At 64.3% G+C, this 55905-nt stretch carries 57 protein-coding genes, 4 tRNA genes and 1 pseudogene (1 of these 62 cut by a window edge); 5 read left to right on the top strand and 57 right to left on the bottom strand.

Annotated elements, in window-relative coordinates:
• Positions 1–16: 16 nt before the first annotated feature.
• Positions 17–454, bottom strand: a complete 438-nt coding sequence (locus CA260_RS05855) for a DUF4870 domain-containing protein (RefSeq protein WP_111981427.1) — start codon at positions 452–454, stop codon at positions 17–19.
• Between the two features lie 126 nt (positions 455–580).
• Positions 581–1942 (bottom strand): metalloprotease PmbA, encoded by a 1362-nt coding sequence (gene pmbA, locus CA260_RS05850; RefSeq protein WP_425479724.1) that lies wholly within the window; start codon positions 1940–1942, stop codon positions 581–583.
• Between the two features lie 108 nt (positions 1943–2050).
• Here pmbA and CA260_RS05845 point away from each other — a divergent pair, with 108 nt between their 5' ends.
• Together CA260_RS05845 and yjgA are read left to right on the top strand one after the other, a co-directional pair.
• Positions 2051–2299, top strand: coding sequence for a DUF1653 domain-containing protein (locus CA260_RS05845; RefSeq protein ID WP_038620351.1), 249 nt, complete (start codon positions 2051–2053; stop codon positions 2297–2299).
• A gap of 29 nt (positions 2300–2328) precedes the next feature.
• The gene (yjgA, locus tag CA260_RS05840; protein WP_111981425.1) at positions 2329–2910 is read left to right on the top strand and encodes a ribosome biogenesis factor YjgA; all 582 of its coding nucleotides are present in this window, start codon (positions 2329–2331) and stop codon (positions 2908–2910) included.
• Positions 2911–3202: 292 nt separating this feature from the next.
• Here yjgA and CA260_RS05830 read toward each other — a convergent pair whose 3' ends face one another.
• From CA260_RS05830 to rng, 4 genes are all read right to left on the bottom strand, one after another.
• Entirely contained in the window at positions 3203–4612 is a 1410-nt protein-coding gene (locus CA260_RS05830) for a YeiH family protein (protein WP_111981423.1), read from the bottom strand.
• A 208-nt stretch (positions 4613–4820) separates the two neighbouring features.
• Positions 4821–6260, bottom strand: coding sequence for a metalloprotease TldD (gene tldD / locus CA260_RS05825; RefSeq protein WP_111981422.1), 1440 nt, complete (start codon positions 6258–6260; stop codon positions 4821–4823).
• A gap of 157 nt (positions 6261–6417) precedes the next feature.
• Positions 6418–10323 (bottom strand): YhdP family protein, encoded by a 3906-nt coding sequence (locus tag CA260_RS05820; RefSeq protein WP_111981421.1) that lies wholly within the window; start codon positions 10321–10323, stop codon positions 6418–6420.
• Positions 10324–10370: 47 nt separating this feature from the next.
• Positions 10371–11864: a ribonuclease G gene (gene rng / locus CA260_RS05815; RefSeq protein ID WP_111981420.1), complete on the bottom strand. Its 1494-nt coding sequence runs from the start codon at positions 11862–11864 to the stop codon at positions 10371–10373.
• A 191-nt stretch (positions 11865–12055) separates the two neighbouring features.
• Here rng and CA260_RS05810 point away from each other — a divergent pair, with 191 nt between their 5' ends.
• Positions 12056–12550: a mismatch-specific DNA-glycosylase gene (locus tag CA260_RS05810; RefSeq protein ID WP_111981419.1), complete on the top strand. Its 495-nt coding sequence runs from the start codon at positions 12056–12058 to the stop codon at positions 12548–12550.
• An 11-nt stretch (positions 12551–12561) separates the two neighbouring features.
• Here CA260_RS05810 and CA260_RS05805 read toward each other — a convergent pair whose 3' ends face one another.
• Entirely contained in the window at positions 12562–13455 is an 894-nt protein-coding gene (locus CA260_RS05805) for a LysR family transcriptional regulator (RefSeq protein ID WP_111981418.1), read from the bottom strand.
• Between the two features lie 90 nt (positions 13456–13545).
• Between CA260_RS05805 and CA260_RS05800 the strand changes: the two genes are divergently transcribed.
• Entirely contained in the window at positions 13546–14535 is a 990-nt protein-coding gene (locus CA260_RS05800; RefSeq protein ID WP_111981417.1) for an NAD(P)H-binding protein, read from the top strand.
• A gap of 2 nt (positions 14536–14537) precedes the next feature.
• On the opposite strand, the gene CA260_RS05795 is transcribed toward CA260_RS05800, so the two are convergent.
• Both CA260_RS05795 and CA260_RS05790 read right to left on the bottom strand, forming a co-directional pair.
• A complete protein-coding gene (locus CA260_RS05795) occupies positions 14538–15821 on the bottom strand; it encodes a cytochrome c (protein WP_111981416.1) in 1284 nt (427 codons plus the stop codon).
• Complete coding sequence (locus CA260_RS05790) at positions 15818–16513, bottom strand: c-type cytochrome (protein WP_238149699.1); 696 nt, start codon at positions 16511–16513, stop codon at positions 15818–15820. The genes CA260_RS05795 and CA260_RS05790 overlap by 4 nt, the downstream gene beginning before the upstream one ends.
• Positions 16514–16727: 214 nt before the next feature.
• Between CA260_RS05790 and CA260_RS05785 the strand changes: the two genes are divergently transcribed.
• Complete coding sequence (locus CA260_RS05785; protein ID WP_111981414.1) at positions 16728–18332, top strand: amidase; 1605 nt, start codon at positions 16728–16730, stop codon at positions 18330–18332.
• On the opposite strand, the gene CA260_RS05780 is transcribed toward CA260_RS05785, so the two are convergent.
• The 48 genes and pseudogenes from CA260_RS05780 to CA260_RS05545 all read right to left on the bottom strand — a co-directional run.
• The gene (locus tag CA260_RS05780; RefSeq protein ID WP_172461731.1) at positions 18329–19963 is read right to left on the bottom strand and encodes an MASE1 domain-containing protein; all 1635 of its coding nucleotides are present in this window, start codon (positions 19961–19963) and stop codon (positions 18329–18331) included. The two genes, CA260_RS05785 and CA260_RS05780, sit on opposite strands and share 4 nt — an antisense overlap.
• Before the next feature lie 232 nt (positions 19964–20195).
• A complete protein-coding gene (locus CA260_RS05775) occupies positions 20196–21572 on the bottom strand; it encodes a class II 3-deoxy-7-phosphoheptulonate synthase (protein ID WP_111983023.1) in 1377 nt (458 codons plus the stop codon).
• A gap of 13 nt (positions 21573–21585) precedes the next feature.
• Positions 21586–22083 (bottom strand): disulfide bond formation protein B, encoded by a 498-nt coding sequence (locus CA260_RS05770; protein WP_111981412.1) that lies wholly within the window; start codon positions 22081–22083, stop codon positions 21586–21588.
• A gap of 283 nt (positions 22084–22366) precedes the next feature.
• Positions 22367–22747 carry a 50S ribosomal protein L17 gene (gene rplQ / locus CA260_RS05765; RefSeq protein WP_111981411.1) on the bottom strand — a complete coding sequence of 127 codons (381 nt, stop codon included), beginning with the start codon at positions 22745–22747 and terminating at the stop codon, positions 22367–22369.
• A 305-nt stretch (positions 22748–23052) separates the two neighbouring features.
• Complete coding sequence (locus tag CA260_RS05760; protein ID WP_111981410.1) at positions 23053–24051, bottom strand: DNA-directed RNA polymerase subunit alpha; 999 nt, start codon at positions 24049–24051, stop codon at positions 23053–23055.
• A gap of 16 nt (positions 24052–24067) precedes the next feature.
• Positions 24068–24694, bottom strand: coding sequence for a 30S ribosomal protein S4 (rpsD, locus tag CA260_RS05755; protein ID WP_038620398.1), 627 nt, complete (start codon positions 24692–24694; stop codon positions 24068–24070).
• A gap of 11 nt (positions 24695–24705) precedes the next feature.
• Complete coding sequence (rpsK, locus tag CA260_RS05750) at positions 24706–25092, bottom strand: 30S ribosomal protein S11 (RefSeq protein WP_007513384.1); 387 nt, start codon at positions 25090–25092, stop codon at positions 24706–24708.
• Positions 25093–25104: 12 nt separating this feature from the next.
• The gene (rpsM, locus tag CA260_RS05745; protein ID WP_019464879.1) at positions 25105–25461 is read right to left on the bottom strand and encodes a 30S ribosomal protein S13; all 357 of its coding nucleotides are present in this window, start codon (positions 25459–25461) and stop codon (positions 25105–25107) included.
• Between the two features lie 137 nt (positions 25462–25598).
• Positions 25599–26924 carry a preprotein translocase subunit SecY gene (gene secY / locus CA260_RS05740; RefSeq protein ID WP_038620404.1) on the bottom strand — a complete coding sequence of 442 codons (1326 nt, stop codon included), beginning with the start codon at positions 26922–26924 and terminating at the stop codon, positions 25599–25601.
• 4 nt (positions 26925–26928) lie between these two features.
• Positions 26929–27366, bottom strand: coding sequence for a 50S ribosomal protein L15 (gene rplO, locus CA260_RS05735; RefSeq protein ID WP_202864066.1), 438 nt, complete (start codon positions 27364–27366; stop codon positions 26929–26931).
• Positions 27366–27563 carry a 50S ribosomal protein L30 gene (gene rpmD, locus CA260_RS05730; protein WP_046972898.1) on the bottom strand — a complete coding sequence of 66 codons (198 nt, stop codon included), beginning with the start codon at positions 27561–27563 and terminating at the stop codon, positions 27366–27368. The genes rplO and rpmD overlap by 1 nt, the downstream gene beginning before the upstream one ends.
• Positions 27556–28065, bottom strand: coding sequence for a 30S ribosomal protein S5 (rpsE, locus tag CA260_RS05725; RefSeq protein WP_111981408.1), 510 nt, complete (start codon positions 28063–28065; stop codon positions 27556–27558). Before rpsE ends, rpmD begins: the two co-directional genes overlap by 8 nt.
• 118 nt (positions 28066–28183) lie before the next feature.
• On the bottom strand, positions 28184–28537 hold the full coding sequence (rplR, locus tag CA260_RS05720) for a 50S ribosomal protein L18 (RefSeq protein WP_111981407.1): 354 nt from the start codon (positions 28535–28537) through the stop codon (positions 28184–28186).
• Between the two features lie 29 nt (positions 28538–28566).
• On the bottom strand, positions 28567–29094 hold the full coding sequence (rplF, locus tag CA260_RS05715) for a 50S ribosomal protein L6 (RefSeq protein WP_038620412.1): 528 nt from the start codon (positions 29092–29094) through the stop codon (positions 28567–28569).
• A gap of 10 nt (positions 29095–29104) precedes the next feature.
• Complete coding sequence (gene rpsH, locus CA260_RS05710; RefSeq protein WP_111981406.1) at positions 29105–29500, bottom strand: 30S ribosomal protein S8; 396 nt, start codon at positions 29498–29500, stop codon at positions 29105–29107.
• Positions 29501–29721: 221 nt separating this feature from the next.
• Positions 29722–30027 carry a 30S ribosomal protein S14 gene (rpsN, locus tag CA260_RS05705; protein WP_111981405.1) on the bottom strand — a complete coding sequence of 102 codons (306 nt, stop codon included), beginning with the start codon at positions 30025–30027 and terminating at the stop codon, positions 29722–29724.
• 18 nt (positions 30028–30045) lie between these two features.
• Positions 30046–30588: a 50S ribosomal protein L5 gene (gene rplE, locus CA260_RS05700; protein ID WP_038620419.1), complete on the bottom strand. Its 543-nt coding sequence runs from the start codon at positions 30586–30588 to the stop codon at positions 30046–30048.
• Between the two features lie 12 nt (positions 30589–30600).
• Positions 30601–30915, bottom strand: a complete 315-nt coding sequence (gene rplX, locus CA260_RS05695) for a 50S ribosomal protein L24 (protein WP_019464889.1) — start codon at positions 30913–30915, stop codon at positions 30601–30603.
• 14 nt (positions 30916–30929) lie between these two features.
• Entirely contained in the window at positions 30930–31298 is a 369-nt protein-coding gene (gene rplN / locus CA260_RS05690) for a 50S ribosomal protein L14 (protein ID WP_038620422.1), read from the bottom strand.
• Positions 31299–31312: 14 nt separating this feature from the next.
• Entirely contained in the window at positions 31313–31573 is a 261-nt protein-coding gene (rpsQ, locus tag CA260_RS05685) for a 30S ribosomal protein S17 (protein WP_038620426.1), read from the bottom strand.
• A gap of 12 nt (positions 31574–31585) precedes the next feature.
• Positions 31586–31771: a 50S ribosomal protein L29 gene (rpmC, locus tag CA260_RS05680; protein ID WP_019464891.1), complete on the bottom strand. Its 186-nt coding sequence runs from the start codon at positions 31769–31771 to the stop codon at positions 31586–31588.
• A 1-nt stretch (position 31772) separates the two neighbouring features.
• The gene (gene rplP, locus CA260_RS05675) at positions 31773–32186 is read right to left on the bottom strand and encodes a 50S ribosomal protein L16 (protein ID WP_038620428.1); all 414 of its coding nucleotides are present in this window, start codon (positions 32184–32186) and stop codon (positions 31773–31775) included.
• An 11-nt stretch (positions 32187–32197) separates the two neighbouring features.
• Positions 32198–32947 carry a 30S ribosomal protein S3 gene (rpsC, locus tag CA260_RS05670; protein ID WP_111981404.1) on the bottom strand — a complete coding sequence of 250 codons (750 nt, stop codon included), beginning with the start codon at positions 32945–32947 and terminating at the stop codon, positions 32198–32200.
• 13 nt (positions 32948–32960) lie between these two features.
• Positions 32961–33296 carry a 50S ribosomal protein L22 gene (gene rplV, locus CA260_RS05665; RefSeq protein ID WP_038620440.1) on the bottom strand — a complete coding sequence of 112 codons (336 nt, stop codon included), beginning with the start codon at positions 33294–33296 and terminating at the stop codon, positions 32961–32963.
• Positions 33296–33568: a 30S ribosomal protein S19 gene (gene rpsS, locus CA260_RS05660; RefSeq protein ID WP_017461870.1), complete on the bottom strand. Its 273-nt coding sequence runs from the start codon at positions 33566–33568 to the stop codon at positions 33296–33298. The genes rplV and rpsS overlap by 1 nt, the downstream gene beginning before the upstream one ends.
• Before the next feature lie 12 nt (positions 33569–33580).
• Positions 33581–34402, bottom strand: coding sequence for a 50S ribosomal protein L2 (gene rplB, locus CA260_RS05655; protein ID WP_111981403.1), 822 nt, complete (start codon positions 34400–34402; stop codon positions 33581–33583).
• 18 nt (positions 34403–34420) lie between these two features.
• Positions 34421–34714 (bottom strand): 50S ribosomal protein L23, encoded by a 294-nt coding sequence (rplW, locus tag CA260_RS05650; RefSeq protein WP_019464896.1) that lies wholly within the window; start codon positions 34712–34714, stop codon positions 34421–34423.
• Entirely contained in the window at positions 34711–35313 is a 603-nt protein-coding gene (gene rplD / locus CA260_RS05645) for a 50S ribosomal protein L4 (protein WP_111981402.1), read from the bottom strand. Before rplD ends, rplW begins: the two co-directional genes overlap by 4 nt.
• A gap of 11 nt (positions 35314–35324) precedes the next feature.
• A complete protein-coding gene (rplC, locus tag CA260_RS05640) occupies positions 35325–35966 on the bottom strand; it encodes a 50S ribosomal protein L3 (protein WP_111981401.1) in 642 nt (213 codons plus the stop codon).
• Positions 35967–35986: 20 nt separating this feature from the next.
• The gene (gene rpsJ, locus CA260_RS05635; protein WP_014402136.1) at positions 35987–36298 is read right to left on the bottom strand and encodes a 30S ribosomal protein S10; all 312 of its coding nucleotides are present in this window, start codon (positions 36296–36298) and stop codon (positions 35987–35989) included.
• Between the two features lie 460 nt (positions 36299–36758).
• Positions 36759–37949, bottom strand: coding sequence for an elongation factor Tu (tuf, locus tag CA260_RS05630; protein ID WP_111981400.1), 1191 nt, complete (start codon positions 37947–37949; stop codon positions 36759–36761).
• 48 nt (positions 37950–37997) lie between these two features.
• Positions 37998–40113, bottom strand: a pseudogene (fusA, locus tag CA260_RS05625) (elongation factor G).
• A gap of 33 nt (positions 40114–40146) precedes the next feature.
• The gene (gene rpsG, locus CA260_RS05620) at positions 40147–40614 is read right to left on the bottom strand and encodes a 30S ribosomal protein S7 (RefSeq protein WP_102305037.1); all 468 of its coding nucleotides are present in this window, start codon (positions 40612–40614) and stop codon (positions 40147–40149) included.
• Between the two features lie 16 nt (positions 40615–40630).
• Positions 40631–41005, bottom strand: coding sequence for a 30S ribosomal protein S12 (rpsL, locus tag CA260_RS05615; protein WP_019464011.1), 375 nt, complete (start codon positions 41003–41005; stop codon positions 40631–40633).
• Between the two features lie 178 nt (positions 41006–41183).
• Entirely contained in the window at positions 41184–45398 is a 4215-nt protein-coding gene (gene rpoC / locus CA260_RS05610) for a DNA-directed RNA polymerase subunit beta' (protein ID WP_111981399.1), read from the bottom strand.
• A gap of 89 nt (positions 45399–45487) precedes the next feature.
• A complete protein-coding gene (gene rpoB / locus CA260_RS05605) occupies positions 45488–49645 on the bottom strand; it encodes a DNA-directed RNA polymerase subunit beta (RefSeq protein WP_111981398.1) in 4158 nt (1385 codons plus the stop codon).
• Positions 49646–49973: 328 nt separating this feature from the next.
• Positions 49974–50345 (bottom strand): 50S ribosomal protein L7/L12, encoded by a 372-nt coding sequence (gene rplL / locus CA260_RS05600; RefSeq protein ID WP_038620464.1) that lies wholly within the window; start codon positions 50343–50345, stop codon positions 49974–49976.
• 46 nt (positions 50346–50391) lie between these two features.
• The gene (gene rplJ / locus CA260_RS05595) at positions 50392–50925 is read right to left on the bottom strand and encodes a 50S ribosomal protein L10 (protein WP_111981397.1); all 534 of its coding nucleotides are present in this window, start codon (positions 50923–50925) and stop codon (positions 50392–50394) included.
• A 346-nt stretch (positions 50926–51271) separates the two neighbouring features.
• Positions 51272–51979 (bottom strand): 50S ribosomal protein L1, encoded by a 708-nt coding sequence (gene rplA / locus CA260_RS05590; RefSeq protein ID WP_111981396.1) that lies wholly within the window; start codon positions 51977–51979, stop codon positions 51272–51274.
• Between the two features lie 3 nt (positions 51980–51982).
• Entirely contained in the window at positions 51983–52411 is a 429-nt protein-coding gene (rplK, locus tag CA260_RS05585) for a 50S ribosomal protein L11 (RefSeq protein WP_038620472.1), read from the bottom strand.
• A 183-nt stretch (positions 52412–52594) separates the two neighbouring features.
• Positions 52595–53155: a transcription termination/antitermination protein NusG gene (gene nusG, locus CA260_RS05580; RefSeq protein ID WP_111981395.1), complete on the bottom strand. Its 561-nt coding sequence runs from the start codon at positions 53153–53155 to the stop codon at positions 52595–52597.
• Between the two features lie 9 nt (positions 53156–53164).
• Positions 53165–53560, bottom strand: coding sequence for a preprotein translocase subunit SecE (secE, locus tag CA260_RS05575; RefSeq protein WP_111981394.1), 396 nt, complete (start codon positions 53558–53560; stop codon positions 53165–53167).
• Positions 53561–53641: 81 nt separating this feature from the next.
• Positions 53642–53717, bottom strand: a tRNA-Trp gene (locus tag CA260_RS05570).
• A gap of 136 nt (positions 53718–53853) precedes the next feature.
• Positions 53854–55044: an elongation factor Tu gene (gene tuf, locus CA260_RS05565; protein WP_111981393.1), complete on the bottom strand. Its 1191-nt coding sequence runs from the start codon at positions 55042–55044 to the stop codon at positions 53854–53856.
• 63 nt (positions 55045–55107) lie between these two features.
• Positions 55108–55183: transfer RNA gene (locus CA260_RS05560), tRNA-Thr, on the bottom strand.
• Positions 55184–55209: 26 nt separating this feature from the next.
• Positions 55210–55283, bottom strand: a tRNA-Gly gene (locus CA260_RS05555).
• Positions 55284–55313: 30 nt separating this feature from the next.
• Positions 55314–55399, bottom strand: a tRNA-Tyr gene (locus tag CA260_RS05550).
• A gap of 105 nt (positions 55400–55504) precedes the next feature.
• A protein-coding gene (locus CA260_RS05545) for an acyl-CoA thioesterase (protein WP_111981392.1) crosses the window boundary here: on the bottom strand, positions 55505–55905 show its 3' portion. It continues 88 nt past the right edge of the window; 401 of the gene's 489 nt are visible here — the last part of the coding sequence; the start codon falls outside the window, past its right edge; the stop codon is at positions 55505–55507.

Here is a 55905-nt window from a genome sequence, read left to right as displayed (position 1 = left end):
TTACTTGCTGATCGGCCTACTTGATCAGCCGCAGCGTGAACGGGTAGCGATACCGCACGCCTTCGTTGGCGCGGATCGCGGCCAGGATGGTGAACACCAGCCAGGCGATGCCGACCACCACGCCGATGGGAATGGCCAGCAGCACGCCCAGCCCGAAGGTGATGGCAGTGAGTACCAGCAAGGCCACGCCGATGATGGCGATGGTGATGTTGAAGTTCAGCGCCTCCTTGGCCTGGTCGTTGACGAAGGGCATGGTGTCCTTCTTGACCAGCCAGATGATCAGCGGGCCAAGAAAGCAGCCCCAGCCGAACCAGGCGCCGGTGACGATGCAGCCCAGCAGCGCGGAGAGGTGGGCGAAGAGCGCCCACTGACGCTCATCGGCGGAGGGCGTGTCGGACGGCCCTGCGGGGCTCTCCGACGGCGGCGGTACGACGGACTCGGGCGGAACGCTCATGCGTGCTTCTCCTGTCGTGAACCTGTGTTGTCAGGGCCGGTCCCCAGAGCCGGCGAACACGATCCTAGCAAGGTCACGCAGGTTTTTCCGATGCCGGAAGTCCTATTTTTCCGACGCTGAAAGGGGCTACTCGCCGGCTATCGTCATCTGCTCCAGCAGGATCGAGCCGGTAAGGATGTGCGAGCGCGGGTCCACGTCGGCACCGACGGCCACGATGTTCGCGTACATGTCGCGCAGGTTCGCGGCGATGGTGATCTCTTCCACCGGGTAGGCGATCTGCCCGTTCTCGACCCAGAAGCCGGCGGCGCCGCGCGAGTAGTCGCCCGTCACGGTGGACACGCCCTGCCCCATCACCTCGGTCACCAGCAGGCCGGTGCCCATGCGCTTGAGCATCGCGGCGAAATCGTCCTGCCCGCCTTCGACGATCAGGTTGTGGATGCCACCGGCGTTGCCGGTGGACTCCAGGCCCAGCTTGCGCGCCGAATAGCTGCCGAGCACGTAACGCGCCAGCACGCCGTTCTCCACCAGCGAACTGTCGCGCGTGGCGACGCCCTCGGCATCGAATGCACCGGAACCCTGGCCGCGCATCAGGAACGGGCGTTCCACGATGTTGAGCCACGATGGCATCACCTGCTTGCCCGCGTGGTCGAGCAGGAAACTGGCGCGACGGTACAGCGCACCGCCGCTTACGGCGCCGATGAAATGACCGATCAGGCCTCGCGCCACTTCCGGCGCGAACATCACCGGGCATTGGCGCGTGGAAAGGCTGCGGGCGCCCATGCGCGACAGCGTGCGCTGCGCCGCCTTGTTGCCCAGCGCCGCAGCGCTCATGAAATCGTCGGCCGAGCGCACGCTGTCGTACCAGTAGTCGCGCTGCATGCCTTCGTCGTCGCCGGCGATCAGCGACAGCGACAACGAATGGCGGGTGCCGCGCTCGCGCCCCAGGAAACCGTGCGAATTGGCGTAGACCGCAATGGCCTCGCCCATCTGCACGCTGGCACCGTCGGAATTGGTGATGCCGGCGTGACTGCGGCCGGCGTCTTCGATCTGCTTGCCCAGCGCAATGGCGCCGTCGGTGTCGATGCGCCAGGGGTGCCACAGGTCCAGATCCGGGAACTGGGTGGCCATGCGCTCGGCATCGGCCAGGCCGGCCGCCTCGTCTTCCTCGGTGTAACGGGCGATCGCGCAAGCCTGGTCCAGCGTGGCCTGGATCGAATCGGGGTTGAGGTCGGCGGTGCTGGCCGAACCCTTGCGCTTGCCGAAGTACACGGTAAGGCCGAAACCGCGGTCGCGGGTGTGCTCTACCGTTTCCACCTCGCCCAGGCGCACGTTCACGTTCAGCCCGGTGTCGATGCTGGCCGCCACCTCCGCCTGGCTGGCGCCCGCGGCGCGGGCGCGGCGGATCACGTCCTCGGCCAGTTGGGCCAGTCGGTCGAGTTCTTCGAGGCTGCGGTCCTGGGTGGGGCTGAGTTCGGTCACGCGTGAAATTCCTACAGGCAATCGGCTAACGGGTAGAATACGCGGTCCAACCCGCGCAGCCTCCCGAGATGGGGGTGGCGCGGCCGAATGCAAAGAGCGTCCCGCGGAGATACGCCCATGTCACCGGCAGCCGGCATCTACCGCCACTACAAAGGCCAGCGTTATCGCGTCCTGGGCACGGCCCGGCACAGCGAGACGATGGAAGAGGTAGTGGTCTACCAGGCGCTCTATGGCGATTTCGGGCTGTGGGTACGCCCGGCCGTCATGTTCTGCGAAACCGTGGAACTCGACGGCGAGCCGATCCCCCGCTTTGCGCTGGAACAGGCCGAGCCCAACCCGTTCGATCACGCCGACGCCGCACGCTGAGTGACGCGCCGGCCCGCTGGAAGTTTTCCGTGAAACGCACCTATACCCACGATCCCGACCATGATTACGGCCCCACCCGCACGCAGCAGCGCCGCGACGCGCTGGCCGTGCTGGCGCTGGCCCAGCAGCTGATGGAAATGCCCCCATCGAAGCTGGCCAAGCTGGAACTGCCCGAGGACGTGGAACGCGAAATCGCCAACACGCGCCGCATCACCGCGCATATCGCGCGCAAGCGGCAGCTGCAATTCCTCGCCAAGGTCATGCGTCGCCACGAGTCGAAAGTGTTCGACGGTGTGCGCGCCGCGCTGGGCGAGAACAAGGAGCGTCAGCGCCAGGAAACCGCCGCCATGCACCGCATGGAAGCCCTGCGCGAACGTCTGCTCGAAAACACCGACGAGGCGATGAGCCAGCTGATCGCCGAGTACCCGAACGTGGACCGCCAGCACCTGCGCTCGCTGGTACGCCAGGCCAAGGCAGAAAAGGAAGCGAACAAGCCGCCGCGTGCGTATCGCGAGATCTACCAGCTGCTGAAGGAACTGGCGGCGGGTGGCGAAAGTGATGAGTTTGCCGATGAAGGCGGTGAAGAGCTGCCCGGCGACATCGAAGACTGAAGAAAAGTGATCGCGCACTGGGTGCGCTCCTACAGATGCAAAGCTTGTGTAGGAGCGCACCCAGTGCGCGATTCACGTTTACCTCAAACCTCAACCGTTCGAAACGACGAACAACCATCCTCCGGCGACACCCACGCATCGTGCACCTCGCACAACGCACTCGCTCCGATGCTCGCGCCATACGCCGAACTGAACGACACCAGGCCCGGCAAACGCCGCTCGATCTCGCGTGGATCGTCGCGGCGAAAACGGCAATGCTCGCAGCACGCCACGCGGCGATCGGCAACCTGGCTCATCCGCCTAGGCCGTTCCAATAATCGGCAAACACATGCACCGACAACACGTAGCCGATCACCACGTTCACCGCGACGCCGATGGTGAAAGCCAGCAGCGGACGCCAGCCGATCGCCGTGAGTGAACGCAGGCGCGTGGTCAGTCCGATGCTGAGGAAGCAGAACGTGAAAGCCCACGTGCGCAACGCGCTGATCGGCGCCACCAGATCGGGCGTGACGATCTTGCGGTAATCGGCCAGCGAGTAATGGCTGGCAATCCAGGTGACCAGGGCCGAGGCGAGCACGAAGCCGATCACGAACTTGGGAAAGCGCGCCCAGATCTCGCGCGCATCGGCCTTGGCCCGCACGCCGCTCTCGCTGTTCCATCGCGTCGCCGCCACCCACGCCAGCGCGAAAGCCCAGATGCCGATCCAGATATCGCGCCCCACCACCTTCATCAGCGTGAACGCCTGCACCGCTGCATCCGGCGCACCGGCAATGGCGCCGCCGGCGTTGCGCGCCACGTCACCATAAGCCTGCGCCGCGGCGATGCCGGCGGCATCGGCGAATTCGGAGGTGCCGATCCACGCGCCCGCCACCGCGGTCGAGAGACCCAGCGCGCGCGACGCGAAGGGCAACACGAAGATCATCACGATGGCCCACACCACAACCAGCGTGATGGCCATCGATGCATGCTCTCGCTTCGCGCGCACCGCGCCGCCCGCGGCAATCGACGCCGATACGCCGCACACTGCACCGCCCACGCCCAGCACAGCGGCAAAGCGCTTGTCCAAGCCCAGCGCCTTGCCGGCGAAGAAGATGGTGAAGAACGTTGCAAGCGAAACGATGGTCGCCTGGCCCACCGCCACGGGACCGGCCCAGACTAGCAAGGTCAGCGGCAGCGTCGCGCCCAACAGCACGATGCCGACCTTGATGTAGAACTCCACGCGCAAACCCGACTGGAACCACTCAGGCAGCGTCACCGTGTTCGACACCAGCAGGCCCAGCAGAAGCGCGATCAACGGTGCTTCCAGGTTATAGCGCGCTGCCTGGTTCCACGCAGACGCAGTGAAGATCAGCAGCGACGCGACAAACAGAATCAGGAAGCTCGGCAGGAAGCGCGACAACGATTGCCCGAGCACGGCCAGCGCCGTGCCTAACAAGAGCGCGAATGTCGCAAACAACGCCAGATAGTTCGGCCAATGGCTCGCGATGCCCTGCCCGGCTTCCGCAAGCGTCTTCCACTTTGCCGGTGCCACCGCGAGCCACTTCAGGCTGCTGCCGTTGGCGAACAGCACCCAGGCCACGACGATCACCGTGAGACCGATCCATACCGACCACCAGTCTTCGTTGGCGAAAAGTCCGCCGCGCGGCACGGAGGATTCGATCGCCCGGCGCTTCCCGGGCAACGCTTGCGTCACATCGCTCATCACAACGCCCCTCGTCGGAAGTGGTGTGGACATTCAGACGTCCATACGGCCGCGCAAGAATGCAAGGCCTGAGCAGGCACTGTCCGACGCGAAGCACGGAAAGCGAAATGAGCTTTGGTTCTATCGATATGCAGGAACGACATACCCTGCATTCGCCCACAAAAAAGGGGCGAAAACGCCCCTTTTCATGACCGGGTGACAGGGCGCCTCAGGAAGCGGTGCCACCCACCGTCATCGCATCCACCTTCAGCGTCGGCTGGCCCACGCCCACGGGTACGCTCTGCCCGTCTTTGCCGCACACGCCCACGCCTTCGTCGAGCGCCAGGTCATTGCCGATCATGGAGACGCGGTTGAGCACTTCGGGACCGGCGCCGATCAGGGTGGCGCCCTTCACCGGGCGAGTGATCTTGCCGTCTTCGATCAGGTAGGCCTCACTGGCGGAGAACACGAACTTGCCGTTCGTGATGTCGACCTGGCCGCCGCCGAAGTTCACCGCGTAGAGGCCGTTCTTCACCGAGCGGATGATTTCCTGCGGGTCGTGCTCGCCGTCGAGCATGTAGGTGTTGGTCATGCGCGGCATCGGCAGCTGCGCGAACGATTCTCGGCGGCCGTTGCCGGTGACCGGCATGCTCATCAGGCGCGCGTTGAGCGTGTCCTGCATGTAGCCCTTGAGGATGCCGTCCTCGATCAGCGTGGTGCACTCGGTCGGCGTGCCTTCGTCGTCGACGCTGAGCGAACCGCGACGCCCGGCCAGCGTGCCGTCGTCGACCACGGTGACGCCGGGCGCGGCCACGCGCTGGCCGATACGGCCGGCGAACGCGGAGCTGCCCTTGCGGTTGAAGTCGCCTTCCAGGCCGTGGCCGATAGCTTCGTGCAGCAGCACGCCTGGCCAGCCGGGGCCAAGCACGACAGGCATGCTGCCGGCCGGCGCATCCACCGCGTCGAGGTTCACCAGCGCCTGGCGCACGGCTTCATCCGCGAAGGCCATGGCGCGACCGTTGTCGATCAGTTCGCGGTAACCGTAGCGACCGCCGCCGCCCGCGCTGCCCTGTTCGCGGCGGCCGTTCTGCTCGGCGATCACCTGCACGTTCAGGCGCACCAGCGGGCGCACGTCGGCGGCGAGCGTGCCGTCGGACGCGGCCACCAGCACGGTGTCCATGGTGGCGGCGAGGCTCACGATCACCTGCTTCACGCGCGGATCGCGCGAACGCGCATAGGCGTCCACTTCGCGCAGCAGGGCGATCTTGTCGGGGTTGGGCAGGCTTTCGACCGGGTCGATGGCCGGATACAACTGGCGCGCTCCGTTCAGCGCCAGCGGCTTGCCGGCGCCGTTGCCGCCCTGCGCGATCGCACGCGCGGCCTTGGAGGCTTCCAGCAGCTGCGGCAGCACGATCTCATCGGAGTACGCGAAGCCGGTCTTCTCCCCACTGATGGCGCGCACGCCCACGCCCTGCTCGATGGAATGGCTGCCGTCCTTGACGATGCCCTCTTCCAGCAGCCACGACTCGCTGCGCGAATGCTGGAAATACAGGTCGGCCGCGTCGATCGACGGGCCCATCAGCTGGTTGAACACGCGTTCGAGATCGGTGGCGGCCAAGCCGCCCGGCGCCAGCAGGCGGCGTTCGGCCTGCGCGATCAGGGAATCCATGAAGTCATTGCCATGCGTAAAAAGGGGACTTTACCAAGGTGGGGCCGGCGACAGGGGTTTAAACCCTGGGCCGAAGCCCCCGTAGGAGCGCACCCGGTGCGCGAAAAGCCTACGGAGCAATACGCCGAGACGCCGCGGTCGCGCACTGGGTGCGCTCCTACAGCTGTGGCTCCTTCGCGGTCGGCGGCTCACCGGTCAACGGCGGCGTGACGGGCGCCACCGTCACGTCCTTCTTCTCGATCAGCGTGATCACCGGCTTGTCCCAGCTTCCGGTGATCTTGTAGCGAGCGCTGGCGGCGTGGTTGATGCCCTTGCCGAGAATGCCTTGCGCAACGAAGCCTGCCGCCACGCCAATCGGCCCGCCCACCACGGCGCCAACGATCGGCAGGCTGTTGCCCGCATGCGGGATGGCCTGCACCTGCAGGTCGTAATCCTTGGCGCGCACGCCCGTGCGCCCCTTCACCGAGATTTCCGCCGCCGGGCTGCGGATCTGCAGGTTGTCGGTATTGGCGTTGCCATCGCCCAGCTTGAAGTCGCCGGTGATCGCATCGAAGGCCAGCCCCTTGCCGAACACGTCACCGAAATCGAACGACAGGCGGCGCGGCAGCTCCAGCACGGACACCAGGCCGAACAGGCGCGCCACGCCGGGCGCGACTTCAGGCATGCGGCCATCGGTGATGTTGATGCTGAGCTTGCCGTCCATGTTGCCCATCTCCATCGCGGAGGGCGCGCCCGGCCAGGTGGCGTCGAGTTGGGCGCGCACCTTGCCGCCCGCCAGCAAGGCGTCATAGCCGAATGCGCCCAGCATCTCGCCGAGATTCTCGGCCGAGAAGTCGATGCGCATGTGCGAATGGCTGTTCCCGGCCGTGCCGTCCCAGTCGCCGGTGCCGTTGATCTGCACGCCGCGCGACAACGTGCGCAACTGCTCGACGTGCATGCCGCGATCCGTCGGCCAGGTTTCCAGCCGCGCGTCACCCAGCCTGGAATCGCCAAAACGCAGGTCGCTCACCCACAGGTGGAACGGCGGCAGTGCCGACGGCGTGATACCCGTCGCCGCAGGATTGGGCACGGGCGTCGCGGCGCCACCCGCCGTCGCGGCCGATGCCTCGGCCGTGGCCGCACCGCCTGACGCTGCTTCGGCACCGGTCTTCTTCGGCGGCACGACGTCCTTGGGCCAATACAGGCGCTGCAGGCGCGCGGTCACGCCACGACGGCTGAGATCGGCCAGCGGGATCGAGAATCGACCCGCCAGACCGGTGCTGTCCACATCCACCGTCAGACCGTCCGCCTGCGACGTCGCCATCAGGCGCATGTCGGGGAACGTGTGGCCGAACACCATGGCCTGGTCGGCATTCACCTCGATGCTTTCCAGGCCAGGGCCGCCGCTGCTGCTGCCGGAGGCGGCGTACTGCACCCAGCCGGTGACATCGAGCTTCGCTGGGCGCCCGCGGATGCGGATGCCCTTGTCGGGCACGGCGTCAGGCGCCTTCGTGCCGAAGGCGAACGTCGCAGCGAGCTGCTGGTTGTCGGTCTGCGGCAGGCGCAGCCGCGCGCGCACCACCTGGCCCACGCTGAGCTGCACGTCACTGCCCTGCATCGGCAGATTCATCTCCACATGCAGAGGCAGCGTCGCGTCCGCGGATTTCTTCAACGGCACGGGAAAATCCAGCGCCATGCCGTTCAAGGCCGAGTCGACGCTCAGGCGCTGCGTGGTCGCCGCCGAGCCGTTCGCGTGTGCGATATCGAAGCCGATGGTGAAGTCGCTGCGTCCGTCGGCCACCTGGTTCAACCAATCCAGTTGCTTGTAGCCCTGGGTCAGCTCGCCCATGGCATAGCGGCCGGTGAGCTTGGCGGCCAGCACCTTGTCCGGCTGGCCGGTCGCACCGGCAATGGCGAGGTCGAGCTGCGAAGGCTGCCCGCGAAAACTGGTTTCCAGCGGGCCGGCATGGAAGCCGGCCTTGTCGAACGTGGCGGGACCGGTGAGCTTGTCCAGCTTGAGGTTCCACTCCGGTGCGTCGAAGTCCACGCCCTTGAGCTGCGCCCGGCCGTCCAGCACGAATTCGCTGGACTGCGCGACCGGCAGCGACAGGTGGAAATCGAAGGCACCGTTGCCGCCGAGCTTCAGCTTGGACAGCACGTCGGCCTGGTTGCGGCCGATCGGGCTGCGTCGCACGAAGTCGATCATGCTGGCGCCGGTGCCCGAGCCGCTCGCGTTGAGATCGAGCACCGTGTTGCCAAACTCCGGAATCAGCGCGACGGCATGGTCCACTTTGTTGCCCAGCGACTGCCCCGCGCTCGCTTCCACCATCATGCCGCTGTTGATGAAGTTCGCCACGGCGGTGACGCCTTCGGCACGCGGCCAGTCCTTGCCGTATTCGAGCACCAGGTCGCTCAGCTCGGCGCGTGCTTCGAAGCGGCCCTCGTTGTGATGGAACGGCCAGTCCGCCAGATCGCCGTGGACCACCACGTCGCCATGGTCGACCTTGCCATCCACCAGCGCCTGGTCGAGCCACTGCACCGCGGCGGGCGACATCGAGTCGATCGGCCAGAACTGCTTTGCCGCCACCACGTCGGCGTGATCCACCGACGCATACAAGTCGAGGAACGGACGGCCGCCGGCATCGGGCAACGCCACTTCACCGCGGGCCGAACCGCCGAAACCCGCGCCCTCGAAGATGAACGGATCGGTGCCGATATGCCAGGCGTCATCCTCATGCCAGAACGCCACGTCACCGCCGAAGCGCGACATCACGAACGGCTGGCGGAACGTGTGGGGGAAACGCAGCGTAGTGGCCTGCAGTGGCAACGACAGTGACAGGGCTTGCGCGTCGCCACGCAACGCGCCCTTCAGGCCATCCACGCCCGGCAGCTTGCCGACCGGGTCGATCGCCAGGCCATTGAATTCGGCGTCGAGCTGTTGCACACCCGCCGCACGACTCCAGCCCACGTCGGCACGCTCGACCTGCCCTCGCGGCTTGCCGCTGCCTACCCACTGCGCGAGCGCCGGCGACAGCTGCGGCTTGAGCGCGAGCCAGGGCACGAATGCCGCCAGCTGGAGATCCTTCGCCGCGATCGAGGCCTGCAACCCTTCCGTGCCGATGCCCTGCACGTGCGCGACCAGGGCACCGCCGTCGTCGCCGGCCCATCGCACCCGGCAGGTGTCCTCGCCCATCACCACTTCGGCAAGTCCCTGCAGCGTGGGCACGCTCGCCCGCACGCCGTCGGGATTGGCGATGGAGAGCTGCGAGAGATGGAAGCGGGTGAGGCTGCGCACGATCTTCGCGTCGCGCCAATCCAGCCAGGAATCGAACGAGCCACTGCCGCTTTCAGCCGTATAGCCGGCCATATCCACACCGGACGACATGGCATGCAGATCCATGCCGGTGCCGCCGATCCACAGCTTTCCGTCGGCGCCGTCATCGCTGAAGCTGCCGGCGCCACGCAACTGTCCCGGCGCACCTTCGCGGCGCAGCAGCGCGCCGACGCGGATGCGCCGTCCCTGTCGGCTCAGGCGCAGCTGGTCGGCCACGAGGGTGTAGTGCCGCTCGAGCCGGTGGTCGGTGATTTCCAGGCGCGTATCGCGCAGCCACAGGCCCACCGACAGCTGTCCGAACGATGGATTCTGGCGTTCTTCGCCACCGGCCAGGCCGATGCCGTTGATATGCCATGCACCGTCGGCCTCGCGGCTGATGTCCAACTGCAGCCCGCGCGCCCGCAGGTTGACCAGGTGTCGCGCGGGCAACACCCAGCCGCCGAAGTCGAGCTTCAACTCCGCCTCGGGGATGCGCAACGGCGGCTCGCCATTGTCGGTGCCGATGCTCAGGCCATGCATGACGAACAGCGGACCGGCCGGCTGCGAATGGCCTTCCAGCGCGTCGAACTTCACCGGCCGCTTCAGCACCGCGCCCAGTTGTTGCGCCACCCACTCGGGATGGCTGGCCAGCGTCGGCAACAGCAACTGCGCCAGACCCATCAGCACAGCCAGCGAGATCACGCCCACGCCGACGATCCAGGCCAATGCCCGGAGACCCAGTTGCACCCGCTTGTGCCAGGGCGCGTTCATTCGACGCTCACAACGCAACCAGCCCAGCGACGCGCGTCACCAGGCTCTCAAAGCAGAACCACATCGAACTGTTCCTGCGAATAATGCTCTTCAGCCTGGAAGCGTATGCTCTTGGAGATGAACTCTTCCAATTCGGCCACCGCGGCGGACTCCTCCTCCAGGATGCGGCCGACGACCTTCGGACTGGCCATGACCAGTAGTTTTTCGGTGTTGAACTGGCGCACGGCACGGGTGATCTCGCGGAAGATCTCGTAGGTCACTGTCTCGGCCGTCTTCACCGTGCCGCGGCCGCTGCAGGCCGGACAGGGTTCGCACAGCTGGCGCTCCAGGCTTTCGGTGGTGCGCTTGCGCGTCATCTCCACCAGGCCGAGCGCCGACATCGGATAGACCGTGGTCTTGGCATGGTCGCGCGCGAGGCCTTTTTCCAGCGTGCGCAGCACCTGGCGACGATGCTCCTCGTCGGTCATGTCGATGAAGTCGATGATGATGATGCCGCCGAGGTTGCGCAGCCGAAGCTGGCGCGCCGCCGCCTGTGCGGCCTCCAGGTTCGTGCGGTAGACGGTTTCCTCCAAGTTGCGCGAGCCGACGTAGCCGCCGGTGTTCACGTCGATGGTGGTCATGGCCTCGGTCTGGTCCACGATGAGGTAGCCACCCGATTTCAGCGGCACCTCCTTCTTGAGCGCGCGCTGGATTTCGTCCTCCACGCCGTACAGGTCGAAGATGGGACGCTCGCCGCTGTAGTGCTCCACGCGGTCGTCCAGATGCGGCATGAACTTGTGCACGAACTTCACGACCTTCTCGAACGTTTCGCGCGAATCCACGCGGACCTTCTCGATGTCGTCGTTGAGCATGTCGCGCAGGCTGCGCAGCGGCAGCGAGAGTTCCTCGTACACGCGGTCGCCCACCTTCGCCTTGGCGATGTTCTCCTGCACGACGCGCCACACCTTGCCCAGGTAGGTGACGTCGAAGGCCAGCGATTCGGCGGTCTGCCCCTCGGCATTGGTGCGCACGATGTAGCCGAGCGGGTTCTCGCCGATCAGCGTGGTGAGCACTTCCTTGAGGCGCAGGCGTTCGGCCTCGTCCTCGATACGCGCGGAAATACCCAGCGTGCGGGCATGCGGCAGCAGCACCAGATAGCGCGACGGAATCGACAGGTGCGTGGACAACCGGGCGCCCTTGGTGCCGATGGGATCCTTCACCACCTGCACCACGATCTCCTGGCCTTCGTGGACCAGCTCGCTGATCGAGGGGATATGGCCGTGCCCGTTGCCGCTGGCGACCGGCTCAGCGCCTTCGACGGCGGCCGGCAACGGCGGGCGCAGGATGTCGGAGGCATGCAGGAATGCCGCGCGCTCCAGCCCGATGTCCACGAACACGGCCTGCATGCCGGGCATCACCCGCTGCACACGTCCCTTGTACACGTTGCCGACATAGCCGCGCCGGGACGCCCGTTCCACGTGCACCTCCTGCAACATGCCGTTTTCCACCACGCCGACGCGGGTCTCGCGTGGGGTCACGTTGATCAGGATTTCTTCGCTCACGGGCACTCCCCTGCATAGACAATCTTTATAACGGTAGTCCGCGCACACTGTCGATGCGTGTCGAGACACGCTGACGGCCAGTTCGGCCGAGCCGCCAACTGGCGCGCAGATTCGCAGGGAAACACGACATTTGATGTACTGGACAGTCTTCCTTTGAGGGACAGCGCCAGCGCACGCTATGCTGCACGACGATGCGTGAACCGATTCTTCCCGACCTGCTGCAGCCGGGCTTGCAACTGGTGTTCTGCGGCACCGCCGCGGGCCGTCGCTCGGCGCAGGCCGGCGCGTACTACGCGCATCCGGGCAACATGTTCTGGCGCACCCTGCATGCCGTGCAGCTGACACCCCGCCTGTTCGCGCCTGCCGAATACCCGCGGCTGCCCGCGCTGGGCATCGGGTTGACCGATCTGGCGAAGCACCACATGGGCAATGACGATGAGCTTCCGCGCGACGCCTTCGACGTGGAGGCCCTGCGGCGTCGCATCGCGCAGCATGCGCCGGGCGTGCTCGCTTTCACCAGCAAGGCGGCCGCACGCGCCGCGCTTGGGCGGCCTGCAGGTTATGGGCTGCAGGCGGAGCGCATCGGCGAAACCCGGCTGTTCGTGCTGCCCTCGCCTTCCGGCCAGGCGCGGGGGCACTGGGATCAGGCGCCCTGGCAGGCGCTGGCGGATCTCGTGCGGGCCTGACCTGCGGCCGCTCAGCCTCTCACGTAGGCTTCCAATGCCTCGGCGAGATGATCGAACAGCCGGCGAACACGCAGGCTCTGGCGCAGGTCCTCGTGCATCACCACCCAGGTTTCGAGCGCCAAGGACAGCGGGTCCGGCAGCAGGCGCACCAGCTGCGGATCGCGCCGTGCCAGGTTGACCTGCGCGAAGCCAATGCCAAATCCGGCACGCAACGCCGCCAGCGCGGCCAGGTCGCTGTCCGTGCGCAGCGAAAAGTGCTCGCGGGTGTACGGCATGCCCTCGGGACGCAACCGGCGGATATACGGCCGTTCGGTATCAAAGCCGATCAAGGCATGGCCGCCGAGCTCGGCGATGGTCGACGGCTGGCCATGCGCATCCAGGTACCGGCGATGGGCGAACAGGCCCAGTTCGATGCGGCCCACGTGCCGGGCGACCAGGGCCTCCTGGGTGGGCTGCACCATGCGCACGGCGATGTCCGCATCGCGGCGCAGCAGGTCGCTACTCTGGTTGGAGAGCACCAGCTCGACGACGACGCCGGGATGCCGTTCGCGGAACAGGGTGAGGATGGGCGGCAGCACTTCCGCGCCGATCACCTCGCTGGCGGTCAGGCGCACCGTACCGCTGATTTCCTCCCGGCCGGCCGATGCCGTGCGCTGCAGGGTTGCAGCTGCCGACGCCATGGCCTGAGCGTGCGGCACCAGTTCGCGTGCCAGCTCGGTCGGCGTCAGCCCCTGAGGCGAGCGCGCAAACAGGGCCGTCCCAAGGGCCGTTTCCAACTCGCGCATATGACGCCCCAGGCTGGGCTGGGTCATGCCAAGGGCGCGCGCAGCGGCGGACAGGCTGCCTTCGTGCATCACCGCGAGGAAGGATCGGTAGAGCTCCCATCCGGGATCGTTCGAGGTCATGCATATTTTTATAGCAGACCTTCGATATTCGGCAATTTTCTTTTACCCGGGCCAGCCGCAAGCTTTCCTCACCTTCCCTGAGGACCAACCATGACCATTCAGCGGACAGCCCTCGTCATCGGCGCAAACGGCGGCATCGGCCGGGAAACCTGCGTGGCCCTGCGCCGACATGGCTGGCAGGTACGCGCCCTGGTGCGCACGCCATCGGAAGCCGGCAAGGACGGCATCGACTGGCGCGTCGGCGACGCCATGAACGCCGAGGACGTGCTGCACGCGGCGGCGGGCGCCGACGTCATCGTCCATGCGGTAAACCCGCCCGGCTATCGCGGCTGGGGGCGCCTGGTGCTGCCGATGCTGGACAACACCCTCGCGGCAGCCAAGGCCAGCCGCAGCCGCGTCGTGTTGCCAGGCACGATCTACAACTACGGTGCCGACGCCTTTCCTGTGCTCAGTGAGGCGTCGCCGCAGCACCCATGCACGCGCAAGGGCGACATCCGCACGGAAATGGAGCGGCGGTTGCGTAGCGCCGCGAGCCTGGGCGTGCGATCGCTGGTGCTTCGCTGTGGCGACTTCTTCGGTCCCCGCGCCGGCAACAACTGGTTTGCGCAAGGGCTGGTCAAGGCGGGCAAGCCGGTGCGCCGCATCCAGTACCCCGGTCGCTACGACCTCGGCCACGCGTGGGCCTATCTGCCGGATGTCGGCGACGTGCTGGCGCGGTTGCTCGATCGCGAGCACGAACTGGCCGACGTCGACAGCTTTCACTTCGGCGGCCACTGGCTGGATGGACACGCGATGCTGGACGCGATCCGGCGTGTCGCCGGTGAACCGACGATTCGCGCCGGTGCGTTTCCCTGGTGGCTGGCTCGACTGGCGTCACCGTTCAACGAAACGCTGCGCGAGCTGTGCAAGATGCGCTATCTCTGGCGCGACCCGATCCGGCTGGACGACCGCAAGTTGCGGGCATTCCTCGGCGACGATCTCTACACGCCGCTCGATGACGCCGTGCGCGCCGCGCTGATCGGCGTCGACTGCCTGCCCCGTGCGGTGGCCGACGACACGCGACTGATGCAGCGCGCGTGAGGTCAGTCGATCGGCGTGTGGCGGTTCTTGATGACGTCACGCTCCATCACCAGCGACGCATGGTTCGACCAGGACTGGCGGATGTAGGTGACGACCGCGGCCACATCGCTGTCACTGAGCTGCTGGGCAAACGGCGGCATCGAATACGGACGCGGGTTGCCCTTTGTCACCGGCGGGAATCCGCCGAGCAGCACCACGCGGATGGCATTGATGCCGCTGGGCTCGTTCACCGACGAATTGCCGTTGAGTGGCGGATAGATGCCAGCCACGCCATTGCCGTCCTTGCCATGGCAATCGGCGCAGCGTTCCGCATAGACCTTCGCGCCTTGCGCGAGGATCGGCCTGGTATCGAGCGGTGATGTCGGCTCCGCCACGGCCACGCGCGGCGGCAGCGATTGCAGGTACACGGCGATGGCGCGCAGGTCCTCATCGCGCATGTGCTGCGTACTCTGCTGCACCACTTCGGCCATCGGGCCAAACGCCGTACCGCGCGCCGACTGACCCGTCCTGAGCAGGTCGACGATGTCCTGTTCGCTCCAGCCTTGCAGGCCACCGTTGGCCTGGGTGCTCAGGTCGGGCGCGTACCAGTTCTGCGAGGGAATCTGCCCGCCCGCGAGCGAAGGCTTGTTCTGCGAACCGCCGAACGAATCGCGCGGCGCATGGCATTCGTTGCAATGGCCAAGGCCTTGCACGAGGTAGGCGCCGCGATTCCAGTCATCCGACTTGGAGGCGTCGGGCTGGTATTCGCCTTCCTGGAAATACAGCGCGCGCCATGCCTTGAGGCTGTTGCGCACGCTGTAGGGGAAGCCCAGGCCCAAAGGCTTGGCCGCCTGGTTCGTGGCCGGCAGCGATTGCAGGTAGGCGAAGATCGCCAGCGCATCGTCGCGCGTGACCTTGGTGAACGACGTGTAGGAAAACACCGGATACAGCAACTCGCCGTGGCGACCCATGCCGCTGTGCAGCGCCTGCCAGAAATCTTCGAAGCTCCAGCCGCCCAGGCCGGTTTCGCGATCCGGGGTGATGTTCGGCGCGGGGATATTGCCAAACGGCGTGGGCAATACGCGCCCGCCCGCGTAGCGCACGCCGCCACGCTCCGTATGGCACGACGCGCAGTCGCCCACGGTGGCGAGGTACTCGCCCTTGGCGATGAGCGCCGGATCCTTCAGCGTGGCTTCCGTCACCTGGCTCGCCGACGGCGACACCGGCTGCCTGGCCTGCGTGTGGAACAGCGACCAGCCGCCCACCGCCAGCAGCAAGACGATCACGATCGCTATCACGCGCTTCATGCGCCGTCTCCCTTGTCGCCGAGCACGCCGCAATGCAGTGGTGGTGTCACCGAGCCCGCGGGCTGCGCATGCATGTCCGCCGGCAGTTCACGGCTGGCCAGCCACGCCGATACCGCGCTGATGTCCGATTCGCTCAGGCGGTTGGCGATCTCGGACATGCAGTCCGGCGCCACCGTGGCACGCGTCTTGGTGCGCCACGAACCCAGCTGCGAACTGATGTAGTCGTACGGCAAACCGACCAGGCCCGGGATATCCGGCTGCACACCGGTGAGCTGGCTGCCGTGGCACGCCGAGCACGCGGGAATCTCGCGCGATGGATCGCCATGCGTCACCAGTTCCTCGCCGCGCTTGAGCGTCGCCGCCGACAACGGCGGCAGCGGCGAGCGACTGTAGGGCACGTCCTGCGCGGCGAAGTATTCGGCGATTTCGTGCATGTATGCCGGGCTGAGCTGACGCGCCGTGTATTCCATCGGGCCGTACTTGCGCAGGCCGTCCTGGAAGTCCTTCAACTGGCGCGCGAGATAACCGGCCGGCTTGCCCGCCAGGCGCGGGAAGAAACCGCTCTCGGGGGTACCTTCGCCATGCACGCCATGGCAGGCCGTGCACGCGGCGATGCGCTGCTGCAGGGTGTCGGGAATCACCGGATGCGGAGCGTCCTGGGCCAAGGCACCAAAAGGCAGCAGGACGAGCATGCCCACCCATGCGCCAAGGACACGCCTGGCCAGCCACAGCTTCGCTGAGAGCGCTTTCATGATCTTCCCTAGTAAGCCTGGTGCGCTGCCGCCAGGACGGCGCGGCGATGTCGTTCGCTCATTATAGGCAGCGGCCCTCACCGGACCACGGCAAACTCCGATAGCCTGCCGTTTTGCGACATCATGTCGCACAACTTTGTCCGAGGCTGCCTCCATGCTCCGCCGCCCGCTGGTCCTCGCCGTACTTGCCCTGCTGACCTCATCACCGTTGATGGCAGCGGAAGCACCGGATGACGCATTCGCTTCCGTCGCCACGCTACAGCAGCACATGGACGCGGGCACGCTGACCAGCCGCGCGCTGGCCCAGCAGTTTCTCGATCGCATCCGCCGCATCGACCAGTCCGGCCCGACACTGAAAGCCGTGCTGGAAACCAATCCCGATGCGCTGCAAATCGCCCAGAAGCTGGACAGCCAGCGCAAGCGCACGAAGCGACGCGGCCCGCTCTACGGCATCCCGGTGCTGCTGAAGGACAACATCGACACCGGCGATCGCATGCTGACCACGGCCGGCTCGCTGGCGATGATGGACGCACCGGCGCCCCGCGACGCCGGACTGGTCGAGCGCCTGCGCAGCCATGGCGCGGTGATCCTTGGCAAAACCAATCTGAGCGAATGGGCCAACATCCGGTCCAACCACGCCAGCAGCGGGTGGAGCGGGCGCGGTGGGCAGACCCGCAACCCGTACGCGCTTGATCGCAACCCCTGCGGCTCCAGCGCGGGATCGGGCGCGGCGGTCGCGGCGGGACTGGTCACGGTGGCCATCGGCACCGAAACGGATGGCTCCATCATCTGCCCCGCGGCAGCCAACGGCATCGTGGGCATCAAGCCGACGCTGGGCCTGGTCAGTCGCAGCGGCATCGTGCCGATCAGTCACAGCCAGGACACCGCCGGCCCCATGGCGCGCAACGTGGCCGATGCCGCGGCCCTGCTCAGCGTCATCGCGGGCACCGATCCGCGCGACCCGGCCACGGTCGAGGCCGACCGCCATGCCACCGACTACACGCGCTTCCTCAACGCCGACGGCTTGCGCGGCAAGCGCATCGGTGTCGTCCGGGAAATGGCCGGTGCGGAGCCCAACGCCGACCGCGTCCTCGATGAGTCCATCGCGCTGATGAAGGCGCAGGGCGCCATCATCGTCGACCCGGTGGACTTGCCGCATCTGAAAGAGCTGGGCGACACGGAACTGACCGTGCTGCTCTACGACTTCAAGCACGACATCAATACCTACCTCGCCACCCGCACCGGCCTGAAGGTGAAAACCCTCGCCGACCTGATCGCCTTCAACCAGCGAGAGGCGGAGCGCGAGATGCCATGGTTCGGCCAGGAGTTGTTCGAACAGGCGCAGGCCAAGGGCGCGCTCAGCGACGAGGCTTACATGTCCGCGCTGGCAAAGTCCAAGCAGATCTCCGGCCCGGACGGCATCGACGCGGCCTTGAAGGCTCATCATCTGGACGCCTTGCTTGCCCCTTCCTGGGGGCCGACCTTCGTTACCGACCCCGTACTGGGCGACCACGTGGTCAGCGGCGACCCGACCGTCGGCGGCGCCTCGCAGCCGGCGGCGATGGCTGGCTATCCGTCCATCACCGTGCCTGCCGGCTTCGCGCATGACCTGCCGGTAGGCATCGTGATGTTTGGTACGCGCTGGAGCGAGCCGACCTTGATCAGCATAGCCTATGGCTTCGAACAGCACGCCAAGGCCTGGCAGCCACCGACCTTCCTGGACACCGTGGGCGGCATGCCGGTACCGCCGGCTCCCTAGATCGAGGCCGGCCTCGCGTAAAGCAGGTCAGTTTCGGCTGAAGCCTCGATGCGCAAGGCATCGTGCAGCAACAGCGCTACGCCAAGGTGGTGCTCGTCCTCGTGCTCGTGCACCAGGCCACCGTAAATCTGTGCACGCTCGCGCACCGTCGTCATGCCCTGCCCGTTGGTGCCCAACAGGGACACCAACTGCCGCCATTCGGGTGCGGGCCGGCCCCGTTGCGACGCCGCGGCGCGCACGGCAGTCATGCGCAACACCACCCAGCGCCGCCCATGCGTGCAGCCGCCGCGTATCTGCAATCGAAAGCGCCTGACCGGCTCGCGCGCGAGCAGGTACACCAGCACTTCGCAGGCCTGCCGGTAAAGCATCATGTGGACATCGGGCGCCAGCAGGTTCAATCCGGCACCGGAAAATTCACAGGCGTATTCGGCACCCGCCATCGCCGCCGCCTGGGCCAGTGGACCATCCTCAAACGTCGCGGCCAACCCGCGTTCTCGCCAGGAACGCGGGTGCAGGGCGTTGGCCAGCCGCTGCATCTCGCGCTGGGTCAGGTCCAGATGCCTCGCATAGGCGTGTTCCATGTTCGAAGGAAGCGCCGGCCCGAACCGGTCCATCATGCGCTTCTGGCCCATCAGCATCGATTCGCCCAATCGATCGAGCGAATCGGCCACGTAGCGAAGTCGCAGCTCCTCCTGGTAGAGCCCTTGCTGCGCGAGCTGGAATCCGCGCAACGATTCGCCCACGTCGCGTGCGTCCGCCCCAGCCGCCTTGACGACGCGCGGCAACCGGCCACCCAGCATGAGCAGGCTGGACACCGCGAAGGCGACCAGCGCCTGGGCCTGGATGACGGCGGGGTCACGGCTGACGGTGACGGTCACGGTGAACTCCACCGCGAAACTGGCAAGCAAGCCGGCGATCGCCGCGCCACGCCAGCCGTGGCGCAAGGTCATCCACGCCGCGGGCAAAAAGGCCGCCATGCGTGCGATTTCCACCACTTCGTCGTTCTTGCTGTAGGTGATGAGACCCATCAACAGCACCAACGCGGGGACCATGCCGATGGCGCTATCGCGAAGAAATGCACGATCGGTGGCAAAGCGCGACCAACCGGCCCCGGGCCGCCAGAGGGCAAGCACCGCGGGCACCAGGGTCAACGCACCCAGATAGCTGCCCAGGAAATAGGTCAGCACGATGTGGAAGGTGATTTCCGGCGCCGTCTCGCCCGGCGGCATATGCACCGTCGACAAGCCCCAGGTATTGGCCAATGCATTGACCGCGCCACCGATCAGGACGTAGGTCAGGATCGCCGTTACGTCGGGCTCCTCACCTCGGAACAAAGGCAGATGGCGCCGCGCGAGCTCCACTGGCGCTGCAGCCAGCAGCAAGGGAGGAAAGGTGATGACCGCCGTCCAGAGCCAGCCGAACTCCTCGTGATGCGCCCAGCCGTGATGGGCCAAGGCGATCATTTCGCCAACCATCATCGCCGGCCAGAAGCGATACGGCACCAGTAGCAGGCACAGCACGCGCAGGCCGGTGGGAAGGTTCCAGTTCGCGACCGAGATCTCGCGCATCAGCTCGTAGCAGGCGCCATAGATGCCCGCTACCCACACATGCTGGAGTCCCCTTTGCCCCATGAAGCGCCCCCACAAGCGCGCTAAACCGTTGCCTGACATCGCCACTGCCGAAAACCCGACCCCTGTTTGGAAAGCGCGGTCCCGTTCCGGGAATGCCGACGCCACCGCATTCTCGCAGGATTTTCATCACATATTCATCACGGACTCATCTTTCAGACGAATCCGCCGCCATATCCCCATTTCGGCCATGGAAAGCACGGCTGAAGCCGGGCCAGGGCCGCCTGCACCCCTCTCAGGCCGGGTGCGAACCGACGGACTTGCGCACGATCAGCATGGCCAGTTCCAGCGACTGTTCGTAGTTGAGGCGCGGATCCACCATCGACTTGTAGGCGCGATCCAGGTCGGCCTCGCTGAGGTCGCGCGCGCCGCCCATGCATTCCGTCACATCCTCACCCGTCAATTCCAGATGCACACCACCCAGACGCGTGCCTGCCGCTGCATGGATGTCGAACGCCTGGTCTAGCTCGCCGCGGATGTTGTCGAATCGACGTGTCTTGTAGCCGTTAGAGGTGGTCTCGGTATTGCCATGCATCGGATCGGCAACCCAGAGCACGCGACGTCCCTCCCGCTTCACCGCATCCAGCAACGGCGGCAGGGCGCGGCCGATCGGACCATTGCCCATGCGGTGGATCAGCGTTAGCCGTCCGGGTTCGTCTTCCGGATTGAGCGCATCGATCAGCGGCAGCAACTGGTCCGGCGTGACCGATGGCCCCACCTTCACCGCCACCGGATTGCGGATGCCGCGGAAATATTCCACGTGCGCGCCATCCAGCGCGGCCGTGCGCATGCCGATCCACGGGAAGTGCGTGGACAGGTTGAACCAGCCGCGATGACGCGGTACCTGGCGCGTGAGGGCCTCTTCGTAGTGCAGCAGCAGCGCTTCGTGCGAGGTGAAGAAATCCACGCGCGAGAACCCTGCGATCGGGCCTGCCAGGGTCTCCATGAAGCGCAACGAGTCGCCAATGGCCGTGACCATGCGTCGATATTCGGCTGCCAACGGCGAGTGCTCTACCCATGCGAGATCCCAGTACTCGGGATGATGAAGATCGGCGAAGCCGCCATCGATCAGCGCGCGAACGAAATTCATCGTCAGCGCGGAATGCGCATGCGCCTGGATCAGGCGCTGCGGATCCGCGCGGCGCGCCTGCGGCGTGAACTCGGGGCTGTTGACCAGGTCGCCGCGAAAACTCGGCAAGGTCAGGCCATCACGCGTCTCGGTATCAGCCGAACGGGGCTTGGCGTACTGACCGGCAAACCGTCCCACGCGAAGTACCGGTTTCTGCAGTCCGTGCACCAGCACCAGGCTCATCTGCAGCAGCACTTTGAGACGATTGGAAATGATCGGGCTGGTGCAGTCGGCAAAGCTCTCCGCACAGTCACCACCCTGCAGCAAAAAGCGCTTGCCGTCCTGGGCATCGGCCAACGCCTGCTTCAACGCCAACACCTCCCAGGAAGTGACCAGCGGCGGAAGCGCGGCCAACTGGCCCGTGGCACGGGCAAGCTCAGCCGGATCTTCATAGAAGGGCTGCTGCAGTGCTTCGCGTTGCTTCCAGCTCTCGGGCGTCCAGCCAGTGGGAACGAGTTGTGTCAGAGGTAAGGCATGGCTCATGGTGACGGCCCAATCAGGCGCGCTTGCGCGCGGCGGCATACAACGCAACGAAGACGAGCAGCAGGTACCACAGCAGCGTCCACGCGGGCATCGGAAGGCCAAACACCGGCTCGATCTTGGCGCACTCACCCGAACCGGTGAACACCATCTTCAGCACTTTGGCAAACGGAAACGTGTCCATCATGTAGCCGAGGTTCGGCCCGCATGCAGGGATCTGGTCGGCCGGCAGCGTCTGCAACCAAAGATGCCGCGCTGCCGTCGCGATGCCGCCCAGCGCGCCAAGCAGCACGCCGCCGGTATACACCCAACGCGCCCCGCCGCGCGGCGCATGTACGCCACCGAGCAGGAAAAACAGGCCCATCACCATGAATGCGATGCGCTGGAAGATGCAGAGCGGACAGGGAATCATGCCCAGCACGTGCTCGGCATACAGCGCATAGCCCAGCAGGGCCGCGCAAACAAAGAAACCAGCGAGATAAGTGGTGCGGTACGACCAGCGGAAGGGATTCATTGGCTCAGGGATGCTGCGTTGCGAAAGCGGACATTACCCGCTCGCCCGGCGACTGTCAGCCCTGCCGGATCACCCGTCGCGGTATCTGCACTCGTCAATCCGGCCAAGGCCGCGCCCGCCCTGACGTAGGAGCGCACGCGGAGGGGCCATGCGCGAGTTCTTGCCGTCCCCACAAACACAAAGGCTGCACCACCGTGCGCGCAAGCAAGGCATCTGACGCTCATAACGCAAAAACCCCGGCAGGTCGCCCTGCCAGGGTTTGCGAAACGCAAGATGGCACCGATTACTCGGCAGCCGCCTCAGTACGCGGACGATCGACCAGTTCAACGTACGCCATCGGGGCGTTGTCACCAGCGCGGAAGCCAGCCTTGAGGATACGCAGGTAGCCGCCGGGACGCTCGCGGTAGCGGGGGCCCAGCTCGATGAACAGCTTGCCCACGGCTTCCTTGTCGCGCAGACGTGCGAAAGCGAGACGACGATTGGCGACGCCATCGGTCTTGGCGAGCGTGATGAGCGGCTCGGCGACGCGACGAAGTTCCTTCGCCTTGGGAAGGGTGGTACGGATCAGCTCGTGCTTGATCAGCGACGCAGCCATGTTCTTGAACATGGCTTCGCGGTGGCTGCTCGTGCGGTTGAGCTTGCGACCGGATTTCTGGTGGCGCATGGCTATTACTCTCTATGTCTGTTGTTATGAAAAGTCGGCGGTTAGGTCCGACTTCCCGCGGTTACCCGCTGATGAAGCCCTTCGTGTTACGGGCTCTTGTTGAGCAAGACGGCAAGGTTGCCGTTGGGGCGCCTGCAAAATCCGAGGGATGAGCACTCGTCAGACCGCCAATACCAAGCGACTAAGTTAGTCACCCGAACATCACGCGACTTTTGTGAGCCGCTTTTGGAAGCTGGCGAGCGCACCGAAGTGCGCTCGCCAGTTTGCCGATACTACCGGCGACCGCGGACGGCCGCCTTGGAACATCAGCCCAGCTGCATACCGTGCGACAAGCCCGGCGGCGGCCAGTTCTCGAGCTTCATGCCCAGGGCCAGACCACGACCACCCAGCACGTCCTTGATTTCGGTCAGGGACTTCTTGCCGAGGTTCGGCGTCTTGAGCAGTTCGACTTCCGTCTTCTGCACCAGGTCGCCGATGTAGTAGATGCTCTCGGCCTTCAGGCAGTTGGCCGAACGCACGGTGAGCTCCAGGTCGTCGATCGGACGGAGCAGCAGCGGATCGAAACCGCCCTTCTCCGCCTTGTCCGTGGCGCTCTCGCGGCGCGAGAAGTCACCGAACACCGACAGCTGGTCGTTGAGGATCTCGGCGGCCTTGCGAACCGCGTCTTCCGCACCGATGGTGCCATTGGTCTCGATGTCCAGCACCAGCTTGTCGAGGTTGGTGCGCTGTTCCACACGGGCAGCGTCCACCTCGTAGGCCACGCGCAGCACCGGCGCGAACGACGCGTCGAGCTGCAGGCGACCGATCGGACGAGCTTCGTCGTCCGGGTGCTGGCGCGCGCTGGCCGGCTGGTAGCCGACACCGCGACGCACCTTCAGGCGCATGTTGAGCGCGATGTCCTTGGTCAGGTGGCAGATCACATGCTCGGGGTTGATGATTTCCACCGAGTGGTCGACGACGATGTCGCCGGCCGTGACCACGCCCTTGCCCTTCTTGGACAGGGTCAGGGTGACTTCGTCACCCGTATGCTGGCGAATCGCCACGTCCTTGAGGTTCAGCAGGACTTCGATCACGTCCTCCTGCAAACCCTCAAGGGTGGTGTATTCGTGCAGCACGCCATCAATTTCCACCTCGACGATGGCAGAGCCAGGGATCGAGGAAAGCAGCACGCGACGCAGCGCGTTGCCCAGGGTGTGGCCGAAACCACGCTCGAGCGGCTCGACCACCACCTTCGCGCGGTTGGGTCCAAGCTGCTCGACGCTGAGGCCGCGAGGCCGCAGCACGCTAGTTGACGAAACTGCCATGCAGGGCTCCGGTTGATTACTTCGAATAGAGCTCGACGATCAGGCTCTCGTTGATGTCGGTCGGCAGGTCGCCGCGGTCCGGCATCGCCTTGAAGGTGCCTTCGAACTTCTTGCTGTCGACTTCCACCCACTGCGGGCGCAGGTCCATGGTGTCGAACACGGTCGCCGCTTCCTGCACGCGCAGCTGGTTGCGGGCGCGCTCGGTCAGGGCCACCACGTCGCCGGAACGAACCTGGTACGACGGAATGTTCACCTTCTTGCCGTTGACCAGCACAGCCTTGTGGCTGACCAGCTGACGGGCCTGGGCGCGGGTGACCGCGAAGCCCATGCGGTAGACGACGTTGTCCAGACGGCTCTCGAGCAGGCGCAGCAGGTTCTCACCGGTGTTGCCCTTGAGGGTCGACGCCTTGGTGTAGTAGTTGCTGAACTGGCGCTCGAGGACGCCGTAGATGCGCTTGACCTTCTGCTTTTCACGCAGCTGCAGCGCATAGTCCGACAGACGGGCGCGCTTGTTGGCGCCATGCTGACCGGGCTTGTTTTCCAGCTTGCACTTCGAATCGATAGCGCGAGCGGGGCTCTTCAGACTGAGGTCTGCACCCTCGCGGCGGGCGAGCTTGCAGGTAGCTCCACGATAACGTGCCATGGGTATGCTCCTTAGACTCGACGCTTCTTGGGGGGACGGCAGCCGTTGTGCGGAATCGGCGTAACGTCAATGATGTTGAGAACCTTGTAGCCGAGGGCGTTCAGCGAACGAACCGCCGACTCGCGACCCGGGCCCGGGCCCTTGATGCGCACTTCCACCGTCTTCACGCCGTAGTCGCCAGCCGCGCGGCCAGCCTTCTCGGCGGCCACCTGGGCAGCGAACGGGGTCGACTTGCGCGAACCGCGGAAACCCGCGCCGCCGGCAGTCGCCCACGACAGGGCGTTGCCCTGGCGATCGGTGATGGTGACGATGGTGTTGTTGAAGGAGGCTTGCACGTGGGCCACGGCATCCGTGACAACGCGCTTGATCTTCTTCTTGGTCTTGACAGGCTTGGCCATGTTCGGAATCCGTTACTTCTTGATGGCGCGACGCGGGCCCTTGCGGGTGCGTGCGTTGGTACGCGTGCGCTGGCCGCGCACCGGCAGGCCACGGCGATGACGCAGGCCGCGGTAGCAACCCAGATCCATCAGACGCTTGATGGCAATACCGACCTCACGGCGAAGATCGCCTTCGACGACGTACTTGCCGATTTCGTGGCGAAGCTTTTCCACTTCACCTTCACTCAGGGACTTGATCTGCGTGGTGGGAACCACGCCTGCGTCCGCGCAGACCTTCTTGGCCCGGCTGCGGCCGATCCCGTAAATGCTCTGCAGGCCAACCCAGACATGTTTCTGGACCGGCAAATTGACACCCGCGATGCGCGCCATGATGTACTTTCTCCGATGCGTTTCGTGCGCGGTAAACGCGCAATTCTAACCGTAAATAACCCAACAGGAAAGCCCTGCGGCACCAGGGGTACCGCTGCCCTCCAATCCAGACCAACTTCCCACCACCCCAGCAGCCATCAGTTGCGGCGGAGGTTGGCCTTCTTGAGCAGGCTTTCGTACTGGTGACTGACCAAATGCGCCTGCACCTGGGCAGTGAAATCCATCACCACAACCACGACGATCAGCAGAGAGGTGCCGCCGAAGTAGAACGGGACGTGCCACGCTTTTTGCATAAACGAGGGAACCAGACAGACCAGCACCAGGTAGAGGGCGCCGACACCGGTCAGACGGGTCATCACGTTATCGATGTAATCGGCCGTCGAGCGGCCGGGGCGGATACCCGGAATCAAGGCGCCGGAGCGCTTGAGGTTGTCCGCCGTCTCCTGGGAGTTGAACACGATCGCCGTATAGAAGAAGGCGAAGGTGATCACCAGCACCGCGAAGACGATGTCGTACAGGGGTTCACCCGGGGTGAGCGCCTGGGTCAGCTCGGTCAACCAGCGCGACTGGTGGCCCTGGCCGAACCACGTTGCCGCGGTCGCCGGGAACATCAGCAGGCTCGACGCGAAGATCGGCGGGATCACGCCCGACATGTTGATCTTCAGCGGCAAGTGCGAGGTCTGGTTCATGTAGGCCCGCTGCCCGCCGGAACGTCGCGCGTAGTTCACCGTGATGCGCCGCTGGGCGCGCTCCATGAACACCACGAACGCCGTCACCGCGAGGATCAGGCCCACCACCATGATCATCTTGATCACGGAGAGCTCGCCGTTGCTGGCCATGGTCAGCGTGTGCGCCACGGCACCCGGCAGACCCGCGACGATACCGGCGAAGATCAGCAGCGAGATGCCGTTGCCGATGCCGCGCTCGGTGATCTGCTCACCCAACCACATCAGGAACATCGTGCCGGCGGTGAGGCCGACGATTGACGCCATGATGAAGCCGGCACCCGGGGTATAGACCACCGGTGCACCACCCGCTGCGACCTGCTTCTGCAGTGCCACTGCGATACCGAACGCCTGGAAGGCCGCCAAGCCCACCGTGCCGAAGCGCGTGTAGGTGGTCATCTTGCGACGACCGGACTCACCTTCCTTGCGCAGCGCCTGCAGGCTCGGGATCACCGAACCCATCATCTGCACCACAATGGATGCGGAGATGTACGGCACCACGCCAAGCGCGAACACCGAGAAGCGTGCCAGCGAGCCACCCGAGAACATGTTGAACATGTTCATCAGGCCGCCGCCCTGCTCGATCAGGTTCGTCATGGCTTCCGGGTTGACACCCGGGACCGGGATGAAGGAACCGAGACGGAAGACGATCAGCGCACCAATCACGAAGAAGATGCGCTGACGCAGTTCCGTCAGCTTGCCGAGCGATCCGAGCGATGTGCCCTGGGCTGACGCCACGTGATTACTCCACGCTGCCGCCGGCAGCTTCGATCGCCGCCTTGGCGCCGGCCGTGGCCAGCAGGCCCGACAGCTTCACCGCGCGGCCGATCTCGCCCTTGAGGACGACCTTGACCTTCTTGGCGTGGCTGTCGATCAGACCGGCCTGATGCAGGACGATCGCGTCGATCACGTCGGCCTTGAGAGCCGCCAACTCATACAGGAACACTTCCTGGCTTTCTTTCTTCTTCAGCGAGCGGAAGCCAACCTTCGGCAGGCGACGCTGCAGCGGCATCTGGCCGCCCTCGAAACCGTACTTGTGGGTGCCGCCCGCGCGAGCGTGCTGACCCTTGTGACCGCGACCGGCGGTCTTGCCGAGGCCCGAACCAATACCGCGACCCACGCGAAGGCGGGTCTTGCGGGCACCGGCGGCCGGCTTGATGTCGTTAAGACGCATGGTGATTACTCCTCAACCCGCACGAGGTAATAGACGGTGTTGATCAGGCCGCGCACCTGCGGGCTGTCCTTCAACTCACGGACGTCGTTGAGCTTGCTCAGGCCGAGCGCCTTGACGCTCAGGCGATGACGGCTCTGCACACCGCGCAGGCCCTTGACCAGGCGCACGCGCACGGTGGCGGCGGTTTCGTTGTTCTTAGCCATTGCCCAGCACCTCTTCCACGGTCTTGCCACGCTTGGCAGCGATCTGCTTCGGCGAGGCAACGGCCTGCAGGCCCTTGATGGTCGCGCGGACCAGGTTGATCGGGTTGCGCGAACCGACGGCCTTGGCCAGCACGTTCTTCACGCCCACCACTTCGAGCACGGCGCGCATGGCACCGCCGGCGATGACGCCGGTACCTTCAGAGGCCGGCTGCATGAACACGCGAGCTGCACCGTGGTTGGCCTTGATGGCGTACCACAGCGTGCCGTTGTTGAGATCGATGCTCACCATGTTGCGGCGGGCGCGGTCCATGGCCTTGGAGATGGCGACCGGCACTTCGCGCGCCTTGCCATAGCCGAAGCCCACGCGACCTTCGCCGTCGCCGACCACGGTCAGCGCGGTGAAACTCATCTGGCGGCCACCCTTCACGGTCTTGGCCACGCGGTTGACGGCAATCAGCTTCTCGAGCAGGCCGTCGGAATTTTCGCGATCGGTAGAAGACATGTTCTTTTCCGTATGCCTGGCGGACCAGGACTTTTGCTTGCGGCTGGGCCGCTTGGAGTTGTGGGTACTACATGTGGCTTCAAGTGCCGGGCGAACCCGGCACTCGATGCCAACCGGCTTAGAACTTCAGGCCGGCTTCGCGGGCCGCATCGGCCAGCGCCTTGATACGACCGTGGAAGCGGAAGCCCGAGCGATCGAACGCCACGGACTCGATACCGGCTGCCAGCGCACGCTCGGCCACGGCCTTACCGACAGCAGCAGCGGCGGTGAGGTTCTTGGTGCCCTTCAGGCCTTCGGCCACCGACTTCTGTACGGTGGAAGCAGCCGCAACCACGTTCTGGCCGTCGGCGGCGAACACCTGCGCGTACAGGTGCTGGCCGGTGCGATGGACCGACAGGCGAGCCACACCGAGCTTGCGGATGTGGGAGCGAGTGGCCTTTGCGCGGCGCAGGCGGGATTCGTTCTTGTTCATCGTGTTCTCTCCAGGAAGCGGATAGACCCTTAGGCCTTCTTGGCTTCCTTCAGGGTGATCTTCTCGCCCGAATAGCGGACGCCCTTGCCCTTGTACGGTTCCGGCGGACGGATCGCACGGATCTTGGCGGCCACTTCGCCCACGCGCTGCTTGTCCGTACCCTTGATCAGGATTTCGGTCTGCGACGGGGTTTCGATGGAGATGCCTTCCGGCGCGTCGAACACGACCGGATGCGAGAAGCCCAGAGCGATGTTCAGCGACTTGCCGGCCATCGAGGCACGGTAGCCCACGCCGACGAGCTCGAGCTTGCGCTCATAACCGTCGGACACGCCCTTGACCATGTTGGCCAGCAGCGCGCGGAGCGTGCCACCGAACTTGTCATCGGCGCCTTCGGCCACGGCGATGTTCGCCACGCCGTTGTCGATGGAAACGGATGCGCCCGGCAGGGCGTGGGTCGCCAGGGTGCCCTTCGGGCCCTTGACGGTGATGCCATTGGCGTTCGAGGTGATCTCAACGCCCTTCGGCAGGGTAATCGGCTGTTTGGCAACGCGGGACATCGTCGGCTCCTTATGCGACCTGGCCGATGACTTCGCCGCCCAGACCCTTGGCACGGGCCTGCGCGTCGGTCAGCAGACCGGCGGAAGTCGAGATGATCGAGATACCCAGGCCACCAAGGACCTTCGGCAGTTCGTCCTTGCCGCGGTAGACGCGGAGGCCCGAGCGGCTGACGCGGGTAATGGTCTCGATGGCCGGACGGCCTTCGAAATACTTGAGCTTGATCTCGAGCACCGGCTTGCCCTCCACGGCGGAGGACTTGGCGTCGAGGATATAGCCCTCGTTCTTGAGAAGGTTGGCGATGGCCACCTTCAGCTTCGACGACGGCATGTTTACGGTCTGCTTGCCCGTGAGCTGGGCATTGCGGATGCGCGTAAACAGATCGGCGATGGGATCAGTCATGCTCATGAAAACATCCTTCAGAGTGCACCGATATCCGAAAAACCGGAAATCAATTGAGTTGTATGCCGGCACAGTGACCGGTCTGCGAAGTGCAGACCATCGACTATAGCAGCATTTTTCCGACTTTGCGAATGTCGGCGCGTATTCGCGCCAACGGCGGCAGGCCGCAGGGCCCGCCGCCGCATCGAGCAAGAGCGGGTTTTCCCCGCCCTGCCCTGTTTGGGGTCTTACCAGCTGGCCTTGCGCAGGCCAGGAACGTCGCCACGCATGGTGGCTTCGCGCAGCTTGTTACGGCCGAGGCCGAACTTCTGGTACACGGCGCGCGGACGGCCGGTCAGCGCGCAGCGGGTACGCTGGCGAGCCGGGCTGGCGTCACGCGGCTGCTTCTGCAGCTTGGCCTGGGCCTCCATCTTCTCCTCGTAGGAGGCGGTGGGGCTCAGCACAATCGCCTTCAGTTCGGCGCGCTTGGCGGCGTACTTCTTGACGAGCTTGGTCCGCTTGAGGTCGCGGTTAACCATCGAGGTCTTGGCCATATGTCTCTCGCGACTCTCTTAGTTGCGGAACGGGAAGCTGAAGGCTTCCAGCAGCGCCTTGGCTTCTTCGTCGGTCTTGGCGGTGGTGGTGATGGAGATGTCCATACCACGCATCGCGTCGACGGCGTCGAAGTCGATTTCCGGGAAGATGATCTGTTCCTTGATGCCGAAGTTGTAGTTACCACGGCCATCGAAGGCACGACCCGAGACACCACGGAAGTCGCGCGTACGCGGCAGCGAGATGTTGATCAGGCGATCGAGGAATTCCCACATCTGGGCGCGGCGCAGGGTGACCTTGCAGCCGATCGGCCAACCGTCGCGGATCTTGAACGAGGCGACCGACACGCGGGCCTTGGTCTGGATCGGCTTCTGGCCCGAGATCTTGGCCATGTCGGCCACGGCGTTCTCGAGCACCTTCTTGTTGCCGGCGGCTTCGCCCACGCCCATATTCAGCGTGATCTTGGTGATGCGGGGAACCTGCATCACGTTCTGGTAACCAAAACGCTCGGTGAGCTTCTTGATGACCTGGTCTTTGTAAAACGTTTCGAGACGCGTCGTCATAACATTTATTCCTTACGCGTCCACAACTTCGCCGTTGGACTTGAACACGCGCACCTTGCGCCCATCGGAGAGCGTCTTGGCGCCAACGCGTTCACCCTTGCCCGTGGCAGAGTTGAACAGCTGGACGTTGGAGATGTGGATCGAAGCCTCACGCTCGACGATGCCGCCGGCCTGGTTGGCCTGCGGATTCGGCTTGGTGTGACGCTTGACCAGGTTCACGTTGGAGACGAACACGCGGTCGCCATCAACACGCAGCACGTCGCCGCGCTGACCCTTGTTCTTGCCGGTGATCACGAGGACCTGATCACCCTTGCGGATACGGTTCATGGTCTAGTCTCCGCTCAGAGCACTTCGGGCGCGAGCGAGACGATCTTCATGAACTTCTCGCTGCGCAGCTCGCGAGTGACCGGTCCGAAGATACGGGTGCCGATCGGCTCGAGCTTGTTGTTGAGGAGGACCGCTGCATTGCCGTCGAAACGGATCAGCGAGCCATCGGGACGGCGCACACCCTTGGCGGTACGAACCACCACGGCGTTGTACACCTCGCCCTTCTTCACCTTGCCGCGGGGGATGGCATCCTTCACGGTGACCTTGATCACGTCACCGATCGCGGCGTAACGGCGCTTGGAGCCGCCGAGCACCTTGATGCACATCAGTTCGCGGGCGCCGCTATTGTCAGCCGCGGAAAGCGTGCTTTGCATCTGGATCATGTCTGCACCCTCCCTTAGACGTTAGCGCGCGTGATGATTTCGACCACGCGGTGATGCTTGGTCTTGGACAGAGGACGGCATTCCGCGATGCGGACCAGGTCGCCTTCGTTGGCACCCAGGTCGTCCTGCGCGTGCAGCTTGGTCGAACGGCGGATGATCTTGCCGATCAGCGGATGCTGTTCCTGGCGCTCGATCAGGACCGTCACGGTCTTGTCCATCTTGTTGCTGATGACGCGGCCCTCGAGGGTGCGCGTCTGCTTCTGGTTGTCGCTCATATCGGCCGTCCCTTACTTCTTGCCGCCGAGCACGAACTTCGTGCGGGCGATGTCGCGCCGAACGCGGCGCAGCTGGTGCGGCTGGTTGAGCTGGCCGGTGCCCTTCTGCATGCGCAGGTTGAACTGCTCCTTGCGCAGGTCCAGCAGGTGCTTATTCAGCTCTTCGGCCGTCTTGTTGGTCAGATCTTTGATGGCCATATCACATCACCGCCCGGGTCACGAATTGGGTCTGGACCGAGAGCTTGGCAGCGGCAAGGCGGAAAGCCTCGCGTGCGGTTGCCTCGTCGATACCCTCGATTTCATAAAGCATGCGGCCCGGCTGGATCGGAGCGACCCAGTATTCGACGCCACCCTTACCGGCACCCATTCGAACTTCGATGGGCTTCTTGGTGATGGGCTTGTCCGGGTACACGCGGATCCACAGCTTGCCGCCGCGCTTGACGAAGCGGGTGATGCAGCGACGACCGGCCTCGATCTGACGCGCGGTGAGCGCGCCGAACGTGGTGGCCTTCAGGCCGAACTCGCCAAAGCTGACGAGGTTCGAGCTGAACGCCAGACCGTCGTTGCGGCCCTTGAACTGCTTACGGAATTTGGTTCGCTTGGGTTGCAGCATGGCAACTCTCCTTACTTCGCCGTCCGCTCGCGGCGGCCTTCACCGCCCTCGCGACGCGATTCACGACGACCCTCGCCACCCTCACGGCGCGGCTGGGACTGCTCTTCCTTCGGCTCCTGGTTGATCTGGGACAGATCGAAGATCTCGCCCTTGTAGATCCACACCTTGATGCCGATGATGCCGTAGGTGGTCTTCGCCTCGGCGAAGCCGTAGTCGATGTCCGCACGTAGCGTGTGCAGCGGAACGCGACCCTCACGAGCCCATTCGGAACGAGCAATCTCGGCGCCGTTCAGACGACCAGAGACATTGATCTTGATGCCCAGGGCGCCCAGGCGCATCGCGTTGCCGACCGAGCGCTTCATGGCGCGGCGGAACATGATGCGACGCTCCAGCTGCTGCGCGATCGACTCGGCGACCAGCTGCGCGTCCAGCTCGGGCTTGCGCACTTCGCTGACGTTGATGTGCGCCGGAACGCCCATCATGTCGCTGACTTCCTTGCGCAGCTTCTCGATGTCCTCGCCCTTCTTGCCGATCACCACGCCCGGACGGGCGGTGTGGATCGTCACGCGCGCGGTCTTGGCCGGACGCTCGATGAGGATCTTCGAAATGCCGGCCTGGGCCAGCTTCTTGCGCAGCATCTCACGGACCTTCAGGTCGGCCGCGAGGTACTGGGCGTATTCGCCCTTATTGGCGTACCACTTCGAGTTCCAGTCCTTGGCAATGCCGAGGCGGATACCGGTGGGATGAACTTTATGACCCATCGTCTATGTCCTCTTAGTTGCCAACGACCACAGTGATGTGGCTCGTGCGCTTCAGGATGCGGGAACCGCGGCCCTTGGCGCGGGCGTACATGCGCTTCATCGCCGGACCTTCGTCGACAAAGATGCGCGAGACCTTCAGCTCGTCGACGTCAGCACCGAGGTTGTTCTCGGCGTTGGCGACGGCTGACAGCAGCACCTTGCGAACAATGTGCGCGGCCTTCTTGTTGGTGAAATTGAGCACGTCGCTGGCACGGCCCACGGGCATACCGCGGACCAGGTCAGCTACCAGGCGTGCCTTCTGCGCCGAAATGCGGGCGCTGCGCAGGATCGCTTTGGCTTCAGTGCTCATCACTTGCCCTTCTTGTCGCCGCCATGGCCCTTGAAGGTACGGGTCACCGCGAACTCGCCGAGCTTGTGCCCGACCATGTTCTCGTTGACCAGCACGGGGACATGCTGACGGCCGTTGTGGATGGCGATGGTCAGGCCAACCATCTCCGGGAGGATCATCGAACGACGCGACCAGGTCTTGATCGGACGCTTGTTATTGGCGGAAACGGCGGCTTCCACCTTCTTTACGAGGTGCAGGTCGACGAACGGACCTTTCTTTAGAGAGCGCGGCATAGTCGTTTCCTATTACTTGCGGCGACGCACGATGAACTGCTGCGTGCGCTTGTTGTTGCGGGTCTTGTAACCCTTGGTCGGCGTGCCCCACGGGCTGACGGGATGACGGCCACCAGAGGTACGGCCTTCACCACCGCCGTGCGGATGGTCGACCGGGTTCATCACGACACCGCGGACGGTCGGACGAATGCCGAGCCAACGCTTCGCGCCGGCCTTGCCGAGCTTCTTCAGGCTGTGTTCGCTGTTGCCGACTTCACCGATGGTGGCGCGGCAGTCGACCGGCACCTTGCGCATTTCGCCGGAGCGGAGACGCAGGGTGGCGTAGCCGGACTCGCGGGCCACCAGCTGGACCGAGGCACCGGCGGAGCGTGCGATCTGCGCACCCTTGCCCGGCTTCATCTCAATGCAGTGGATGGTCGAACCGACCGGGATCGAGCGCAGCGGCAGGCTGTTGCCGGCCTTGATCGGCGCGTCGCTGCCCGACACCAGACGGTCACCCACCACCACGCCCTTCGGCGCGATGATGTAGCGGCGCTCGCCATCGGCGTAGCACAGCAGCGCGATGTGCGCGGTGCGGTTGGGATCGTACTCGATGCGCTCGACGCGGGCGGCGATGCCTTCCTTGTCGCGCTTGAAGTCGATGATGCGGTAACGCTGCTTGTGACCACCACCCTGGTGGCGAACGGTGATGCGACCGTAATGGTTGCGGCCGCCGTTCTTGGTCTTCGCTTCGGTCAACGCCGCGTACGGCGCGCCCTTGTGGAGACCCTCGGTGCGGACGCTGACTGCGTCGCGGCGTCCGGGGGAGGTCGGCTTATGAGTGATCAGTGCCATCTCAATTCAACTCCTGGCTCAGGCCTTGGACGACACGTCGATGGTCTGGCCATCGGCGAGGCGAACGTAGGCCTTGCGCTTGCCCTGGCGGCTGCCAGCGCGGAAACGGAAGGACTTGACCTTGCCCTTGGCATTGACGAGGTTCACCTGCTCGACCTTGACGTCGAACATCTGTTCCACCGCAGCGCGGACATCGGCCTTGGTTGCTTCGGGAGCAACCACGAAAACGTACTGGTTCTTCTCGGCGAGGCGAGCAGCCTTTTCCGAGATGTGCGGCGCGCGCAGCGTATTCAGGATGCGTTCGTTGCTCATGCGAGCCACTCCTCGATCTTCTTCACCGCATCGACCGTCATGACGATGTGGTCGGAACCGACCAGGCTGACCGGGTTCAGGGCCAGCACGTCAACGACGTGGATGTACGGGATGTTGCGCGCGGCCAGGAAGGTCGCCTCGTTGGCGTCTTCCGAAACCAGCAGCACGCGGCCGGAAACCTGCAGCTCGGCCAGCTTGGCAACCATCGCCTTGGTCTTGGGCGACTCGATGCCGAAGCTCTCGACGACCTTCAGGCGATCCTGGCGGATCAGCTCGGAAAGGATCGAACGGAGCGCGACACGGTAAGCCTTGCGGTTGACCTTCTGCTCGTAGTTGCGCGGCTTGGCTGCAAACGTGACACCACCGCCCACGAAGATCGGAGCGCGGTAGTCGCCGTGACGAGCGCCGCCGCCCTTCTGCTTCTTGAACTTCTTGGTGGTACCCGACAGCTCACCACGCGACAGCTGGGCCTTGGTACCGGCGCGACCGCCGGCCTGGTAGGCCACAACCACCTGATGGATCAGGGCCTGCTTGAACTCACCGCCGAACACTTCGTCCGACACGTTGAGCGGCTTGGCGCCAATGACATTGATTTCCATGGCGTCTCTCCTCAGCCCTTGGTCGTCGGACGGATGACGACGTCGCCGCCGGTCGCACCCGGCACCGCGCCCTTCACCGCGATCAAATGACGCTCGGCGTCGACCTTGACCACTTCCAGGCCTTGCTGGGTACGGTTCACCGCGCCCATGTGGCCTGCCATCTTCTTGCCCGGGAACACGCGGCCCGGGGTCTGACGCTGACCGATAGAACCCGGCGCGCGATGCGACAGCGAGTTACCGTGGGTTGCGTCACCCATCGTGAAGTTGTGGCGCTTGATGGTGCCCTGGAAGCCCTTGCCCTTCGACACGCCAGCGACGTCAACGATCTGACCCACCTGGAACACGTCGTCAGCCTTGATCTCGGCGCCCACGCTGTACTTGCCGAGGTCGTCGGCAGACACGCGGAACTCCCACAGACCACGACCCGGCTCAACCTTCGCCTTGGCGTAGTGACCCTTCAGCGGCTGGGTCAGCAGGCTGGCGCGCTTGACGCCCGCCGCGACCTGCACAGCGCTGTAACCATCGTTATCTTCCGTCTTCAGCTGCGTGACGCGATTCGGGGTGGCCTCAATCAGGGTCACCGGAATCGAACGTCCGTCTTCAGTGAAGAGTCGGCTCATGCCGCACTTGCGGCCAACCAGTCCGATACTCATCTTCGTATCCTGTCTATCGCTCAACCGAGCTTGATCTGAACGTCAACGCCAGCGGCGAGATCAAGCTTCATGAGCGCGTCCACGGTCTTGTCGTTGGGGTCGACGATGTCGAGCACGCGCTTGTGCGTACGGGTCTCGTACTGATCGCGGGCATCTTTGTCGACGTGCGGCGACACCAGAATGGTGTAGCGCTCGATCTTGGTCGGGAGCGGAATCGGGCCGAGAACCGTAGCGCCGGTGCGCTTGGCCGTCTCGACGATTTCGCTGGCCGAACGGTCGATCAGACGATGATCGAACGCCTTGAGCCGGATGCGAATCTTTTGGTTCGCCATAAACCGTGTCCTGTTATCGAAAGAACAAATACTGTGAACCGGATGGGCTTCTCACCCATCCGCACAACCCATTTACTGCAGCACTGCAAGCCGTAGTGACGGGCTAAAAACCACGCCGCATATCGACCTTAAAAGACTAGGCAGGCCCTGAACGGGCCCACCTAGACGAAAAAGTATAAAACGCGCGAAATGGCCAGGTCAACAAAGCGTCATGCTTTGTCGCCCAAGCCCTTTCTTGCGTATTGGCCATCCAGGCCAGCGAACTCGAAGCACTTCCTGTGCCTCATTTCGCTGTAAGGTCGCCGAGCACAAGGCACGTCGACAGGCAAGACGGTAACTATAGCTGCAAATTCAGTCGAGGAAAAGCCCTTAATCGTGCTTCCAGCTGAATTTGCTAAAAAAAAACCGGCCCGAAGGCCGGTTTTTTCAGGTTGTCACCTCAAGGGTGACTCCCCTCTTCTTACTTGATGACCTTGGCCACCACGCCGGCGCCGACGGTACGGCCGCCTTCGCGGATCGCGAAGCGCAGGCCCTGGTCCATGGCGATCGGGTGGATCAGGGTGACAACCATCTTGATGTTGTCGCCCGGCATGACCATCTCGACGCCTTCCGGCAGCTCGATGGCGCCGGTCACGTCGGTCGTGCGGAAGTAGAACTGCGGGCGGTAGCCCTTGAAGAACGGGGTGTGACGGCCACCTTCGTCCTTCGACAGCACGTAGACCTCAGCCTCGAAGTCGGTGTGCGGGGTGATCGTGCCCGGCTTGGCCAACACCTGGCCGCGCTCGACGTCGTCGCGCTTGAGGCCGCGGAGCAGCAGACCGGCGTTGTCGCCTGCCTGACCCTGGTCCAGCAGCTTGCGGAACATTTCCACGCCCGTGACGGTGGTCTTCTGGGTCGGGCGGATGCCGACCACTTCCACTTCGTCACCGACCTTGATGATGCCGCGCTCGATACGACCGGTCACCACGGTGCCGCGGCCCGAGATCGAGAACACGTCTTCCACCGGCATCAGGAACGGCTGGTCAATGGCGCGCTCCGGCTCCGGAATGTACGTGTCCAGCGCGTCCACCAGCTTGATGATCGCCGGCACGCCGATTTCCGACTGGTCGCCTTCCAGCGCCAGCTTCGCCGAACCCTTGATGATCGGCGTGTCGTCGCCCGGGAAGTCGTACTTCGACAGCAGTTCGCGCACTTCCATCTCGACCAGCTCGAGCAGCTCGGCGTCGTCCACCATGTCGCACTTGTTCAGGAACACGATGATGTACGGAACGCCAACCTGACGCGCCAGCAGGATGTGCTCACGCGTTTGCGGCATCGGGCCGTCTGCGGCCGAGCACACCAGGATCGCGCCGTCCATCTGCGCCGCACCCGTGATCATGTTCTTCACGTAGTCGGCGTGGCCCGGGCAGTCGACGTGCGCGTAGTGGCGGTTCGCCGTTTCGTACTCGACGTGCGCGGTGTTGATCGTGATACCGCGCGCCTTCTCTTCCGGCGCCGCGTCGATCGCGTCGTACGCCTTGAATTCGCCGCCGAAACGCTCTGCACCCACCTTGGTCAGCGCAGCCGTCAGCGTCGTCTTGCCGTGGTCCACGTGACCAATCGTGCCGACGTTGACGTGCGGCTTGGTGCGTTCGAATTTACCCTTTGCCATGACTTAAACCTCTAAAAGAACGGTATGTAGTGGAGGAAGAAGGCCTTATCAGGCCTTCTTCATGACCTGCTCAGCGATGTTGTTCGGCGCTTCGGCGTAGTGGTCGAACTCCATCGTGAAGGTGGCGCGACCCTGGGTCAGCGAACGAATGGTCGTCGCGTAACCGAACATCTCGCCCAGCGGGACCATCGCGTTGATGGTCTTGCCCGACGGCGTGTCGTCCTGGCCCTGGAGCAGACCGCGACGGCGGCTCAGGTCGCCCATGACGTCGCCAACGTAGTCTTCCGGCGTCACCACCTCGACCTTCATGATCGGCTCAAGCAGCACCGGCGACGCCTTCGCGAAGCCCTGCTTGAACGCCATCGAAGCGGCCAGCTTGAACGCCATTTCCGAGGAGTCGACGTCGTGGTACGAGCCGAACACCAGCTTCACCTTCACGCCCACGACCGGGAAGCCGGCCAGCGGACCGCTGGTGATGGTTTCGCGCAGGCCCTTTTCGACGGAGGGGATGAATTCCTTCGGAATCACGCCACCGGTGATGTCGTTGATGAACAGGAAGTCATCCTTGACGGCATCACTCTTGCGCTCTTCTTCGGTCATCGGCGACAGCTCGATCACGACGTGACCGTACTGACCCTTACCCCCCGACTGCTTGGCGTGCTTGTAGTCCGACTTGACGTCCGAGGTACGGATCGTTTCGCGGTAGGCCACCTGCGGCTTGCCGACGTTGGCTTCCACGTTGAACTCGCGCTTCATGCGGTCGACGAGAATTTCGAGGTGCAGCTCGCCCATGCCCGAGATGATGGTCTGGCCGGATTCTTCGTCCGTACGCACGCGGAAGGACGGATCTTCGGCAGCCAGGCGGTCGAGCGCGATGCCCATCTTTTCCTGGTCGGCCTTGGTCTTCGGCTCGACCGCCTGCGAGATCACCGGCTCCGGGAACGTCATGCGCTCCAGAGTGATGATGTGATCCGGCGAGCACAGCGTGTCGCCGGTCGTCGCTTCCTTCAGGCCGACCGCCGCGGCGATGTCGCCCGCGCGGACTTCCTTGATTTCCTGACGCTCGTTCGCGTGCATCTGCAGGATGCGGCCGAGGCGCTCCTTCTTGGCCTTGATCGGGTTGAGCACCGGGTCGCCCGCATTCAACGAGCCCGAGTAGACGCGGAAGAAGATCAGCTGGCCGACGAACGGGTCGGTCATGATCTTGAACGCGAGCGCGGAGAACGGCTCCGAGTCGTCGGCCGAACGGGTCGCTTCCTTCTCGTCGTCGTCCACGCCCGAAACCGGCGGACGTCGACCGGCGACGGCAGCAAGTCGATCACGGCGTCGAGCATCGCCTGCACGCCCTTGTTCTTGAACGCGGTGCCGCACAGCATCGGCATGATCTCGCTGGACATGGTGCGCGAACGCAGGCCGCCGATGATCTCTTCCTCGGAGAGGTCGCCCTCTTCCAGGTACTTGTTCATCAGCTCTTCGGAGGCTTCGGCAGCCGACTCGACCATGTAGGAACGGGCCTCGTCAGCCTTGTCCTTCAGGTTCGCCGGGATGTCCTGGTACTCGAACTTCATGCCCTGGGATTCCATGTCCCAGATGATGGACTTCATCTTGAGCAGGTCGACCACGCCCTCGAAGTTGTCCTCGGCGCCAATCGGCACCTGCATCGGAACCGGGTTTGCACCCAGGCGAGCCTTCAGCTGGTCCACGACCTTGAAGAAGTTCGCGCCGGTGCGGTCCATCTTGTTGACGAACGCGAGGCGCGGCACCTTGTACTTGTTCGCCTGGCGCCACACGGTTTCCGACTGCGGCTGCACGCCGCCCACGGCGCAGAGCACGAACACGCGCCGTCGAGCACGCGCATCGAGCGCTCCACCTCGATCGTGAAGTCGACGTGCCCCGGCGTGTCGATGATGTTGATGCGGTGCTCGGGCAGGTTGCGGTCCATGCCCTTCCAGAACGCGGTGGTAGCAGCCGACGTGATCGTGATGCCGCGCTCCTGCTCCTGCTCCATCCAGTCCATCGTTGCAGCACCGTCGTGCACTTCACCGATCTTGTGGCTCACGCCGGTGTAGAACAGGATGCGCTCGGTCGTCGTGGTCTTGCCGGCATCGATGTGAGCGCTGATGCCGATGTTGCGGTAGCGCTCGATGGGAGTGTTGCGTGCCACGGTCTTAACCTCTGAAAGTTCTAGCTGTACTGCTTACCAGCGGTAATGCGAGAAGGCCTTGTTGGCCTCCGCCATGCGGTGCGTCTCTTCGCGCTTCTTGATCGCGCCACCGCGATTCTCGGAAGCCTCGAGCAGCTCGGCTGCCAGCTTGCGCGGCATCGAGGTCTCGCCACGCTTGCGCGCGGAATCGATGGCCCAGCGCATGGCCAGCGCCATGCGGCGGCCCGGACGCACTTCAACCGGCACCTGGTAGGTGGCGCCGCCGACACGACGGGACTTCACCTCGACCGCCGGAGCGATGTTGTTCAGCGCCTTCTCGACCAGCTGCACCGGCTCGGCGTTCTTTTCGCCCAGATGGGCCAGCGCACCGTAGACGATGCTCTCGGCGACCGACTTCTTGCCGCTCTTCATCACCATGTTGATGAAACGGGCGATCAGCTGGCTGCCGTGCTTGGGATCCGGCAGGATCAGACGGGCGGGATGTGAACCTTTACGCGACATAGTTAATTCCTAAAGATCAGGACTTCGGGCGCTTGGCGCCGTACTTGGAGCGCGACTGACGGCGCTTGGTGACGCCGGCGCAGTCGAGACTGCCGCGCACCGTGTGGTAACGCACACCCGGCAGATCCTTGACGCGACCGCCGCGGATCAGGACCACGGAGTGCTCCTGCAGGTTGTGACCTTCGCCACCGATGTAGCTGATCACTTCGTAGCCATTCGTCAGGCGCACCTTGGCGACCTTACGAAGGGCCGAGTTCGGCTTCTTCGGGGTGGTGGTGTAAACGCGCGTGCAAACGCCGCGACGCTGCGGGCTGTTCTGCAAAGCCGGCGAAGCACTCTTGTAGGTCTTCGGGCTGCGGGATTTGCGAACCAACTGGTTGACTGTCGTCATTGAAGCTGTTCCTGAGAAACATAAAGGCAGACCGAACCGGCTCGGTCTGCCAAGAAGCGGGAATTTAACATGGGCAGCCTGCCACAGACAAGCTAAGTCCCTGTCGTCCTTGGCCCGAACACGAGGCGCACTCCTTGCGCCTCATTTCGTATGTCAGCGAGTAGAGCCCGAGAGGGGCTTACTCCACACCAATGTCGCTACCGGTGGTGGCTTCCGAGAAGGAAGCCGACGAGGCGGAGCCGGAGAGAGTTTCAAGCTCCGAGGCGGTCAGACCACCCTGGCGATGACGCGATGCGTGATACGCCAGACCCGTGCCCGCCGGAATGAGACGGCCGACAATAACATTTTCCTTCAGGCCACGCAAGGTGTCGCGCGTTCCGCGGACCGCGGCTTCCGTCAGCACTCGGGTGGTTTCCTGGAAGGACGCCGCCGAGATGAAGGATTCCGTGGCCAGCGAGGCCTTGGTGATGCCGAGCAGCACCGACTGGAATTCCGTCGGACGCTCGCCGCGCTTGACGGCACGCTCGTTCTCCGCGTTGATGCGGACACGCTCGACCTGCTCACCGCGCAGATAGTGGCTGTCGCCCGGCTCGGTGATCTCGACCTTGCGCAGCATCTGGCGAATGATCGCTTCGATGTGCTTGTCGTTGATCTTCACGCCCTGCAGGCGGTAGACGTCCTGGATTTCCTTCACCAGGTACGAAGCCAGCGGCTCGACGCCCAGCAGGCGCAGGATGTCGTGCGGACTGGGCTCGCCGTCCACGATGGTTTCGCCCTTCTCCACGTGCTCGCCTTCGAACACGATGACCTGACGCCACTTGGGAATCAGCTCCTCGTGCTCGTTGCCGTCCACATCCTTGATGATGAGGCGCTGCTTGCCCTTGGTGTCCTTGCCGAAGCTGACCACGCCCGAACGCTCGGCGAGGATCGCCGGTTCCTTCGGCTTGCGGGCTTCGAACAAGTCGGCCACGCGCGGCAGACCACCGGTGATGTCGCGGGTCTTCGACGTTTCCTGCGGGATACGGGCAACCACGTCACCCACGCCCACCTGTACGCCGTTCTGGATCGACACGATGGCGCCGGCCGGGAGCATGTACTGCGCCGGCACGTCGGTGCCGGGCAGCTTCAGCTCGCGACCCTTGGCGTCTTCCAGACGCACGATCGGGCGCAGGTCCTTGGCGGCCGTACCACGGCGCTTCGGATCGGTCACCACCGCCGACTCCAGGCCGGTCAGTTCGTCGGTCTGGCTCTGCACGGTGACGCCATCGATGAAGTCGATGAAGCGCACGGTACCGGCCACTTCCGACACGATCGGATGGGTATGCGGATCCCAGTTGGCCACGGCCTGGCCGGCCTTGACCGGATCGCCGTCCTTGACCGCGATGGTGGCGCCGTAAGGCACCTTGTAGCGCTCACGCTCGCGGCCGTTGGCGTCGATGACGCTGACTTCGCCCGAACGCGACACCGCCACCAGGTGGCCCTGCGAGTGCTGCACGGTCTTGAGGTTGTTGAACTTCAGCGTGCCGGTGGTCTTCACCGTCACGTTGTCCACGGCAGCCGCACGAGACGCCGCACCACCGATGTGGAACGTACGCATGGTCAGCTGGGTACCCGGCTCACCGATCGACTGCGCAGCCACCACGCCCACGGCTTCACCCATGTTCACCAGGTGGCCACGGGCCAGGTCGCGGCCGTAGCACAGCGCGCACACGCCATGATCGGCGGCGCAGGTGATGGGCGAGCGCACCTTGATCGACTGCACGCCGGCCTTGTCGAGCTTTTCGACCAGGGCTTCGTCCAGCAGCGTGTCGCGGGTGACGATCGGCTCGTTGTCTTCGCCCGGACCGTAGACGTCTTCCAGCGCCACACGACCCAGCACGCGATCGCGCAACGGCTCGACCACGTCGCCGCCTTCCACGATCGGCTGCATGGTGACGCCTTCGTCCGTGCCGCAATCGGGCAAGGTGATGACCACGTCCTGCGCCACGTCGACGAGACGACGGGTCAGGTAACCGGAGTTCGCGGTCTTCAGCGCCGTATCCGCCAGGCCCTTACGGGCACCGTGGGTGGAGTTGAAGTACTGCAGGACGTTCAGGCCTTCGCGGAAGTTCGCCTTGATGGGCGTCTCGATGATCGAGCCGTCCGGGCGGGCCATCAGGCCGCGCATGCCGGCCAGCTGACGGATCTGGGCGACCGAACCACGAGCGCCCGAGTCGGCCATGATGTACAGCGAGTTCATGGACTTCTGGTTGACCGTCTTGCCTTCGGCATCGGTCACCTTCTCGGTACCGATACCGTCGATCATCGCCTTGGCGACGAGTTCGTTGGTGCGCGACCAGATGTCGACGACCTTGTTGTAGCGCTCGCCGGCGGTCACGAGACCCGACTGGTACTGCTCCTGGATCTCGACGACTTCCTTCTCGGCTTCTTCCAGGATCGGCTTCTTCTCGGCCGGGATGATCATGTCATCGATGCCGATGGAGATGCCCGCGCGCGTGGCGAAGCGGAAGCCGGTATACATCAGCTGGTCGCCGAAGATCACGGTTTCCTTCAGCCCCAGGCGGCGGTAGCACTGGTTGATCAGGCGCGAGATGTTCTTCTTGGTCAGCTCGACGTTGGCCAGCGCGAACGGCAGGCCTTCCGGCATGATTTCGAGCAGCAGCGCGCGACCCACGGTCGTGTCGACCAGCTGGGTGGTTTCGGTGCGGTTGCCGTCCTCGTCGATCTGCACCTGGTTGATGCGGACCTTGACCTTGGCGTGCAGCTGCACGGCGCGGTTGTCGTAGGCGCGGCGAACTTCGCCGATGCCCGAGAACACCATGCCATTGCCCTTCGCGTTCACCAGCTCGCGGGTCATGTAGTACAGGCCCAGCACCACGTCCTGGGTCGGCACGATGATCGGCTCGCCGTTGGCGGGCGACAGGATGTTGTTGGTCGCCATCATCAGGGCGCGCGCTTCGAGCTGCGCCTCGATCGAGAGCGGCACGTGCACGGCCATCTGGTCACCGTCGAAGTCGGCGTTGAACGCCGCACAGACGAGCGGGTGGAGCTGGATCGCCTTGCCTTCGATCAGCTTCGGCTCGAACGCCTGGATGCCGAGACGGTGCAGCGTCGGTGCGCGGTTCAGCATCACCGGATGCTCGCGGATCACCTCTTCGAGGATGTCCCACACCTGGCCTTCCTCGCGCTCGACGAGCTTCTTGGCGGCCTTGATGGTGGTGGCTTCGCCGCGAGCCTGCAGCTTGGCGAAGATGAACGGCTTGAACAGCTCGAGCGCCATCAGCTTCGGCAGACCGCACTGGTGCAGCTTCAGCGTCGGACCCACCACGATGACCGAACGGCCCGAGTAGTCGACGCGCTTGCCCAGCAGGTTCTGACGGAAGCGACCCCCCTTGCCCTTGATCATGTCGGCGAGCGACTTCAGCGGGCGCTTGTTCGTGCCGGTCATGGCACGGCCGCGGCGGCCGTTGTCGAGCAGCGCGTCGACCGATTCCTGCAGCATGCGCTTCTCGTTGCGCACGATGATGTCGGGCGCATTGAGTTCGAGCAGGCGACGCAGGCGGTTGTTGCGGTTGATGACGCGACGGTACAGGTCATTCAGGTCGGAGGTCGCGAAGCGGCCGCCGTCCAGCGGGACCAGCGGACGCAGTTCCGGCGGCAGCACCGGCAGCACGGTCAGCACCATCCATTCCGGACGGTTGCCCGACTCCAGGAACGCCTCGATCAGCTTCACGCGCTTGGTGAGGCGCTTGAGCTTGGTCTCGGAGTTGGTGGAGGCGATTTCTTCCTTCAGGCGCACGACTTCGCCCGGAAGATCCAGGGACTTGAGCAGCTCGTAGACGGCCTCGGCACCCATGCGGGCGTCGAACTCGTCACCGTGCTCTTCCACGGCTTCCAGGTACTGGTCTTCGCTGAGCAGCTGGCCGCGCTCGAGCGCGGTCAGACCCGGATCGATCACGACAAACGCTTCGAAGTACAGGATGCGCTCGATGTCGCGCAGCGTCATGTCGAGCATCATGCCCAGACGCGACGGCAGCGACTTCAGGAACCAGATGTGCGCGACCGGCGAGGCGAGCTCGATGTGGCCCATGCGCTCGCGACGCACCTTCGCCAGCGTCACTTCCACGCCGCACTTCTCGCAGATCACGCCACGGTGCTTCAGGCGCTTGTACTTGCCGCACAGGCACTCGTAGTCCTTGATCGGGCCGAAGATGGCAGCGCAGAACAGGCCGTCACGCTCGGGCTTGAAGGTGCGGTAGTTGATCGTTTCCGGCTTCTTCACCTCGCCGTACGACCACGAGCGGATCAGCTCCGGCGAAGCCAGAGCGATCTTGATCGCATCGAAGTCAGGCGCGGTGCGCTGCTGGTTGAACAGATTGAGCAAGTCTTTCATGGATGTCTCCGAAGATCGGGAATGTGGAATGGAGAATCGGAAATCGGGAGAGCGAGGAATGGCGTTCCACTCCTCGCTTCCGCCTCAACTCACTTCACTTCGTCCAGATCGATATCGATACCGAGCGAGCGGATTTCCTTCACCAGCACGTTGAAGGATTCCGGCATGCCCGCCTCCATCTCGTGGTTGCCGTCGACAATGTTCTCGTACATCTGGTTACGGCCCTTCACGTCGTCCGACTTCACCGTCAGCATTTCCTGCAGCACGTACGACGCGCCGTACGCTTCGAGCGCCCACACTTCCATTTCACCGAAGCGCTGGCCACCGAACTGCGCCTTACCACCCAGCGGCTGCTGCGTGACGAGCGAGTACGGACCCGTCGAACGCGCGTGCATCTTGTCGTCGACCAGGTGGTGCAGCTTCAGGTAGTGCATGTAGCCGACGGTGACCGGGCGATCGAACGCCTCGCCGGTGCGGCCGTCGTACAGCGTCGTCTGGCCCGATTCCGGCAGATCGGCGAGCTTGAGCATCGCCTTGATCTCGGTTTCCTCGGCACCGTCGAACACCGGGGTGGCCATCGGCACGCCTTCCTGCAGGTTGTTGGCCAGCGCGAGGATTTCCTCGTCGGTCAACGACTTCAGGTCGACATGCTGCACGGCGCCCGCGACGTGGTGGTTGTACACCTGGTCGAGGAACTCGCGGATCTGCGCGACCTTGGCCTGCGCCTCGAGCATCTTCTGGATCTTCTTGCCCAGGCCCTTCGCGGCCCAGCCAAGATGCACTTCCAGAATCTGGCCGATGTTCATACGCGACGGCACGCCCAGCGGGTTCAGCACGATGTCGACCGAGGTACCGTCTTCGGAGAACGGCATGTCCTCCACCGGCACCACGTTGGACACCACACCCTTGTTACCGTGGCGACCGGCCATCTTGTCGCCCGGCTGGATGCGGCGCTTCACGGCCAGGAACACCTTGACCATCTTGAGCACGCCGGGAGCAAGGTCGTCACCCTGGGTGATCTTGCCCTGCTTCTCCTTGAAGCGCTTGTCGAACTCTTCCTTGTGACGCTTGATCTGATCAGCGGCGCGCTCGAGGAACTCGGTGACGTCCTCTTCCTTGACGTTGATCTTGAACCAGTCGTCCTTCTTCAGGCCGTCCAGGTAGGCGTCGGTGATCTCGGCGCCGCGCTTCAGGCCGCCCGGGCCGCTCATCGCGGTCTTGCCGACGAGCTGGGTGCGCATACGGTTGTAGATCGCGCCTTCCAGAATGCGGAACTGGTCATCAAGGTCCTTGCGGATGCGCTTGATTTCCATCTCCTCGATCTGACGGGCACGCTTGTCCTTCTCGATGCCGTCGCGGGTGAAGACCTGCACGTCGATGACGGTGCCGTCCATGCCCGACGGCACGCGCAGCGACGTGTCCTTCACGTCCGAAGCCTTCTCGCCGAAGATCGCGCGCAGCAGCTTCTCTTCCGGCGTCAGCTGGGTCTCGCCCTTCGGCGTGACCTTGCCGACCAGGACGTCGCCGGCTTCGACTTCCGCACCGATGTACACGATGCCGGACTCGTCGAGGCGGGCCAGCGCCTGCTCACCCACGTTCGGGATGTCGGCGGTGATTTCCTCGGCGCCCAGCTTGGTGTCACGCGCGATGCACGACAGCTCCTCGATGTGGATCGAGGTGTAGCGGTCTTCCTGCACGACGCGCTCGGAGAGCAGGATCGAGTCTTCGAAGTTGTAGCCGTTCCACGGCATGAACGCGATCAGCATGTTCTGGCCGAGCGCGAGCTCGCCCAGGTCGGTCGACGAACCGTCGGCCAGCGTGTCGCCCTTCGCCACGATGTCACCCACGTTCACCAGCGGGCGCTGGTTGAGGTTGGTGTTCTGGTTGGAACGGGTGTACTTGGTCAGCGTGTAGATATCGACGCCGGCATCATTGTCGCCGACCTCTTCCTCGTTCACGCGCACCACGATACGACCGGCGTCGACCTGGTCGATCACGCCGCCGCGCTTGGCGGTGACGATGACGCCCGAGTCACGCGCCACGGCGCGCTCGATGCCGGTACCGACCAGCGGGGTCTGCGAACGCAGGGTCGGCACGGCCTGACGCTGCATGTTCGCGCCCATCAGTGCGCGGTTCGCGTCATCGTGCTCGAGGAACGGCACGAGTGCGGCAGCGACCGACACCGTCTGCATGGGCGAGACGTCCATGTAGTCGACTTCAGCCGCCGGACGCAGCTCGGACTCGCCGCGGAAACGGCAGGACACGAAGTCTTCGATGAAGGCACCGTCCTTGAGCGGCGAGTTCGCCTGCGCGATGACGTGGTCGCCTTCCTCGATGGCCGAGAGGTAATCCACCTGGTCGGTGACCTTGCCGCCCACGACCTTGCGGTACGGCGTCTCGAGGAAGCCGTACGTGTTGGTGCGCGCATACACGGCCAGCGAGTTGATCAGACCGATGTTCGGACCTTCCGGCGTTTCGATCGGGCAGACACGGCCGTAGTGGGTCGGATGCACGTCGCGCACTTCGAAGCCGGCGCGCTCGCGGGTCAGGCCGCCTGGGCCCAGCGCGGAAACGCGGCGCTTGTGCGTGATTTCCGACAGCGGGTTGTTCTGGTCCATGAACTGGCTGAGCTGCGAGGAGCCGAAGAACTCCTTCACCGCCGCGGCCACCGGCTTGGCGTTGATCAGTTCCTGCGGGGTCAGACCTTCGGACTCGGCGAGCGACAAACGCTCGCGCACGGCGCGCTCGACACGCACCAGGCCGATGCGGAAGGTGTTCTCCGCCATTTCACCGACCGAACGCACGCGACGGTTGCCCAGGTGGTCGATATCGTCGACGGTGCCATGACCGTTCTTGATGTCGATGAGCACCTTGAGCACGTCGAGGATGTCGGAGCGGTCGCCCTGCGAGGCGACCAGCGCCTGGGCTTCCTCTTCCTTGCGGTCGGCGAAGTACTTCTTGTCGAACAGCACGCCCGGACCGACGATCTCCTGACGGCCCACGCGACGGTTGAACTTCATGCGACCCACGGCCGACAGGTCGTAGCGGTCGAAGGTGAAGAACAGGTTGTAGAACAGGTTCTGCGCGGCGTCCTTCGTCGGCGGCTCGCCCGGACGCATCATGCGATAGATTTCCACCAGCGCTTCGAGCTGCGTCTTGGTGTTGTCGATGCGCAGGGTATGCGAGATGTACGCGCCACGATCGAGATCGTTCACGTACAGGGTCGGCACGACCTCGATGCCCGCCTTGCGGAAGTTCTCGAGCTGCTCGGCGGTGATTTCGTCGTTGGCCTGGGCCAGCAGTTCGCCGGTCTTGGGATCGACCACGTCGATGGCGAGGATGCGGCCGACCGGATAGTCGTCCGGCACTTCCAGTGCGGTGATGTTTTCGGCGGCGAGCTGGCGCACATGACGCGCAGTGATGCGCTTGCCGGCTTCCACCAGCACCTTGTCACCGATCGTCAGGTCGAAGGTCAGCGTTTCGCCGCGCAGGCGCTCGGCGACGAGCTCCAGCGTGGTGCCGCCCTTCTTGCCCAGGTGGAACACGTTGTGCTCGAAGAACGTATCGAGCATCTCGACGTTGCTGTAGCCGAGCGCGCGCAGCAGCACGGTCACCGGCAGCTTGCGGCGACGGTCGATACGGGTGAACAGCGCATCCTTCGGATCGAACTCGAAGTCGAGCCACGAACCACGGTAGGGGATCACACGGGCGGAGAACAGCAGCTTGCCCGAGCTGTGCGTCTTGCCGCGGTCGTGATCGAAGAACACGCCCGGCGAACGATGCAGCTGCGAGACGATGACGCGCTCGGTGCCGTTGATGATGAAGGTGCCGGTCTCGGTCATGAGCGGGATCTCGCCCATGTAGACCTCCTGCTCCTTCACGTACTTCACGGCCTTCTTGGATGCCGGGCTGTCCTTGTCATAGATGACCAGGCGCACGGTGACGCGCAGCGGCGCGCCGAAGGTCATGCCGCGGTTGCGGCACTCGCGTTCGTCAAAGGGCGGCTCGCCCAGGCGATAGTCGACATACTCAAGCGCGGCGTTGCCCGAATAGCTCACGATCGGGAACACCGACTTCAGCGCGGCGTGGAGACCCTTGTCGTCGCGGGCCTTGGGAGCGACGTGCTCCTGCAGGAACTCGCGATAGGAATCGGTCTGGATGGTCAGCAGGTTCGGCACGCCCAATACAGGGGGACGCTTGCCGAAATCCTTGCGGATGCGCTTCTTCTCGGTAAACGAGTAGGTCATGGTGGGTACCGCCTCGGTTCGCAGTGACGCCGGTGGTGCACACACCGGCTGAATTGTGAAAGCTGTGTCTGCGGTCGACGGCCAGGTTGTGCTGCCCTGCCCGTCGATGCGTCAAAAAGACATGAGTCAAAGGTCGGCGGTGTTCTGCAGGCCTTTCAGTGTTGTCTTCCCGACGCGTAAAACACGAACCAATCAATAAAGATGACACTTTGTCGTTACAGCCTTCCATCGCGCGATGGAAGCCTTTTGCAACAGGCAAAGCCCGGGGGCTTACGCCCCCAGGCTTGGCTTGACGCTAGATCAAACTGACGGCGCGCAAGAGCGCCAATTACTTCAGTTCGACCGTGGCGCCGGCAGCTTCGAGGTCCTTCTTGAACTTCGCAGCGTCTTCCTTCGAAGCGGCTTCCTTCACGACGCCACCGGCCTCGGTCAGGTCCTTCGCTTCCTTCAGGCCCAGGCCCGTGATGGCGCGGACGGCCTTGATCACGTCGACCTTCTTGTCGCCGGCGCTCTTCAGGATGACGTCGAATTCGGTCTGCTCTTCAGCAGCCGGGCCGGCAGCGGCCGGGCCAGCAGCAACCATCACCGGGGCGGCGGCGGTCACGCCAAACTTCTCTTCGATGGCCTTCACCAGCTCCATCACTTCCATGAGCGACTTGGCGGCAACGGCTTCAACGATCTGTTCGTTGGTCAGGGACATTTTCATTTACCTCTGGAAATTGATTCGATGTAAGTAGGCGGCGAACTTAGGCGGGCTCGACTTCAGCCGGGGCTTCGGCGGCGACTTCGCCACCACCCTGCTTGTCGGCCACGGCCTTGACGACGCGGGCGAACATGGCGGCCGGCTCGGCCAGCACACGTGCCAGCATGGCCAGGGCCTGTTCGCGGGTCGGCAGCGAGGCCAGCACTTCCACGTGCGCGGCCGGCAACAGCTTGCCTTCCACCGACACGAGACGCGGCTTGAGCTTTTCGTTGCCCTTGGCGAATTCCTTGATCAGGCGACCGGCAGCGCCGGGCTCCTCCAACGAGAATGCGTACAGCAGCGGACCGGTCAGGGCGTCCTTGACGACCTCGAACTCGGTACCTGCCACGGCGCGCGAAGCCAGCGTGTTCTTGACAACCTTCAGGAACACGCCCGATTCACGGGCCTTCTTGCGCATCGCGGTCATCTGTTCGACCGTGGTGCCTGCATACTCGGCGGCGACCAAGGAGTGTGCCTTCGCAGCGACTTCTGCCAGCTCGGCGACTACTTCTTGCTTCTGCGAGAGATTCAGAGCCATTTTTCACTCCTCTTATGAACTCCGCTTACGGCTCCTGCCGCTTGCGGTCCTGAGCGACGCCATCCGTGACGTCGGGGACACGGAGTGTCCCGGGTGGTGGCCTTTCCAGAACAGATGAAGCAATTCCAGAAGGGGCAGCACCATCTACGCAGGCCAGATCCGCTGGGGACCCGATTAAGCGAACCCGCTAGCCACGACGGCGTTTCCTTGCCAACACGAGCTCCCTGCTCGTCGTCGTGGCGCGCTGATCGCGCCTGCGGTCTTTGACGGCGACTCCGGCTTTCACCGGGGCCTGCCTTCAAAAACGTGCCCGCACCGGCGTGATGCCGATGCGGGACTTCAACACTTACTTGGTCGACACCGACAGCGTCGATGCATCGACCGGAACGCCAACGCCCATGGTGGACGACAGCGCGATCTTCTGCAGGTACTGACCCTTGGCCGTGGCCGGCTTGGCCTTCAGCAGGTCGTTGACCAGTGCATTGAGGTTGTCAGCCAGCTGCGAGGCCTCGAACGTGGCCTTGCCGATGGTGGCGTGGATGATGCCCGCCTTGTCGTTGCGGAACTTCACCTGGCCGGCCTTGGCGTTCTTCACGGCCGTGGCGACGTCGGCGGTGACCGAGCCGTCCTTCGGGTTCGGCATCAGGCCACGGGGGCCGAGCAGCTGGCCGAGCTTACCGACCACGCGCATCGCGTCCGGCGTGGCGATCACGCGACCGAAGTCGAGCTCGCCAGCCTGCATGCGCTCGGCCAGGTCGTCCATGCCGACGGCATCGGCGCCGGCGGCCTTGGCGGCCTCGGCCTTCTCACCGGCCGGCACGAACACGGCGACCTTGACGGTCTTGCCGGTGCCGTGCGGCAGCAGCGACGAACCACGAACGCCCTGGTCGGACTTCTTGGCGTCGATGCCCAGACGGACGGCGACGTCCACGGACTCGGAGAACTTGGCCTTGGCGTTGTTCTTGACGATGTTGAGGGCTTCTTCCAGGCCATAGAGCTTGCCCGGCTGCACAGCGGCCTGGGCCGCCTTCATACGCTTCGTGATCTTTGCCATGTCTTAGCCCTCCACCACCAGGCCCATGCTGCGCGCGCTACCGGCAATGGTGCGCACCGCAGCGTCCAGATCAGCAGCCGTGAGATCCGGCTCCTTCTGCTTCGCAACGTCTTCCAGCTGCTTGCGGGTGATCTTGCCGACCTTGTCGGTGTTCGGCTTGGACGAACCCTTGGCGACGCCCGTGACCTTCTTGATCAGGACGGTGGCCGGCGGGGTCTTGGTGATAAAGGTGAAGCTACGGTCCGAATAGGCCGTGATGATCACGGGGATCGGCAGGCCCGGCTCCATCTTCTGCGTGGCGGCATTGAACGCCTTGCAGAATTCCATGATGTTCAGGCCGCGCTGACCGAGGGCGGGACCCACCGGCGGCGACGGGTTGGCCTGACCGGCCTTGACCTGCAGCTTGATGTAGCCAGTTACTTTCTTTGCCATTGGATTTTCCTCGCGAGTTCAAACGCCTTGCGGCTCCTCGCAGTGTTGTCGTCCCTGAGAGAGGAAGGCCCGCTGTCCTGCGAACCTCAAAAACACGGACACGCCGGGCTAAAAGGCCCCAGCGTGAACCGCGCAGTATAGAGACTGATCAAATTTTAAGCAAGCCCCGTGCCGGGGCCGTGATCAGGCCTTCTCGACCTGACCAAACTCCAGTTCGACCGGGGTCGAACGGCCGAAGATCAGCACTGCGACACGCAGGCGACTCTTCTCGTAATTGACTTCCTCGACCACGCCGTTGAAGTCGTTGAACGGACCGTCGATGACCCGGACCATCTCGCCGGGCTCGAACAGCACCTTCGGCTTGGGCTTCTCGACGCCTTCGCGGACGCGGCTCAGGATGGCGTCGGCCTCGGAATCGCGGATCGGCAGCGGACGATCGGCGGTTCCGCCGATGAAACCCATCACCTTCGGGGTTTCCTTGACCAGATGCCAGCACTCGTCGTCGATGCGCGGTGCCTTGCCCTCGGTGTCCGTCTCGATCTGCACGAGAACGTAACCCGGGAAGAACTTGCGCTCGCTGCGGCGCTTCTGGCCGCTGCGCATTTCGATGACCTCTTCGGTCGGCACCAGCACTTCGCCGAACTTCTCTTCCATGCCGGCGCGGCGAATCCGCTCGTCCAGCGAGCGCTTCACCTGGTTCTCGAAGCCCGAGTAGGCGTGCACCACATACCAACGCTTGCTCATGCCATCACCTCACGTACCGAGCTTGAGCAGCCAGTCGAGCACGACCGACTTCAGGATCAGATCGATCAGGCCCAGCAACAGCGACAAGACAATGACCACGACCATGATGATGCCGGTAGTCTTGAGGGTCTCGTCGCGGGTGGGCCAGACCACCTTGCGCATTTCGAACTGCGATTCGCCGAGGAAGCTGCGCACGCGGCGACCCGGAGCCGTGAAAGCGCCAATGGCCAGTGCAGCCACCAGCGCGACCAGTACGCCAAGCAGGCGCACCGACTGCGGGATGGAGCCGTCGGCACCGAACCACGAATACGCAAAAATGCCGGCAGCCAGCACCAGCACGGCCAGCACCAGCTTGGCGATATCGGCGCCGCTGGCGCCCTTGGTCGGTTCGGCCTTCGTATTCATGCGACAGGATCGGATGACAGAGGCATTGACCGGGTTACGGTCCGTATGCCATCCACCATCCGTCGTGGGTCCTCGGGAAGATGGCACGCCAGGAGGGACTCGAACCCCCAACCTGCGGTTTTGGAGACCGCTGCTCTGCCAATTGAGCTACTGGCGTATTCAAAAAATGGGTGAAGTCGCTCGCCTTGCCGCTGCAAGGTGGCGCCTTTCGGCCCCTTCTCAAGGCGAGGGACCGAAGCCTCTCACCCTGGATCCTTGCAGCCCGCGCAGCGGGCGACTTCCCAGTCTACAGCTTACTTGATGACCTTGGCCACCACGCCGGCGCCGACGGTACGGCCGCCTTCGCGGATCGCGAAGCGCAGGCCCTGGTCCATGGCGATCGGGTGGATCAGGGTGACAACCATCTTGATGTTGTCGCCCGGCATGACCATCTCGACGCCTTCCGGCAGCTCGATGGCGCCGGTCACGTCGGTCGTGCGGAAGTAGAACTGCGGGCGGTAGCCCTTGAAGAACGGGGTGTGACGGCCACCTTCGTCCTTCGACAGCACGTAGACCTCAGCCTCGAAGTCGGTGTGCGGGGTGATCGTGCCCGGCTTGGCCAACACCTGGCCGCGCTCGACGTCGTCGCGCTTGAGGCCGCGGAGCAGCAGACCGACGTTGTCGCCTGCCTGACCCTGGTCCAGCAGCTTGCGGAACATTTCCACGCCCGTGACGGTGGTCTTCTGGGTCGGGCGGATGCCGACCACTTCCACTTCGTCACCGACCTTGATGATGCCGCGCTCGATACGACCGGTCACCACGGTGCCGCGGCCCGAGATCGAGAACACGTCTTCCACCGGCATCAGGAACGGCTGGTCAATGGCGCGCTCCGGCTCCGGAATGTACGTGTCCAGCGCGTCCACCAGCTTCATGATCGCCGGTTCGCCCATCTCCGACTGGTCGCCTTCCAGCGCCAGCTTCGCCGAACCCTTGATGATCGGCGTGTCGTCGCCCGGGAAGTCGTACTTCGACAGCAGTTCGCGCACTTCCATCTCGACCAGCTCGAGCAGCTCGGCGTCGTCCACCATGTCGCACTTGTTCAGGAACACGATGATGTACGGAACGCCAACCTGACGCGCCAGCAGGATGTGCTCACGCGTTTGCGGCATCGGGCCGTCTGCGGCCGAGCACACCAGGATCGCGCCGTCCATCTGCGCCGCACCCGTGATCATGTTCTTCACGTAGTCGGCGTGGCCCGGGCAGTCGACGTGCGCGTAGTGGCGGTTCGCCGTTTCGTACTCGACGTGCGCGGTGTTGATCGTGATACCGCGCGCCTTCTCTTCCGGCGCCGCGTCGATCGCGTCATACGCCTTGAATTCGCCGCCGAAACGCTCTGCACCCACCTTGGTCAGCGCAGCCGTCAGCGTCGTCTTGCCGTGGTCCACGTGACCAATCGTGCCGACGTTGACGTGCGGCTTGGTGCGTTCGAATTTACCCTTTGCCATACGTCTAAAACCCCGATGGAGTCGAAAGAAGAAAAGTGGAAATACCCGCGGACCGCGGTGAGATGGTGCTCATGACTGGAATCGAACCAGCGACCTCTTCCTTACCAAGGAAGTGCTCTACCGACTGAGCTACATGAGCACGGAAACACCTTAAGACGACTTCAATGGAGCGGGAGACGGGAATCGAACCCGCACCATCAGCTTGGAAGGCTGAGGTTCTACCATTGAACTACTCCCGCCTGGTTGAATCAGCCTTTGCGGAAATCGTCTGGTGGAGGGAGGTGGATTCGAACCACCGAAGGCGTAAGCCAGCAGATTTACAGTCTGCCCCCGTTGGCCGCTTGGGTATCCCTCCAACAAAGAACGGCTATTGTGTGGATCAGGCCCGTGGCTGTCAACACCTGCCGCGGAAAAAATGACGCTTTCGCGCGAGTTTTTTCACGCAAGTCCGGTCTTGTTTTCAGACGCCCTCGGCCACGTGGCGGTCGACCAGCAATTCCATGTCTTTGGACAGCTCCATCAGCTTCATCGCCTGCTGCTGCAGCTGCTGTTCCTTCTCGTCGCGCGGCTGCCAGGCGGGCACCGGCGTGGGCTTGCCGTCGGGCGCATCGAGTGCGACGAACACCATCACGCAACTGGTGGCGAGATGGTGCTCATCCTTCTTCAGGTCGCGCGCCAGCACGTCCACCGCCATGTGCATGCTGGAGCGACCGGTGTGGATGAGGCGCGCGCGCACGGTGACCAGGTCGCCGATCAGGATGGGTGCGACGAACTGGATGCCGCTGACTGACGCCGTCACGCAGTACGCCCCGCTCCAGGCCACGGCGCATGCGTAACCAGCCTGATCGATCCATTTCATCA

This window comes from Dyella jiangningensis (assembly GCF_003264855.1).
Taxonomy (GTDB): domain Bacteria; phylum Pseudomonadota; class Gammaproteobacteria; order Xanthomonadales; family Rhodanobacteraceae; genus Dyella; species Dyella jiangningensis_C.
Note: the sequence above shows the minus strand (reverse complement) of the source record. Positions and strands in the feature narration are given on the sequence as shown.

Bases quoted from the DNA above. Each gene is read 5' to 3' on its own strand.
- CA260_RS05855 (WP_111981427.1), bottom strand. From the start codon at position 454: ATGAGCGTTCCGCCCGAGTCCGTCGTACCGCCGCCGTCGGAGAGCCCC.
- CA260_RS05845 (WP_038620351.1), top strand. From the start codon at position 2,051: ATGTCACCGGCAGCCGGCATCTACCGCCACTACAAAGGCCAGCGTTAT.
- CA260_RS05830 (WP_111981423.1), bottom strand. From the start codon at position 4,612: ATGAGCGATGTGACGCAAGCGTTGCCCGGGAAGCGCCGGGCGATCGAA.
- tldD (WP_111981422.1), bottom strand. From the start codon at position 6,260: ATGGATTCCCTGATCGCGCAGGCCGAACGCCGCCTGCTGGCGCCGGGC.
- CA260_RS05820 (WP_111981421.1), bottom strand. From the start codon at position 10,323: ATGAACGCGCCCTGGCACAAGCGGGTGCAACTGGGTCTCCGGGCATTG.
- CA260_RS05810 (WP_111981419.1), top strand. From the start codon at position 12,056: ATGCGTGAACCGATTCTTCCCGACCTGCTGCAGCCGGGCTTGCAACTG.
- CA260_RS05805 (WP_111981418.1), bottom strand. From the start codon at position 13,455: ATGACCTCGAACGATCCCGGATGGGAGCTCTACCGATCCTTCCTCGCG.
- CA260_RS05800 (WP_111981417.1), top strand. From the start codon at position 13,546: ATGACCATTCAGCGGACAGCCCTCGTCATCGGCGCAAACGGCGGCATC.
- CA260_RS05795 (WP_111981416.1), bottom strand. From the start codon at position 15,821: ATGAAGCGCGTGATAGCGATCGTGATCGTCTTGCTGCTGGCGGTGGGC.
- CA260_RS05790 (WP_238149699.1), bottom strand. From the start codon at position 16,513: ATGCTCGTCCTGCTGCCTTTTGGTGCCTTGGCCCAGGACGCTCCGCAT.
- CA260_RS05785 (WP_111981414.1), top strand. From the start codon at position 16,728: ATGCTCCGCCGCCCGCTGGTCCTCGCCGTACTTGCCCTGCTGACCTCA.
- CA260_RS05780 (WP_172461731.1), bottom strand. From the start codon at position 19,963: ATGGGGCAAAGGGGACTCCAGCATGTGTGGGTAGCGGGCATCTATGGC.
- CA260_RS05775 (WP_111983023.1), bottom strand. From the start codon at position 21,572: ATGAGCCATGCCTTACCTCTGACACAACTCGTTCCCACTGGCTGGACG.
- CA260_RS05770 (WP_111981412.1), bottom strand. From the start codon at position 22,083: ATGAATCCCTTCCGCTGGTCGTACCGCACCACTTATCTCGCTGGTTTC.
- rplQ (WP_111981411.1), bottom strand. From the start codon at position 22,747: ATGCGCCACCAGAAATCCGGTCGCAAGCTCAACCGCACGAGCAGCCAC.
- CA260_RS05760 (WP_111981410.1), bottom strand. From the start codon at position 24,051: ATGGCAGTTTCGTCAACTAGCGTGCTGCGGCCTCGCGGCCTCAGCGTC.
- rpsD (WP_038620398.1), bottom strand. From the start codon at position 24,694: ATGGCACGTTATCGTGGAGCTACCTGCAAGCTCGCCCGCCGCGAGGGT.
- rpsK (WP_007513384.1), bottom strand. From the start codon at position 25,092: ATGGCCAAGCCTGTCAAGACCAAGAAGAAGATCAAGCGCGTTGTCACG.
- rpsM (WP_019464879.1), bottom strand. From the start codon at position 25,461: ATGGCGCGCATCGCGGGTGTCAATTTGCCGGTCCAGAAACATGTCTGG.
- rpmD (WP_046972898.1), bottom strand. From the start codon at position 27,563: ATGGCTAAGAACAACGAAACCGCCGCCACCGTGCGCGTGCGCCTGGTC.
- rpsE (WP_111981408.1), bottom strand. From the start codon at position 28,065: ATGTCTTCTACCGATCGCGAAAATTCCGACGGCCTGCTCGAGAAGCTG.
- rplR (WP_111981407.1), bottom strand. From the start codon at position 28,537: ATGAACAAGAACGAATCCCGCCTGCGCCGCGCAAAGGCCACTCGCTCC.
- rplF (WP_038620412.1), bottom strand. From the start codon at position 29,094: ATGTCCCGCGTTGCCAAACAGCCGATTACCCTGCCGAAGGGCGTTGAG.
- rpsH (WP_111981406.1), bottom strand. From the start codon at position 29,500: ATGAGCATGACTGATCCCATCGCCGATCTGTTTACGCGCATCCGCAAT.
- rpsN (WP_111981405.1), bottom strand. From the start codon at position 30,027: ATGGCCAAGACCTCGATGGTTAACCGCGACCTCAAGCGGACCAAGCTC.
- rplE (WP_038620419.1), bottom strand. From the start codon at position 30,588: ATGACGACGCGTCTCGAAACGTTTTACAAAGACCAGGTCATCAAGAAG.
- rplX (WP_019464889.1), bottom strand. From the start codon at position 30,915: ATGAACCGTATCCGCAAGGGTGATCAGGTCCTCGTGATCACCGGCAAG.
- rplN (WP_038620422.1), bottom strand. From the start codon at position 31,298: ATGATCCAGATGCAAAGCACGCTTTCCGCGGCTGACAATAGCGGCGCC.
- rpsQ (WP_038620426.1), bottom strand. From the start codon at position 31,573: ATGAGCGACAACCAGAAGCAGACGCGCACCCTCGAGGGCCGCGTCATC.
- rpmC (WP_019464891.1), bottom strand. From the start codon at position 31,771: ATGGCCATCAAAGATCTGACCAACAAGACGGCCGAAGAGCTGAATAAG.
- rplP (WP_038620428.1), bottom strand. From the start codon at position 32,186: ATGCTGCAACCCAAGCGAACCAAATTCCGTAAGCAGTTCAAGGGCCGC.
- rpsC (WP_111981404.1), bottom strand. From the start codon at position 32,947: ATGGGTCATAAAGTTCATCCCACCGGTATCCGCCTCGGCATTGCCAAG.
- rplV (WP_038620440.1), bottom strand. From the start codon at position 33,296: ATGAGCACTGAAGCCAAAGCGATCCTGCGCAGCGCCCGCATTTCGGCG.
- rpsS (WP_017461870.1), bottom strand. From the start codon at position 33,568: ATGCCGCGCTCTCTAAAGAAAGGTCCGTTCGTCGACCTGCACCTCGTA.
- rplB (WP_111981403.1), bottom strand. From the start codon at position 34,402: ATGGCACTGATCACTCATAAGCCGACCTCCCCCGGACGCCGCGACGCA.
- rplW (WP_019464896.1), bottom strand. From the start codon at position 34,714: ATGAGCAACGAACGCATCCTGAATACGCTGCGCGCGCCGCACATCTCG.
- rplD (WP_111981402.1), bottom strand. From the start codon at position 35,313: ATGGAAATCAATGTCATTGGCGCCAAGCCGCTCAACGTGTCGGACGAA.
- rplC (WP_111981401.1), bottom strand. From the start codon at position 35,966: ATGAGTATCGGACTGGTTGGCCGCAAGTGCGGCATGAGCCGACTCTTC.
- rpsJ (WP_014402136.1), bottom strand. From the start codon at position 36,298: ATGGCGAACCAAAAGATTCGCATCCGGCTCAAGGCGTTCGATCATCGT.
- tuf (WP_111981400.1), bottom strand. From the start codon at position 37,949: ATGGCAAAGGGTAAATTCGAACGCACCAAGCCGCACGTCAACGTCGGC.
- rpsG (WP_102305037.1), bottom strand. From the start codon at position 40,614: ATGTCGCGTAAAGGTTCACATCCCGCCCGTCTGATCCTGCCGGATCCC.
- rpsL (WP_019464011.1), bottom strand. From the start codon at position 41,005: ATGACGACAGTCAACCAGTTGGTTCGCAAATCCCGCAGCCCGAAGACC.
- rpoC (WP_111981399.1), bottom strand. From the start codon at position 45,398: ATGAAAGACTTGCTCAATCTGTTCAACCAGCAGCGCACCGCGCCTGAC.
- rpoB (WP_111981398.1), bottom strand. From the start codon at position 49,645: ATGACCTACTCGTTTACCGAGAAGAAGCGCATCCGCAAGGATTTCGGC.
- rplL (WP_038620464.1), bottom strand. From the start codon at position 50,345: ATGTCCCTGACCAACGAACAGATCGTTGAAGCCGTTGCCGCCAAGTCG.
- rplJ (WP_111981397.1), bottom strand. From the start codon at position 50,925: ATGGCTCTGAATCTCTCGCAGAAGCAAGAAGTAGTCGCCGAGCTGGCA.
- rplA (WP_111981396.1), bottom strand. From the start codon at position 51,979: ATGGCAAAGATCACGAAGCGTATGAAGGCGGCCCAGGCCGCTGTGCAG.
- rplK (WP_038620472.1), bottom strand. From the start codon at position 52,411: ATGGCAAAGAAAGTAACTGGCTACATCAAGCTGCAGGTCAAGGCCGGT.
- nusG (WP_111981395.1), bottom strand. From the start codon at position 53,155: ATGAGCAAGCGTTGGTATGTGGTGCACGCCTACTCGGGCTTCGAGAAC.
- secE (WP_111981394.1), bottom strand. From the start codon at position 53,560: ATGAATACGAAGGCCGAACCGACCAAGGGCGCCAGCGGCGCCGATATC.
- tuf (WP_111981393.1), bottom strand. From the start codon at position 55,044: ATGGCAAAGGGTAAATTCGAACGCACCAAGCCGCACGTCAACGTCGGC.